The organism is Granulicatella sp. zg-84 (assembly GCF_010892375.1).
GTDB lineage: Bacteria > Bacillota > Bacilli > Lactobacillales > Aerococcaceae > WM01.
Genome location: NZ_WNJX01000015.1, coordinates 1 through 48637 on the forward strand (window position 1 = coordinate 1; position 48637 = coordinate 48637).

The following is a 48637-nucleotide window of genomic DNA, read 5'->3' on the forward strand; positions in this document are numbered from 1 at the left end:
ACTTCTATTAGAGAATTAACTTATGAAATTCCTGTATTGAAAGATGAACAAAGGAAAATTGCAGATTTATTTAATCAACTCGACAACCTCATCGCCTTTCACCAGCGTAAACTTAATAAGTTAAAAATATTAAAAAAGACTTATTTATCAGAAATGTTTCTCGATGAAAGAAAGCGTATACCAAAAAGGCATTTTTCTAGTTTTATTTATGCTTGGGAACAACGTAAGTTCATAAACGTTTTTGATTATTTACAAAATAATTCACTATCACGCTCAGAATTAACAAATAAAGGTTCAGTAATTAATGTACATTATGGAGATGTTCTTATTAAATACGGAGAGGTATTAAATGTAAATAAGGATGAGCTTACTTACATATTAGACGATTCACTTGCCAAGAAATATCAGGTTTCTTATTTGAAAAATGGAGATGTTATTATTGCTGATGCCGCTGAAGATAATACCGTTGGAAAATGTAGTGAAATAACTGGTTTAAATGAACAAATAGCATTGTCAGGACTACATACAATTCCTTGCCGCTCAAAAATAGAATTTGCAAAAGGTTATTTGGGATATTATATGAATTCAGACTCTTTCCACAATCAGTTATTGCCTTTATTGCAAGGAACAAAAGTATCGTCAATTTCAAAGTCTTCGATAAAAGAAACAGAAATAATATATCCTAAAAATCTTAAAGAACAAGAGGTAATTGGAGAGTATTTATCCAACTTGAACCACCTCATCGCCCTTCATCAGCGTAAATTAGAAAAGTTAAAAAATTTAAAAAAAGCTTATTTAAACGAGCTATTTGTTTGATACCAACATGTGTATTTATAATTATTACAATATCGACCAAAAAACAGATAAATATTAGTAACAGCAAGCATTATAAAATAACATTTTATACTAAAAAAGCCGTTAAAATAATAAAAACAAGGAAATTCTATTTCAACAGAATTTCCTTGTTTTCTATATTATTTGTTTTAATTAAGCATGAATTGGTAGGCCTAATGCCATTTCTGCTGCATCCATAACTGTTTCTGATAGTGATGGATGTGAGTGGATTGTTAATGCAATATCTTCGGCATTCATACCTGATTCGATTGCTAAGCCTAATTCTGCGATAATATCTGAAGCGCTGATACCTGCTACTTGAGCACCCACAATCACTTCATCTTCTTTTGTCACAACTAAGCGTACAAAACCTTCTGTTGCATTTAGTGATAATGCACGACCATTTCCTGCTAATGGGAATTTAACAGCTTTAACAGATAAGCCTTTTTCTTTTGCTTCTTTTTCTGTTAAACCAACTGTTGCTAATTCTGGGTCTGTAAAGCTTACAGCTGGAATCGCTTTGTAGTCAACGGCTACCGCTTTTCCTGAAATAGCTTCTGCTGCAATTTTTGCTTCATAACTTGCTTTATGTGCTAAAGCAGGGCCTGCTGTAATATCACCAATCGCATAGATGTTTGGTTGTGATGTACGGCATTGTTCATCAACAATAACTAAACCACGCTCTGTTGTATTAACGCCTGCTGCTGATAAGCCTAACTCATCATCTGTATTTGGGCGACGACCTACACAAACCATTACATAGTCAGCAGTTACTTCTTCTTGTTTACCGTCGACTTCGTATTTTACAGTAACACTGTCACCATTATCAATAGCCTCTTTAGCCATTGCTTTTGTCACAACTTTAACACCTTTTTTCGCAAATGATGCTTCTACTAATTTAACCATATCTGCATCAAATGACGGTAAAATACTTGGTGAACCTTCTAAAATAGTTACTTCTGAACCTAAGTTGGCATAAGCACCACCTAATTCTGAACCGATGACACCTCCACCGATAACAACGAATTTTTTAGGAATTTCTTTTAAATTTAATGCACCAGTAGAGTCAATGACACGTTTACCGAATTTAAAACCTTTAATTTCGATTGGACGGCTACCAGTAGCTAAAATCATATTGTTAAATGTGTATGTTTGAGCAGATTCTTCTGTAACAACACGTAGTGTGTTTGAATCAACTAAGAATGCTTCTCCATAAACAACATCAACTTTATTTTTTTTCAAAAGCATGCCAATTCCAGATGTCAATTTATTGACAACTTGATTGTCTTTCCATTCTTGTGTTTTTGTAAAATCAATTTTAACATTTTCAGCAGTTACACCAAAAATATCTGAGTGTTGAGCTTCTTGATAACGATGTCCAGCAGCAATCAATGCTTTAGATGGAATACAACCAACGTTTAAACAAACGCCACCTAAATTACCTTTTTCAATAACAGTAACTTTTTGTCCCATTTGTGCTGCACGAATTGCAGCAACATATCCACCAGGTCCAGCACCGATAACGACTGTATCTAGCTCAATGGCGAAATCTCCTACTACCATGTTTTTATCCTCTTTTCTCTTTTCTTAATTAGCCTTCCATTAACATTAATTCTGGATCTGCTAATAAACGTTTGATTTCATTCATCGCTTTTTGAGCAGTTGCTCCATCAACGATACGATGATCAAAACTTAATGATAATTTCATCATACGACCAACAGCTAATTCGCCATCTGCATTTACAACTGGCTCTGTCGCGATTGTACCAACACCCAAAATAGCAACTTCTGGATAGTTAATAATTGGAGTAAACCACATGCCGCCTACTGAACCAATATTACTAATTGTAATTGTACCATTTGACATATCAGCTGGTTTTAATTGTCCTGCATGGGCTAAAGCTGCTTTACTATTAATTTCATTCGCAATAGCAAACATACCTTTTGCATCAGCGTTTTTAATTGTTGGTACATATAAACCATGATCAGTATCTGTGGCAATACCTACATTGTAGTAGTTTTTGTACACAATTTCTTGAGCTGCATCATCAATAGAAGCATTTAATACCGGATATTTGCGTACAGTTGCAACCAATGCTTTCACAACGTATGGTAAGAATGTTAATTTAACATCTTGGCTAGCTGCAACGTCTTTGAATTTTTTACGATGATTCCATAATTTTGTTACTTCTACTTGGTCAAATAATGTTACATGCGGTGCTGTATGTTTACTATTAACCATTGCTTTAGAAATAGCTTTACGGATTGGTGTTAATTTTTCACGAGTTTCTGCTTCAGGTGTTTGTGATACATAAGGAGCAGGTGCTGCTTGAGCCACTTGTACTGGTTGGTTAACTTCTTGCACTGGTGCTACTTCTACTACTGTTTCTTGTACTGGAGCTGATACTGTTCCACCTTGTGCAAAGGCATCTACGTCTGGTTTTGTAACACGTCCACCTTTTCCACTTGGTGTTACTAATGTAATATCTACACCTAACTCACGTGCATGCTGACGTACAGATGGCATTGCTAATACATTTTTACTTGGAGCACCAGTTGGAGCTGATGGTTTTACTTGTTCTTGTGATTTTGGTGCTTCTGGAGCAGGTGCTGCTTCAACCGGTGCTGATGCTGTTTCGCCACCTTCATGTCCCTCTGCTTCAATTTCAACTAAAACTTGTCCAACAGTTGCAACAAAACCTTCTTCAACTAAAATAGTTAATACTTTCCCTGTTACAGGAGAAGGAATTTCTTCAACTGATTTATCATTTTGTACTTCTAATAAGGTGTCATCTTCGTTGATTGTATCGCCAACAGCAATATGCCATTTCACAATCTCACCTTCATGAATACCTTCACCAATATCTGGTAATTTAAATTGGAATGCCATGTTTATTATCCTTTCTTTTTTAGACATTTATTAATAGATAAGAGAAAAATGTTTGCACATCTTTCTCTTTCTGAATTAGAAATTATAAACTTCTCTTACTTTTTCTTCAATATCGTTCGCATTTGGTAACCAATCATGCTCTGCTTGACCAAATGGGAAAATTGTATCTGGAGCTGCCACACGACCAATTGGCGCTTCTAAATGTAGAACAGCACGCTCTGCAATTTCAGCCATAACCATTGCACCAATACCTGCTTGACGTTGTGCTTCTTGAACAACAACAACACGTCCTGTTTTCTTAACTGATGCTAAGATTGTGTCTAAGTCCAATGGAGATACTGTACGTAAGTCTACAACTTCAACAGAAATATTTTCTTTTGCTAATTTTTCTGCTACTTTCATTGCTTCACGTACCATTGCACCGTATGTAATAACAGACACATCAGTTCCTTCAACTGGAACAGATGCTTTACCGATTGGTACGATGTATTCTTCATCTGGTACTTCCTCACGGAATGAGCGGTATAATTTCATGTGTTCTAAGAAAATAACTGGATCGTTATCGCGAATTGAAGCAATCATCAATCCTTTTGCATCATACGGATTACTTGGAATAACAACTTTAATCCCTGGAGATTGTGCTAATAATCCTTCTAAATTATCAGAGTGTAATTCTGGTGTATGCACACCACCACCAAAAGGTGCACGGAAAGTAATTGGCATTGTACGTGTACCACTCATACGGTAACGTGTACGTGCCGCTTGTGCTACAACTGAATCCATTACTTCAAAAATAAAACCTAAAAATTGAATTTCAGGAACTGGACGGTATCCTTCTAATGCTAAACCAATGGCTAAACCACCAATACCTGATTCTGCTAATGGTGTATTGAAAACACGGTCTTCTCCAAATTTATCTTGTAAATCTTGAGTAGCACGGAAAACCCCACCGTTTTTACCAACGTCTTCCCCAAAAATCAATACATTTGGATCACGTTCTAATTCATGTGCTAAAGCGTCCGTAATCGCTTGAATCATTGTTTTTTGTGCCATGATTATTTATTCTCCTTTGCTTCAAATTTTTCAATTTGTTCTTGAATATCTCTTGTTGGTGTTTCAAACATATTTCTCAAGAAATCAGAAACTTTTTGTTTAGGCTCTTGATCTGCCAATTTAACAGCTTCTTTAATTTCTTCTTTTGTTGCTTCGATAACTTCGTCTTCTTTTTCTTTAGACCATAATCCTTTTGCTTCTAAATATTTGCGGAAGCGGATAAGTGGATCTTTCTTTTGCCACTCATCTTGAACACCTTCTGGTTGATAACGTGTTGGATCATCTCCTGATAAAGTGTGTGGACCAAAACGATAACAAATTGTTTCAATCAATACTGGACCATTTCCTGCTACTGCATATTCACGTGCTTTTTTCGTAATAGCATATACAGCTAAAATATCCATTCCGTCAACTTGGATACCTGGAATACCTGCTGCAACAGCTTTTTGTGCTAATGTTGTTGCTTTTGTTTGTAAAGAACGTGGTGTTGAAATTGCCCAACCATTATTTTGGATAAAGAAGATAGCAGGTGCATTGTATGCTCCAGCATAGTTAATTCCTTCATAGAAGTCACCTTGTGAAGAACCTCCATCTCCTGTATATGTAACAGCAACAGCTTGTTTACCACGCATTTTTAAACCTAAAGCGACACCTGCAGCTTGTACATATTGCGCACCAATAATAATTTGTGGTGGTAATGCTTTTAATGTTTCTGGGTACACATTTCCTGCTGCGTGACCTCTTGACCATAAGAATGCTTGATGTAAAGGTAAACCATGTTTAATCAACTGTGGTACATCACGGTATCCAGGTAATAATACGTCTTCTTTTTCAATCGCAGCAATACTTCCTAATTGACTTGCTTCTTGACCTGCAGTTGGTGCATAAAATCCTAAACGTCCTTGTCTATTCAATGCTGTTGAACGCTCATGTAAAATACGTGACCATACCATATCTGTCATCAATCCTACTAATTCGTCATCTGATAAATCAGGTAATAAATCAGGATTTACAACTTTTCCTTCTTCATCTAAAACTTGTACCATAGAAAAATCAGTATTATTTGTATCAAACAATGATTCAACACTAAATTTTGCTTTTTTTGCTACCATGTTTTATTCCTCTCTTTGCTCGTTTATTACAGGCGATAAAACACACTTCAAAACTGTATTCATTTATCGACCCTTCATCTACAACTTTAACACTATTAAACAAGTTTAGCAAGTATTTATTATAAAAGTTGTTAATTGTATAACCCTTATTTTTATTGTGATTTTTAGCACTATTAAAATCATACTCTTTTTTCTCATTTTACAGAAATGTGTTATAAAACAGAAAATAAAACTGTTTCATTCTGTCGTATCGTGTACCATTATTTCAAACCCTTGCTTTTCTTCTTTATACATAATTGCCCCTTGTTTATCTGTTCGATAAATCAATGTTTTTTCTAATCTGTCAAGTACCTCTTGATGAGGGTGACCAAAGCGATTATTCACTCCGCACGAGATAATACTGACACTTGGTCTAATATGCTCGATAAATGCTTTACTACTTGATGTTTTACTCCCGTGATGCCCAACGACTAAAATATCTGCTTGTAAATATGGGTACATACTTAACAATGAATGCTCTACTTTTTGACTTGCATCCCCCATCAACAACCACTTTTTCTTATTGAATGTCATTAAAAAAACTAAAGAATGGTCATTGTTTCCTATCCCCTCTTCAAATGGGTAAAGTAACTGTATCGTTGCATGTCCTACATCAAATGTTTTTGGAGCAACAACACTATCCGTTCCTCGAATAGTTGCTCCTTTTCCAAACACAATTTTCTCAACAGGTATTTTTTCTCTTAATTCTTCTAATGCACCGCAATGATCTTTATCTTGATGCGTGATAAATACAGTATTTATTTTTGAGATACCTAAAGCTTTTAATGTTGGTATCAATGTTCGCTGGGCTAGTGATTGTCTTTTTTTCTCTTTCCATTTTTGTTTAGGACGAAATAAAACATCTCCTCCTGTATCAATCAGAACTGTTTGACCATCTGTTTGAAGTAATAAACTACTCCCTTGTCCTACATCAAGTACTGTTACTTGCTCTTTTGGTAGCTGCACAAATAAAATACATATCATCAGTACATAAACGAGATACTTTTTCTTAACTTTTGTATACAAAATAAGACAAATACCTAAAGCCACATACTGTATATCGAATAGGCGTCCTGTCACAAAAAATACGAACGGTTGTCGGCTTATCCATTGTACACATGCTAATAGCAGACTAACACAAGTATTTAAAGGATCAAGCAATACAGGAATTAAAGACATTAGCCATATCCATAACATTGTGATGCTGAACCATTTTCTAGGTAAAAGGAACGGAAATAGAAAAACACCAAAATAGTGCGCACTCATGAAAGGAATAGAAAAAAGGAAATTGAGCATCTTTTGATGGGGATATATTTGATACAAAACGGGGATACCAAATCCTAATTGGAAAGCGAGTGTAAAAACGCTGTAAGGATTAATAAATATCGTTATAAGCATAAAACCCGATAGAGTATCTAAACGAGATTTTGTGATTGCTTCATTTAAAAAAGCACGCTTGATACCGAGTGTCACTTGACTTAAACAAGCGAAAACACTACAAATCATCATCAATAATTGAACCGTTTCTCGTGTAAAACCACATTTATAAAGATATTTTTTCAGACATATCAGTATATATTGAATGTGTACGCCTGATAATAATACTAAAAATAACATTCCACTTTCTTGAAAGGGTTCCAGAATATCACGCTCCACATCTTTAAATAAACTAGCATTTAAAAACGCTCGTAAAGGATTGGGAAGATACTCTTCTAATTGTTTTTGTATAAATCTTTCGATATTAAAGTGACGAGATATGAGATGATACGCCTTGATATTGAAAGACCAAAAAATAGAATACTGTTCTTTCATATATTTTGCCATATCAAACTGATATGGATTACGAGCTGATGGCAGTGTTTCTAAGGTACCTGTTGCCTCTATCACAATATCATCTGTTAAATCCAGCCAAAACATAGCCTCTTTTTGTGTTTTAGCTTTTATTTTTAAATAAATTTTCTCTTGTTGAATAACACCTTTAGCTGTCACAGTATCTCCATTCACACGCACTGTATTGGCAAATAATGTTACTGAATAGTGTGTTTGATTTGCAAAAAGAGAACTATGTTTATGTTGATGGTGTATAGAAATATATGCAAAAATAAGTACAGTAATGAAAGATAGATATAATACTTGTTTATGTCTAAAACACAATAACCTAACCCACCATATCGCAAAAATAAACCAAAATACACCTCCATACAAGAAGGATACAACCGTTATGACGGCTGTTAAACTAAGAAATATCCATTTTCCTTGCATGAAAGACTAACCAAGGGTTTTATTTTTTCAATGAGGCTATTGGAAAAGCCTTTTATCTGTTTTAAATCTTCTATTTTCGTCAGACGTTTTTGTTTACGATATTCTAAAATAGCATCCGCTTTTTTCTCACCTATCCCCGTAATTGTCATAAGTTGTGATTTTGTTGCTGTATTTAAATTGATTTTAGTTGATTGTAAATCATTCTGTTCATCAATATTTGGAATAATAATCATCATTTCATCATAAACAAGCTGAGCGAGATTAACTGCTTTCCTATCTGCATTATCTGTAAATCCGCCTGCTTGCTCTACTACATCTTTTACTCTGGAATCTTTTGCCATTTCATAAATACCTTCATGATTTACAGCACCTTTAATATCTACATAAATCTTTTTTTCTGTTTGTATATCAGTTGTTTCTTGAGAGATTAAAGTTGGTTTAGGAGCTTGTATAAAAAAAGCAGACCCTATTCCTATACTAATAGATACAACTATAAAAAATACTATACATATATATTTATAAGTGCTCGCCCATTTTATAATGACGTCTTTATTTAACACAATTTTTCACCTCACTTATTATATATGCAAGTTGTTGTAGAATTTGATAAGAAATTTATTTTATTCAAAGCATTAAATGTTATTCTTCCATTGATTTTCAGCCATATTTTTGGTATTATCCTAAAAAATAAAATATAAAGGGGAATTGACAAATGTTCTATAAAACTAGTCAAAAATTTCAAAAAGTTACCAAAATTCAAGTTTTAACGCTACTTTTTATTTTAATACGAACAGCATTGAATTTGCTGCTCGTTGTTAATATTCAAAAAATAATTGATTATATTGCTGAAAAAAAGCATACTCAACTTAATGAAACACTCATTCACATCACTATTATTTTAGGCTTTTACGGCATTGTTTTGTTCATTGCTCAATATTTTCTTAGACAATTATTCTATATTGGTAAATTGTCTATTATAGAAAATCTGTATCAACTTACCATAAATAAACCAATTTCCTTTTTTCAAAAATATTCTCACCGTCATTTAGTATCTAATATTACCATTGATAGTAACAAAATATCGGACTGGTATTCTCAAGGTATTATTATTTTTCTCACACAAGTCATTATATTAGTGACAACGCTTTGTCTAATGAGCTTTTATCACGGTATTATTACAGTGATTATATTCACAACCATTCTTACTTGTTTTTTTATCGTCAAGATGATTACAAAAAAAATAGCACGTTTAACATCCGATAGCCAACATTTATTTGCAGATATTCATAAAGCTATTTCAGAATCTTTTGATGGTATATTTCATATTAAACAACTCCAAAAAGAAAACTACTTTACGAATTACATGTCACATAAACTAACAAAACAAAAATATATTAATCAAAAAATTGCTGTTTATTTTTCACTTTATGTCAGTATATCTTCTTTCGTTGCTTTTGTGTTGCCTATGATTAGTTTATTGCTATCTGTTTTATTTATTCTAAATAGCCAAATGACATTAGGGGCTGCTATTGCTATGTATTCTTTAACTCGATTATTACATGAACCGATACGTGTGATTGCGGATAAATTAAATGAACGAGATATTGCTTTACAAACTCAAAAAAATTTGCATCATATATATTCCCCTACTCCAAAAATATCTTATCAATCATTACCCGAACTAAAAACATTAAACATTGCTATTCAATCATTTAACTATAACAATAAAAGCATTCTTTGCGATGTTTTCTTTTCTTTAAATAGAGGAGATGTTTTAATCATAAAGGGAGAAAGTGGGGTCGGTAAAACAACACTTAGTCATCTCATCATGAACACAATAGATACTCATCAACTGAATGGTACTATCATGTGGAATGATATTTTGCTTAATGAAGCAGTCATATATAATCGATTTTCTAGTATACTAAAAACAACACAAGATCCGTTCATTTTTGAGGGAAGTATTTTAGAAAATATATCATTAGGCGATATATTTTCACAAGAAGAAATGGATACTATTATACATATAGTTGGTCTAGAAGAGTTTGTAAAAGAAAAAGGTTTATCATTTAATCTATTAGAAAGTGGGCAAAATATTAGTGGTGGACAAAAACAACGAATTGGTTTAGCAAGAATTTTAATTAGAAAACCCCAACTACTTATTTTAGATGAACCAACAAGTGCTCTTGATAAATCTTTGAGCCAAGAAATAGCCAAAAAGATTATTCATTTTACAAAAGCACACCACATCACAACCATTATTATTACTCATAAAGAAGAATTTGATATGTTTGCTAGAAAAACAGTACAATTATAGTAGGATTGCTTTAATAACAAAAAGACAAAGAGCATCGTAAAGTGGATATTTTTAGATACTAAAAAACAAAAAAGTGAGGACAACATGACAATATGTTGCCTCACTTTTTTATTCTAATTTACTCGAAATCCTTATGTGTCATAACAGTAGGTTGTGGTTCAAAGACAACTGAAAATTTTGGAACATCTTTTTTTACAACCGCATTTGCACCAATTTTTGTGTGTTCTCCGATAGTAATATTTCCTAAAATTTTAGCACCCGCACCAATTAATACATTATTTTCAATCGTTGGATGTCTTTTTTCATGCCCTAAACTCGTTCCACCTAATGTAACACCGTGATACATCAAAACATTATCACCAATTATAGCTGTTTCACCAATCACAACGCCCATACCATGATCAATGAACAACCCTTTTCCAATCTTTGCACCCGGATGTATTTCAATACCTGTTTTTCGTCTTGCTCTTTTTGATAAAAGACGTGCTAACAGATAATGCTTTTTATTATATAATTTATGTGCAAAATAATGGTAATTTAATGCTTTTATATGTGGATATGTTAATAATACCATCCATTTTGATTTAGCACTTGGGTCAATAGTCATTGCACGTTCAATACTGTTGTTTAATTGTTTAAAAAATCCCATTATACCTCTAAATAGGTTACATCTTGGTAATCAAAAACAGAGAAATATTTATCTGCTCCATCAGCCAAAACGGTAACAATCACTTTATCAGGATATTGTTCAGCAACTTTTTTAGCACCTACAAGCGCTGCACCAGATGAAATACCGATACCAATACCTGTTGTACGCATAAAGTTTTTTGCTTCTTCGATTGCTTCATCATTTGTAATAGTTAAAACATCATCCATAAGTGAGCGATCAAAGTTTTCAGGAATGAATCCTGTTCCAATTCCTTGGATTTTATGTGGTCCGCCAATTCCTTTAGAAATTGCTGGCGAATCTGTTGGTTCTAATGCAATGGCTTTGATTTCTGGTTTTTCTTCTTTTAAATAACGTGTAACACCTGTAAATGTACCACCTGTTCCAACTCCTGCAACAAATAAGTCAATATTTGGCACTTGTTCTAAAATTTCTTTTGCTGTTGTTTTATAATGGTAATTTGGATTAGCCGGGTTATCAAATTGGCCTAATGAAATAGCATTTTCATTATTTGCCACTAATTCAGCGGCTTTATCAATAGCACCTTTTGTTCCTAATTCTTTCGGTGTTAAAACTAATTGAGCTCCGTATGCTTTAATCACTGTACGACGTTCAATACTCATACTATCTGGCATCACAATAACGGCTTTTATCCCATGAATCGCTGCAATTAACGCTACTGAGATTCCTGTATTTCCACTTGTTGCTTCTACTAAAACGGTGTTTTCATTTATAGCACCTTGACGTACTGCTTCTTCAAACATACCTAATACAGCACGGTCTTTTACACTACCACTTAAATTGTATTTTTCTAATTTAGCATAAATATTTGTTCCGTCTATTTGATAAACGGGTGTATTCCCTATAAATGTTAATGATGATGTCATCTATATACCTCCTAAAAGTGATGTGAAAATTATAACATAAAACTAACAAAAAACAAGTGAATTATTCAACAAATAAAAAAAGCGGGTAAACCCACTTTTTTATTTATTGAATGTATCTTTTACTTTTTCAACAACTTCAGATGCTTTTTCTGTCACTGTTTCAGTCACATTTTCAAATGTTTCTGTTGCTTTTTTCTCAACATCTTTATAGACTTCTGATACTTTTTCTTCAGCTTGTTTTGCTAATTTTTCAAAATCCATTATGCCATCTCCTTTCTTTTATACTTCCAACTCTTTTAACACTTCTACCATTTTCTCTGGTTCATGTTCTGAAATAATATGTGTGTATACACCATCCTCTTTATGTTTTGTACACTGGAATGTTATAACTGGTTTTCCTTTATGTAATGCTCTTTGTACAATATTATCCACTTCATTAAAATGATTGATATCTAAATAAACCGAACATCGATTTAATAGATCTTCTATTTTTGCATCTATCGCAAGTGGACAAATAAAGGCATTTTTATATTGAGCTAAATTTAATAAAGTAGAAGACATCATTGTATGAGCAGCTACACTAAATCGATAATTTGGTAAAGAACGAATTAAATATTCGATATGCTCAATGTATTGTGTATTCGTTAAAATAAAGCAATGATTTTTTTGATGATATTGTGTGAATGTATTTGTATCGACATTTTTTATTTTCCAATGGGATTTTATGTCAGACCAATCTAAATCATGATAGAACCACCATAACTCTCGAATACCATTGTAACTTACTGAATTCCACGGTTTATGATGCGTACTATAATGAAAAATAATCGGTTGTCTTTCTGATTCACGCTCAACAGTTCCAACCCACTCTGCACCTATTTGATAGTTGTAACATTGTGGCAAAACGAAATAATCAGGATACAATGTATTTAATACCGTTTGATCGCCTACTTCTAACTGACCGATATGCTCTTTTGTATAAGCTATCGTTTTCTCCATGAATTTTTCTTCACGGCATCTAACTAAATTTAAGAGTAATACACCTGCATTAAAATGTCCAGTATAACGTTGTTGATCCCAATCTTTTACAGCAGCAATAGTATAATGTTCAAGATCTATCGCAAACAACTCATCTAAATTTTCTGTGACAATCAAATCCACGTCCAAATAAAGAGCTCTATCTTCTTCTACAACTTCGGGTATCATATATCTAAAATAAGTCACATAATTGATATGGGCATAAGGACCATTAAATTTACTTAATGTATAGTCTACTAATTTAACATCTTGAATGGTACAATTTAACGGTTCAAGATGTTTTTCAACAGAAAGAAACCATTTTTTTGGAATATCATCATTTAAAATATAAAACTTAATATGTTGGTTATAAACACAAACAGATTTTATTGCTGTTAATAATGGATCAGTATATTTATTATCTGCTGCGAATACAATGGCACGATACGACATAATTCATCCTCCTATCTGTTTAGTCTATTATACCCCCTGTTTCATTGTCAAGCATTATTCGTACAAATATGCATTATTTCGGTTTACTTTTGTAAACCATATACATTTACACATGAAACTATTCGTTTTATAATAAGAACATACTAAAAGAAAAGAGGATATATTATGCCGAAACAAATTCCAGTAACCATTGTAAGCGGATTTTTAGGAGCCGGAAAAACAACCTTAATCAATAAAGTATTAAAAGAAGAGCATAAAGAACATATTGCTGTTATTATCAATGAATTTGGATCTGTTGGTGTGGATCATCAATTTGTTTTAGATGTTAAAGAAGATATTTATCAAATGGACAATGGCTGTTTATGCTGTACATTAAGAAACGATATTCCTTCAACTTTAGAATCTATTCTATCTGCAAAAGAAAAAATGGGTGTAAAAGTTGACCGTATTTTATTTGAAACAACAGGGTTAGCAGACCCTGCCCCAATTGCACACACATTTATCAATGTTCCATTTTTAAATGAAAACTTTATTGTAGATGCTGTATTAACTGTTGTTGATGCAAAAAACTTCTTAAAAGAAACAAAAGAACAAGAAGAACCTGCTAAACAAGTTGGCTTTGCTGATAAAATTTTTATTTCAAAACATCAACTTGTTGATTCACAAACATATCATGATGTTATCGAATCAGTTCGTTCTATCAATGCTTTTGCACCGATTCAAGATTTAAGCGAAAAAGAAGTTACCTTAAAAGATATGTTTAATTTAGAACTTTTCTACGCTAGTGAAGAAAAAGTTCTTGAAATGGAAGAACGTGCAAAAGAGGACGAATGCCCTCATTGTCATGAACATCATGAACACGGTGAACACTGCTGCCACCACGAACACGGTGAATGTTGTCATCATGATGAAGACTGCGATTGTCATGACCATGAACATTGTCATCATGACGAACATGATTGTGATTGCGACTGTGATCATCATGACGAACACGGTCATTGCAAACATCACGGTGAACATAAACATCATCATAGACACCCTCATCATAGCGGCATTACGTCCTTTGTATTTGAAGCAGAGAAACCATTAAATTTAAGCAAAATCAATCAATGGTTAAATGAATTAGTATACTATTATGGCGAACAATTATATCGTTATAAAGGTATTTTAAACGTTGAAGGTATTGAACATCAAATTATTTTCCAAGGTGTTCAAATGAGTTTCGATATTTCAAAAGGACGTGATTGGGGACCTACAGAACGTAAATCTACACTTGTCTTTATTGGAAAAAATCTCCCTGAAAAACAGTTACGTAAAGGATTTGATGAGTGCACAAAATAATTGACACATTCTATAATCTTAATACGTAATCGAGTTCATACGTTTACATATCAACGCTATTTGATAGTATTAACATCAAGTGGTGAACGAATACTCAACATATTCGTTCACCACTTTTTAACATACACTTCGTTAAATTGTATTGATAAAGAAAAATGGATACATCTTTAGTATAAAGCTATGAACTGTACCCATTTATTTAACGTTTTAGGTCGGTTAAATATCACTATGCTTTTCATTAAATCGAGTTGTTGGTGGATTTTATCACCAACAACTCGATTTATCATAGAAACTAAAAAAGACACCCGAAGGTGTCTACATAGATTAGTTTTGTCCCAAACCGTATTTTTTGTTGAATTTGTCCACACGTCCGTCTGCTTGAGTGAATTTTTGACGTCCTGTATAGAATGGATGAGAATCAGAAGAAATCTCAACACGAATCAATGGGTATGTGTTTCCGTCTTCCCACTCAACAGTTTCAGAAGATGATTTTGTTGAGCCAGATAAGAATTTGAAACCTGTTGTTGTATCCATGAATACAACTGGTTGGTAATTTGGATGAATATCTTTTTTCATATTTATTTTCTCTCCTTTTGCCCTGAATTATTTGCTAAAACAGAGTTATAATCTGTCTAATACAAATGTATTTAAACATCTGCTATATAGTATCATGTTATGCAATAAAATGCAACCATAAACTTTACATCTCGCGGCGATTTTTACCGACGATGTTGATTTCTTTACTTAAATATTTAATACGTTCCATTAAGCGTTTAGCTTTTCTTTCATCTTCAATGGTAACACCTTTTAAATGTTCCTCTAATAAAGCAAAAGATAGATTTGATGTAAAAAATGTTGGTAATTGTTCACGCATGCGATAATCTAAAATCGTCATTAAAATATCATCTCTTACCCATGGCGTCATGCTTTCTCCACCAATATCGTCTAACATTAAAATCGTTGATTTTTTAATGACATCTAATTTTTGTTGGACAGAATTATCTCCAATCGCTGCTTTTAATTCCACAACTAAACTAGGAAAGTGTGCTAAATAACTAGAAACACCTCTACTTGCTAATTCATTAGCCAGACCACCAATCATATACGTTTTACCGACACCATAAGAACCGTATAAATACGCTCCTTTTATAAAGTTATTTTTTGTTTGTGTATATTCATTACAGAAATCAATAAAATATTTTAATACATCTGCTCGGGCTTTCGTTTTGTCTAGTGATGCAAATGTAATATTTTTTATATTTCTAGGCATTTGTAATGTTTGAATACGATTCGATAGTTCTCGTCTTTCTTCTTGTGCTAAAAAATCAGCTGTCGGTTGATAGGCAACATCAATAAATCCAACATTCATGACTAATTTTGGTTCAAAACCTGGATTTTGGGAGTAGCCACTTTCTTTAATGCGTTGTTTTTCTTTCATAAATTCATACAATTTAGCATAACTATTTTGTAAAATATCTTCTGATAATATTTCTTTATTTTCTAAAATAAACGCTTGAATCTCAGCATCTTTTTGAATGTCTTGAATTAAATCATTATATCGTTGTTTGAATTTATCTGAATAAACATATTTTTTTAAATGATTTTGTATAGAATCCATTTGTCATCTCCTATTTCAATGTGGATAAAATATTGTTCCACTCTTCATCATCAATCGGCGTGTCTTCATCATTTAAAGCATTCTTTTCTTCTTCGGTCATCTTAATTTGCTTCACATTGCCTTTTTTTGAACGTACAGATTTTGAAGACGGTACATCCCGTTTTTGTTCTCTTGTTTGTAAATAAGCCATCGCCATTTCTACTGTTGTAATATGTTGTTTTACCCAATCATTTGCTACCTTATCAACATAACTAGCAGATAATGTATCGTGATTTAAAACAACTAATATATAATGAACTAATAAATTAACAACCTCTTGATGAAAACCATACTGTGTCATTAACCGTTCAATAAGTTTTAATTCATTTTGAGATACTTGATAATATAATCCTGACGCATTTTGCTGATTCTTTGCATGTTTAATGTGTTTTAAAAACTCAGCCGGAACCGTATTTTGACACAAAGTCATCAACGCACTTTTTTTATCCGTATGCCCCACGGCAGTTTCACTTAAAGGTGTTATTTCTATTTGAGTGCTACTCTTTGATTGGTTTTGCATCGCATTTCTAACTATTTGATATAATTTATCAACATCAATCTTGTTTGTTACCATATCATGAGATTGTAAAACATAATCTCTCATATCAAGTGGCTGAATGCCATAAATATGATGTAATCCTTGAATAGCATATTTGACTTGAGCTGTTAATTGTGTTGGTAAAATATATGACCCTTGTAATAATTGATGAAAAAATGTCCAATCAAAATCTTTGTCATCTAAAACGAGTTGTGATTTCTCCTGACCAATCACACTATGAAAATCACTTGTATACACCTTTAACTGTTTACCAAATAGTGCATGAAAAGAATATGAAATATCCTGATAGTCCTTTGTAGATACACTTTTAATCATGTACATATCTTTTAAAACATTGAATTGATTTTCCCCAACTTGCGCTACTAATAAACCACAATAAACCGGGTCACTAAAAAATGTTTTTGGTGATACTGGTGTACACACTTCATAAATATATTTATCTTGCTGCTCTACTTGAGTAATATACGTTTTCAATAAACCAATAGCTTCTAGACGAATACGTGCATCATATAGTATTTGTGTACCAAAATGCAACATATCAAAAATCGTCTTATGCTGTATTCTTTGTGGGCAATTCACTAAAAATAAATATAAAGCCGTTGCAGATGCTCCAATAATTGGTTGATATAAAGATAGCACAACTTGTTTATCTATATCCGTGATAGTATTTAATTTTTGTATAAAAATATAATCTCTTGGACTAATATCTTTTCCTAAATACGTCATCTGCTTTTCTCCCTATTATTGTTGTAATCTTCTTGCTAATTCTTCTAATTCTTGTAAAAAACGACTTTTATCTGTAAATTGACGGTAAACACTTGCGAAACGAATATAGGCAATTTCATCAATCTTCGCTAATCTATCCATTACCAATTCACCTATTTCAGTCGTAGATACTTCACTTTCACCAACATTATACACTTCAAACTCAACTTCACTCACAATTTTTTCCAAAACTTCCAATGAAACCGGACGTTTTTCGCACGAACGTACCAATCCTCGTAACAATTTTTCACGATTAAAATCTTCACGGTTCCCATCACGTTTCACAACGAGTAGTGGCGTTCTTTCAAGTCGTTCAAATGTTGTAAAACGATGTTTACATTCCTCACATTCTCTACGACGTCTAATGACCGTATTATCCTCAGCCGGACGACTATCAATTACTCTAGAACCTGTATATTTACAACGTGGACATTGCATGAATTTTCTCCTTATAAATGACTAATATTATGTCTATTATATCACATTTTCTGTTTTTCTAAATATGCAATGACTTGTTTTTCTGTTTCTTCGATTGTTCCAGAATTATCAATCACATCATCCGCACATACTCTTTTTTCCTCGATAGGCATTTGCGCTTCAATCCGTATAGATGCCTCCTCTAACGTATACCCATTTCGCTTCATCAATCGTTCTAATTGTTTTTCTTTTGGTATATAGACGACTAAAACAGAATCCACTTGTGTATCATAACCGACTTCATACAATAAAGGCATATCAATAAAGACAACCGATGCTGTTTGCTCTTTTTTCCAATTTAAAATAGCCTCAAACACATACGGATGAACAATACTATTAACAAGATGTCTTTTCTGTTCATCTTGAAAAATAATCGTCGCTAGTACTTGACGATTTAGTGTTTTCTCAGACGTTAAAATTTCTGTTCCAAAAGCAGTTGCCAATGCTTGTAATGCCGGTGTACCTTTTTCTACGACTTTTCTAGCAATTTTATCCGTATCACACACAGGAACACCTCGTGCCAAAAGTATGTTAGTGACTGTTGACTTCCCTGTCGCAATACCTCCTGTTAACCCAATGACTTTCATTATCCACCTCTTTTTTATGCCTATTTATCTTATCTTTTTCTCATATAACATTCAACTCTATTTATAAAACTAGTATAACAAAAAAAGCCGATTAGAAAAACTCTAATCAGCTAGTAGACGTTAAAGAGCAGTTCACATACTCCTTAACTCGTGCCTGTATCCGACAGTGTGAGTTACCTCACGTGCACGCTACTTTGATTTGTAACCTTTTTGTGATATGCCTATCACGGTTACGCCTCGACCCGTCGCATGAGTTGAAGTATATCTTTTTTTAAGATATTTGTCAATGTGTAAGAAAAAAGAGAGTAAAATCTACTCTCTTTTCATCATGGGTATAAACGATTTAATAATCTTGGGAATGGGCTGGCTTCACGGATATGTTCTGTTCCACTAATCCATGTTACCATACGCTCTAAACCTAATCCAAAACCAGAATGTGGTACTGTTCCGTATTTGCGTAAATCTAAGTACCAACCATATTCTTCTAAACTTAAACCAAATTCTTGAATTTTTTCTTTTAAACTATCATAGTCAATATTACGTTCGCTACCACCAATAATCTCACCATATCCTTCTGGAGCAATCATATCTGCATTGATCACTACATCGTCACGTTCTTCATGTAGTTTCATGTAGAATGGTTTAATACCTTTTGGATAATTTAAAATAAAGACTGGTTTTTCAAAATGATTAGCAATAAATGTTTCATGAGGTGAACCAAAATCTTCTCCCCATGTGATATCATCAAAACCATTATCATTTAATAAAGTAATAGCTTCATCATAAGAAATACGTGGATAAGGTAATTGTGTATATTTTTTCAATACTTCTACATCACGTTCTAATGTGTGTAAAGCTAACTGACAATTTTCTAAGACATTTTCAACTAAGAAAGCAACATAGCGTTCTTGAATAACTAAACTTTCTTCATGTGTTGTAAATGCCATTTCTGGTTCCATCATCCAAAATTCAATTAAATGACGACGTGTTTTTGATTTTTCTGCACGGAATGTTGGTCCGAATGAGAATACTTTACCAAATGCCATAGCTGCAGCTTCCATATATAATTGACCACTTTGTGATAAATATGCTTTTTGATCAAAATAATCTGTTTCAAATAATTCTGTTGTGCCTTCTGGTGAACTTCCTGTTAAAATTGGTGGATCAATTTTAATAAACCCTTCTTTATTGAAAAATTCGTATGTTGCACGAATGATTTCATTTCTAATTTGCATCACAGCGTGTTGTTTACTTGAACGTAACCATAAATGGCGATGATCCATTAAGAAATCTGTTCCATGCTCTTTCGGTGTGATTGGGTAATCTCCACTTTCACCAACAACAGTTAATCCGGTCACCAATAATTCATACCCCAATTTTGAGCGTGTATCTTCTTGGACAATTCCTGTTACTAAAACCGATGTTTCTTGTGCTAAGTTTTTTGCGATGTCAAAAACCTCTTCACCGACATCTTGTTTTACAACAATCCCTTGAAAATATGTTTTTCCATCACGTAATTGTAAAAACGCTATTTTCCCACTACTACGTTTATTCGTTACCCATGCACCTATTTCAACGGTTTGACCGACGAAATCTTTGGCATGATTCATTGTAATTCTTTCCATTGTATACTCCTTCTAACATTGCTTTCTTATATGTTTCTTTTATGTTCATCTATAAAACGTGCTATACGGCGTGCTGCTTCGATGAGTTGTTCACTATCTCCTGCATAACTCAAACGAATACAGTCATCCATACCGAATGCATCACCCGATACTACCGCAACATGAGCCTTCGTTAATAATGCATCTGCAAACTCTTTAACAGAGTCATATCCTGTTAAACGTGCTGCTTCTTTTACATTTGGAAACAAATAAAAAGCACCTTGTGGTTTTGTTAATTTAAACCCTTCGATTTGGCTAATCAAATTATAAAACAAATGCAAACGTTCTTCAAATACTTTTCTCATCTCTTCCACAGGTTCTTGTGTACCTGAGTAAGCTGCAACACCTGCATATTGGCTAACAGCCGTTAAATTACTCGTTTCATGACTAATAATTTGTCCCATTGCACCAATAATATCTTTATTTGTTGACAATGCATAACCGATACGCCAACCTGTCATCGCATAACTTTTTGCGACTCCATTTACAATAATCGTTCGACTTTTTATGCTTTCTGACAGACTTGCCATAGAAATAGCCTGAGTATCCCCATAAACTAAACGATAATAAATTTCATCAGAAATAATGAATAAATCATGTTGAACAGCCCATTCTCCAATTTGCAATAACTCTTCTTTTGTATAAACACTACCTGTTGGATTATTTGGAGAATTGATAATAATAGCTTTTACATGCGTTAAGTCTAAGGCATTTAGTTGTTCCACTGTTACTTTATACTGTTGTTCAAAAGTTGTTTCTACAAATAATGGAACACCACCTGCTAATTTAACTTGTTCACTATAACTTACCCAGTACGGTGTTGGAATAATCACTTTATCGTCTTTGTTTAGCAGTGCTTGGCACAAAACAAATAAAATATGTTTTGCACCTGTACCTACCACAACGTCTTGTGGTTGATATGTAACACCGTCATACTGTTTATGAAAATCAACAATGGCTTGCTTTAGAGGTAAAATACCCGTAGCATTCGTATAATGATCTGAGTTACCTTCTTTAATTGCTTGAATAGCAGCTTGTTTAATATGTTGTGGTGTACTAAAATCAGGTTCTCCTAGCGTTAATTGAATGACATCTATCCCTTGTGCAATCAATTCTCTAGCACGTTGTGCACTTGCTAGAGTTGCAGATTCTTGGATATTTTTTGCTCGATTTGATATAACCATGAATATCTCCCTTTATATTGTTTTAATATGTTGGATAATCTGTCCAGTTTTTGCAGATATACGCATATAACCAAGTGACACTTGACTAGATTTATATGACACTTCCCAAATAGGTTCATTTTTCATCAAGCCTAATGTGACATTTAAAATTTGAATGGTATTTTCTTCGTTCATTGCCACTTCTTTTGCTTTGTCTTTATCAATTAATTCAGATGTTTCGTAAATTTGTGCTTGACTACTTTCTACGTCAATGACAACATATATTTTTTTATTATCTTGACTATCACCGTATAACCCGTATACCGTTTTATCAAACTGATACAAATAAAAATCATCAATTTTTTTCATAATACCATCATTGAAAACAAGCTGAGCTGCTTCTTGTTTGGCTTTATTATACGGTGATAATAATGTTTCTATGGTAGATACTGTTAAAATCAGCCCGACAACAAAAACAATACTTACACCTATCAATATTTTTTTCATATCATATCCTCTTTAATATATGTGCTACATCTATTCTATCATTGATTTAACAATGTTTCTAGCGTTGCAGCTGTAATTTGACAATCTTGCACTAAATTTTCTTTAATTTCATCTTGATAAGGACTATTTATCATACGTTCATCTAGCACAATCATCTCTCCAGTGCTCTGTGCCATTTGTCGAATAAAATAACGCATCGTCATAATCATTTTTGGTAATGCTATTGTTTTAAAATAATGCTCTGTGCCATTTAATAAAAAATGTTTGCTAACTTGTGCATGTATAGAATCTGGTGCTTCAAATGGTAATCTAACAATAATCGCACGTTCAATCAAGTCGTATTTTGGTTGAATGAGTTGCCATTGATGCCATGTGACATAAACAGCATGAGATGTTTCACCTAATTGTAGCCATACTTTTTTAGAATTGGCATGCTCAATGATTAAAGCCTGTGTTTCCATCTCTTTTACTTTTTCTAAAAAGCTCGTTGAAGGGACGATGATAACTGTGTTTTTAATGGGTAATTTTTCTAAAAGACGTATGGTTTTACGCACTAATAAATTTTCTTTCACATATATTTTAGGCACATAATCAGTTAGAACATGTAAAGGAACTAATGGATTTGTATGTGTTGTTTTCATGACATTTTTATCCAGCTGAGTATCGCCAAGCTGTTTTTCTAAATAATCAAATGTCGCTTTATTATCCATGCTAATACTTGTATAAATCAACTTATCAACAAAGGGATACACATGCTCTTGCATAAAGTGAGCACTTGTATATTTTTGACAAATGCATTCATAGTGCATGTATATATCTTGTTTTTTTATCAACATCGTCATATAGTCATCTGATATTTCAGTTTCTAGAACAGATTCAAGATATTGTGCTCCTTCAACAATTTTCATTAGCCCCGAACCTTGTTTTATTTTTGCATTAGCAATGACTTGTTTTAATGTATCAAAACTTTCTTTTAAAGAATACAAAATTTCTTTCTTTATTTGACTTAGTTTATCAATATAAACGGTTTTAATCATATCATCTTCTGGATAAGGCATAACTGGATATTGTTTTTTTAGTAATGTCATGAATGATCGGAAACCAGCGAGCACTTTATCGAGCATAAGCACAATATCCATTGCTTCTTGTTTATCAGCGTCTAATTCATGTTGATATGTATGCATATAGCGTCTTACTTCTTGATAATAACGTGTATCATATAGTTTGGTTTTAAAATACTGTGTTAATGTATCATTAAAATATTGCACATCGTCAATAAATACATTTACTTTTTCAATTTCTTTTAAAGTATCGAGATACGCCAGAAAATCAAGATGTGTCGACACGACACATGTCGATTGTTTTATTTTTTGTACTGCTCTATCAAAAAAATAAGTATTTTCAGGATAAGCGTGCGTTAATCGATAAAGAAATTTATTGGGAAAATCCAGTTCTTCTAAATCACCTGTTTGTGTTTGAGTTAACCACACTAACACACAACATAAATAGCGTACTTCTTGAAAAGTCAATTCTTGTGGTATCGTCAATAAATATTCTAAAGCATTTAAGTCTAGGTAATATTCTTTTGTTTTAAAATAAGGCACCTGATAAAGTTGTGAAATACTTTGCGCCAATTCTTTGTGATGTACTAAAACAAAGGTTTTTTTATTTAAAGATGATAAAATCGAAAATACATCGTCCCACATGCGATTTGCTTCATGTTGTTCTAATAATTTATGTTTATTGTCTGTTTCATCTAATAAATAGTCCAATAGCTGTTGTTTTAATACTGTATTTTCTGTAAGTATTGTATGAGATTCTGGCTTTATCACATCAGTCTGCGGAAAGAAACTATCTGCTTCATAGTCTTTTATATCGTCAAAAAACAAAGACATGGTGTCTTGTTTTCTTTTTAGTAAATCGGAAATTGTTGTACGGGTTTTATCATCTAATCTTCCAAAATCGCTTTGCATTTTTACAAATAACTGTGCCGTTGCGAATGCATCCTCACCAGCATTATGCTCATGCTCTAATAAAATACCATGTACTGTCGTCAATCGCTTCAACCCATACGATTTTTCCATTGGATAAATAATTTTTGCAAGTTCAATTGTATCAATACGAGGCATTGAAAAATTCATAATACCTACTCGTTCAAATTCTTTTTTTAATAAGCCATAATCAAAATGAACATTATGTGCTACAAAAATACATCCTTCAAGTAATGTATATAAATAATCCGCAATATCACTAAATAAAGGCGCATCTTTCACTTGTTTATTTGTAATACCCGTTAATTCCGTAATATGAGATTGAATGGATACTGGAGGTTGTACGTCAAAACATAATGCTTGTTCAATTTTATGTTCTTCGACAAGCGTTATACCGACTTGAATAATATGTCCTACTTGCCCAGAAGAAATACCTGTTGCTTCTAGGTCAACAACTGCGTATTTATGCATCATAACCTCCTTACTCATTTACTCACTTTCGCCTTATTTTACTAAATTTTCATATAAAATACTAGAGCAAACCATTTTGCTACCTTGTGCCTATAATAAATTGTGTTGGCGGAAGTAAAATCTATCAATACAATTTAGCAAAGAACCAATAAAAAGTGGTAAACCGACTCGCTAAGATGTCAATTTACCACTTCATTTACTGCTTTATTGATGTTTATTTATTTTAAATTAGAACCCACCCATACTAGATCCACCACCAAATCCACCTGATGAACCACTACTAAAGCTGCCACCTTCTCCGTGTGAATTGATAGATGCTGCAGTTGTATTTGCTTCATTTATAGATGATGTAAAATCATTCATAAAAATATGATTATAGAAAAGTGGTGTTGTGCTTGGATTACCAATCGTACTAGGTATGCCCTCTGGAAACACTCTATTTAAATGAGCAATAACTTCTGTAGCTACGCCTAAAGACGTTGCATATACTAAAATATGATCCCAAATGACAATGGATTCAATCTCAGCACGATTTAATGAACTAATATCAAGAAGCATCTGTTTAAAAGCATTCCATTGTGCAAGTTCATATTCTTGCTGTTTTGTTCGTTTTACACTAAATGTACGATTTAACAAAACAACACCAGCACTTGCCAATAACACAAAGCCTACAAAACCAAAGAGCAAATATTTAAGACTAATAAAAAGTGTTGCAGCTAATACACAGACAACAATGGCATTGGAAATAACTGTGTATGCAGAGCTAAAACGTGTCTTTGTATCTGTATATTCGAATGGATATTCTTGTACAGCATCTTCAAATAAATCCATAGAGTCATTATAAAATTCTGGATGTTCATCGGCATAGTCTTGAATATCTTCTAAATAAACAACGGATTTCCCTCTACCAATATCATTAAAAATAAAATCAATCAACACTTCTTCATGTTCGTACAATGTATCTGGTTCTTTCACTAAGGTAAATCCATAACCATTTCTACCATCTATAATGCGAACACATTTTTTACGAACTAAATCTAATAGAGTTGCCCCAACATCTTCACTTGCTATATAATCATTATAAATTTTATCTGTCATAATAGCAGGTGTAATATCTTTTGGAATATCATATAGATGATTTGGTACATAAGGGATGCTTTCTTTCCATTTTTTATATGGTCTAATCACAAAAGGATAGACACCTATCAATGTTAGTCCTAAAAAACCTGCAATATAAGGTGAAACCGTTTCAGCCATTTGTTTGTTTTTAAGACGCTCTGCTTCTCTTCTCATTGGCTCTTGTGCTAAATAGGCTTCCTCAGCAATGATTTTGTCCCATTTATTTTCATTTATTAAATGGGGATTGCTAGCTGTAACACTAGGCGGAAATAAGACATGTGCTTCAACAAACTGCCCACTTGAATTATGGCTTGTCGTTATTGTGACACCTTTATAGTCATCATCAATCTTCACTTCTCCATTACCACTTCCACCATGCGCCCATGCACGTAAAGTTTCTTTCGTTAAAGACTGTGGCAATGTTATATGAATATGTATGTTTTCTTGAGGAATTTCAAATCTTTTCCCAATCAATTTTCGATTAAATTCGGCTGCATCTAAATAATTGATAATATAATGCTTTAATCTATATTTAAAAACAAGACGTTTTTGTGTATCTTCCATTGGTAGAAAGATTTTAAATTTCAAATAATCACCGTTATTATCTAATAAATACGTTTGTGGATTTTCAGACTTATTTTGTGTCAATGGTATCAATTCATTATTTTCAAGTAATGATACGGATATATCTTCTATTTGTGTTTTATTTGACCCATCTTCTCGTTTATCTAAATTATAAAATACACCATTATATTTTCCATAAGCATCATAAAGAATACTTTCCGTTATATCGACATCACCATTTTCCTGTATTTGTGCATCAATTTGATAATCTTTTATCGTTAGATCTCTTGCATAACTCACTTGAAAAGGTACTATAAACAAAAATAAACTAAAGATAAAAACCCATTTTGTATATTTTCTCATTTTCTTCACCCCGTACTTTCTACACTATAAGTATAGCATAAATCGGAGGTGAATAATCGTACTTTAGGTGTATTTTATGTTGCAAACACGAAGGAATATAAAAATGTAAAGCATGCAATATGAACGACTAAAAACAGAAATGCTCCACATATACATATCGTGCGATGATGTTTTCATCTCAATGCACTCATCGCCAATACAACACTGGATACAATAATATAGTGATGATACATTTGAACGTTCATAAATGCGAAAATATCGCATAAACACATCACTAAAACTATTGCATAGACCTTTTTTTCATTTTTGTTCCCACTTTCATTTTATTCCCCTACCTCTAACTTTATATTTCATTATCACTGTACGCAAAAGCCTGATAAATATACCAATACTGTATTTTATCTGACTTCACGCTATTATTTCACCAATGTATCAATGTCTTGTTTAATGGTAGACAAAGTCGTTTCTGCTGTTTGTAAATCTTGTGCTTTTACACCAATGTAAAATTTGATTTTTGGTTCTGTTCCACTTGGGCGAATAGCAACCCATGTCCCGTCGGCTAAAAGATATTTTAAAACGTCTGATTTTGGCATATCTAATGGTTTCACATCTCCATTTTCCAACGTGATTGTCGATGTGGCAAAATCTTGTGTTTCGACAATTTGAATACCTCCAAATGTTTGGAGAGGTTCTTGTCTAAATTGTGTCATTAAGGCTTTGATTTTAGCAATACCTTCAATACCAGCAAGTGTCACAGAAATTGTTTTTTCTAAGAAGTAACCGTGTTTTTCATATAGTGCTTGTAAACCGTCATATAATGTTTTGCCTTGTTTTTTATAGTATGCAGCTACTTCTGCAATCAATACTAATGCTTGAATGGCGTCTTTATCACGAACAAATGATTTGACTAAATAACCATAGCTTTCTTCAAAACCAAACATAAAAGTTTTACTTCCGTCTGCTTCATATTGTTTAATTTTATCGGCAATAAACTTAAAGCCTGTTAATACATTAACCATTTCTGCACCATAAGATGTTGCAATTGCTGTTGGTAATTCACTAGATACAATAGATTTTGCAATAACACTATTTTCTTTTAAAGTACCTGCTTGTTGATGTGCATTTAAAATGTAATCGACCATTAAAGCGGCAATTTGATTTCCTGTTATTACTTGGTATTCGCCATTTGGTAGTAAAACGGCCGCACCCAAACGGTCTGCATCTGGATCAGTTGCCACTAAAACATCCGCTTGTTTTTCTTTTCCTAGTGCAATAGCATAATCAAACGCATCAGCATCTTCTGGGTTTGGCAAGCGTACTGTTGAAAAATCAGCATCAGCTACGGCTTGTTCTGGTACAAGATAGACAGATTCAAAACCTGCTTGTTTTAATGCTTTTTCACCAAGCATTTGTCCTGCTCCATGAAGTGGTGTAAAGACAAGTGTCATTTTTTGACTCATTTCTTTTACAAGCTCTTTATTGATTGTCACAGTGTCTACCTGTTCTAAATAACGATTATCCAGTGCATCTGATTGCCAGTGTAATAGATTTTGTTCCAGTAATGCTTCTTCTGATAACACATCAATCGTCAATGGATTATCAATAGAACGAATAAATGTTGTTAATGCATCGGCATCTTGTGGTGGCATTTGTCCACCGTCTTGTCCATATACTTTATAACCATTGTAATTAGCTGGATTATGACTTGCTGTTATCATAATACCGGCAAATGTTTTTAATTCACGTACCGCAAAGGATAATTCTGGTGTTGGTCTTAATTCTTCAAAAACATAAGCCGGAATACCGTGCGTGCCTAATACACGAGCCGATTCAATCGCAAATTCTTTTGATTGATGTCTAGAATCGTAGGCAATGGCAACACCACGTTGTTTTGCTTCTTCCCCAACACTTTCTATAAATAAGGCTAACCCTTTTGTTGCTTGTCGAACTGTGTAAATATTCATTCGGTTAATACCTGCACCTAGAACACCACGCATACCTGCCGTCCCAAAACTAAGCGGTTCATAAAAAGCATCTTCTGCTTGTTTATCATCATAACAATTTAAACTTTCTTTTACTTTCTCATCTAAATTATCAAAATTTTTCCATTGTTCATAGGTTGTTTCCCAACTCATACAGTAAAACCTCTTTCTATTTTTTGTCATTAAAACGTTTTATTTTTGTTATTTATATTTTATTATATTCCTTGATATTAAGCAAGATTGATACGTTTTCACTTGACCTATTTATAATAAATAGCATACTATGTAAAGTAAGAACTCATTATGGAGGGAACTATGTATAAACAGCTCGCTAAATCGCTTATTTTTTATCTTATCTCCGCACTCGGTATTAGTTTGACTATTAAAGCCAATATAGGTGTTAGTAGTTTCAATGCATTAAATGTTGCTGTGTCAGATGTGACACAGATTAAAGTTGGAACAGTCACGACAGGTATTAACTTTTTCTTTTTAAGTATGTGTGTTTTTCTTGATAAACAGCGTACAATTAAAAAATATGTGTTAATGATTATGTCCTTAATCTGTTTTGGGAATGTCGTTAATATTATACTCTATTCGATTTTAGCGAATGTTCATATAACGATATACCCTTTACAAATTCTGACTTTTATACTAGGAACAATTATTGGCGGTATTGGAACGGGTCGTGTTTTATATTACGGCACACTAAAATTTCCAATTGAAACACTATGTCAATTACTTGAAGCAAAGACAAAACTATCTTTTTCTTTTTACAGATATAGTATTGATGTCGTATCCGTTATTCTCTCATTAGGATTATCTTTTTATTATCATCTTCCTTTATATGTAAGAGAAGGGACAATCATTAGTTTATTTTTACTATCAAGTGTTATCCATTGGGCAAACAGTAATTTCCAAAAACATTAAGCATATCGTAAAATCCCCCTAGACGAACCGCCATTATGTTGGTTCGTCTAGGGGGTTTACTATCACATCAATTTCTTTTGTAATTCATTCATCTTTATCATCACATCCATTGGAGTTAAATGTGACATATCCATTGTACGTAGTTCTTGTAGGACATCTTTTTCTTTTAACTCCAACTCTTCAAATAAAGATACTTGTTCTTGTATCGGTTCTTTTGAAATCGGTACGTCTTTTTGACCCACTTCTAATCGCTCTAAAATATGTGTCGCTTCCAATAACAATTCCTTAGGTAATCCGGCTAATTGTGCAACATGTAATCCATAACTTTTATCTGCTGGGCCTTCCATTAGTTTATGCAAGAAAATAAGCTCTCCATTTTCTTCAATCGCACCTACATGAACATTTCTTAATCCTTTTAGTTCTTTATCTAAAACGGTTAATTCATGATAGTGAGTTGAAAATAATGCTATGGCGTGCACATGATGATGAACATATCGTAAAATAGCTTCTGCTAGTGCCATACCGTCGTATGTTGCCGTTCCTCGTCCAATTTCGTCGAATAATAATAAACTTTTTTCTGTGGCATATTGTATAGCTTGATTTGTTTCAAGCATTTCAACCATAAATGTGCTTTGTCCAGAAATCAAGTCGTCTGCTGCACCAATTCGTGTAAAAATACGGTCAAAAATTGGTAATTCTGCTGTATCAGCAGGAACAAAGCAACCCATTTGTGCCATAATGACCGTCAGTGCTAGTTGACGCATAAAGGTACTTTTCCCAGACATATTTGGACCTGTTATCAATAATAATGTATTATCGTCTGACATGACTAAATCATTTGGAACATATTTATGGATGCCAATAACTTTTTCAACGACTGGATGACGTCCATTTTTAATAAAAATGGTTTGTTGATGTTGATGTAAGATTGGCTTCACATAATGATATTGTTCGCTGACATACGCAAAAGATTGTAACACATCAATGCTGGCTACTTGTTTTGCCAATAATTGTAAAGCAGCACTGTATTGTTTGATTTGTTCACGAATAGATACAAATAATTCATATTCTAATTGAACAGATTTTTCTTCGGCTTCTAAAATAATACGTTCTTTTTCTTTTAATTCGGGAGTTATAAACCTTTCTGCATTCGCTAGTGTTTGTTTACGATCGTATTGTCCTTCGGGCAGTAAATGTAAACTTCCTTTCGTCACTTCGATATAGTAACCAAATACTCTATTATACCCAATTTTTAATGTTTTAATACCAGTTTTTTCACGTTCTTGCTGTTGTAAGTTCGCAATCCATTGTTTGCCATTAACCATTGCATCACGATATTTATCTAATAACTCATCATATCCATTTTTTATAACGCCCCCTTCTTTTGTAGAAATCGGTGGTTCGTCTATAATGGCATTTTCAATTAAATGAGTAATATGATCTAAAGAATCCATTTGTTCAAGCGTATCTGTCCATTCACCTGTTTCATTCATCAATAATAAATATTCTTTGATCATTGGAATTTGCTCTAATGACGTTTTGAGTTGTATCAAATCTCTTGCATTTACACTACCAAAAGACACACGTGCTACTAATCGTTCTAAGTCGTAAACCGATTTTAAGGCTTGAACTAAATCCATTCGCTCAAAATAGTGATTCATTAAATTCGCCACTTTTTGTTGACGACTTTCTATCTTACTTTTATCAATCAACGGCTTCTCCATCCATTGACGAAGCATACGTCCACCCATTGCTGTTTTGGTTTCATCTAAAAGCCATAAAAGACTTCCTTTTTTAGTCTTTGTGCGAATACTTTCCGTTAATTCTAAATTGTATTTAGCATTATAATCAAGTTTCAAAAAATGATTGATTTCATATACTTGAACAGGTTGTAAATGAACTAAACTTCTTTTTTGCGTTCTATTCACATAAGCTAATAATAATTGTACAGCTTCTAATTGTTGTTTATGATAAACTGGCTCCAAAATTGTTTCAAACGCTGTACTATCCATATTCTGCTCTTGCTTAGAAAGAACATAAGAGAAATGTTGTTGCAATTGTTTGATGGTCGCATCTGGCAAGTTATAGTAGACAATTTCAAAAATATCCAAACTGCGTAATTCATTCAATAAACTCTCATCATTTGAGGTGCTTGTCACTTTTATTTCACCCGTGGCAATGTCTACATACGCCAAATGATACCCTTGTGCATAGATAAGCGATGCTAAATAATGATTTTTTTTATCATCTTTATTTTTAGGATCTAACACTGTCCCCGGTGTAATAACTTGTACCACATCACGTTTGACCATACCTTTTGTTAACTTAGCGTCTTCTAATTGTTCACAAATTGCAATTTTGTAACCTTTGTCGACGAGTGTTTTTATATATTCTTGTGCGGCATGATGAGGCACCCCGCACATAGGCACCGGATTTTGTGCATTTTTATTGCGTGATGTTAATGTAATTTCTAATACTTCTGATGCAATTTTAGCATCATCATAAAAAAGTTCATAAAAATCGCCTAGGCGATAAAACAATAGACAATCCTTATAGTTTTCTTTAACAGAAAAATATTGTGCCATCATAGGTGTCATTGTTTCTGTTTGTTCACTCATTGGATAATCCTTTCTTATTTTTGATAGTGTTCAGCTGCTTTTTTTAATTTGGAAATAATAATTTTCACTTCATCTAAATGCTGTGCATTCGCTCCGCTCGCCAATGGATGTCCTCCACCATCATGTTCTTGTGCAATACTGTTAATCGCAGGTCCTTTAGAGCGTAAGCGGCATCTGTATTTTCCGCTTGGCTGTTCTACAAAAATGCCCCAACAACACACATTTTCAATAGTACCCGGTAAAGATACTATCCCGGCTGTGTCTTCATCTGATAATCCATATTTGGTTAATAATTTTTGAGATAGGACAATATATGCGACGCCTTGTTTTGTATATTTTAAATGTTGTAATACATAGCCGGATAATTTTGCTGTTTGGATAGACTGCGTTATCATCGCATATTGAATATCTGTCGCTGAAAAATCATAATTTCTTAGAAAACTTGCTAATTGCATTGTTTTTCTAGATGTTGATTCATATAAAAATCGTCCTGTATCACCTACAATACCCGCGTATAAGTGCCGTGCAGTTTCAGATGTTATCATCAAACGTTCTTCATAAACCCATTGTGTAATAATTTCACTCGTACTACTTGCTTTTGTATCCACATAAGAGATGTCACCATAAGGCTCAATATCAGGGTGGTGATCAATTTTTACGAGAGTTTTCCCAAGCGTAAATCGTTTATCATCAATTCTAGGTGTATTAGCTGTATCTGTCACAATAATCAATGCGTTTTTGTAACATGAGTCGTCAATCTGATCCATTTGTCCCATAAAAGCTAAGCTATTTATATCTCGACCCACACAATAAACGTGTTTGTCTTTAAAATTTTCAGTAATAATACCTGCTAATCCTAATTGTGAACCAAGAGCATCTGGATCCGGATTTGTATGTCTATGAATAATAATCGTGTCATGTTCATGAATATATGTGGATAATTGTTTAAAAAACATGCCTATCTCCTTTATGTTTTACTAATGACTTGATAAGAAACAACCGCTTTTGCCACAAGTCTATTTTCATTATAGACACCGACATCTATTTTTGTAGAACGTCTATTAGCATCTAAAACATCACATAAAATATGTAATTTATTTTCATTTTGTATAAGTTTAAAATAATAAAGTTGGAGTTGTTCTAAAATAGCTCCTTGTTGATACATTTCATAAATCATTCTTTGGGAGCTTTCTGTAATAATTTCTGCTAAAACACCGTAAGAAATTGTTCCGACACTGTTTAACATTTGTGGTTCAACTTGAAAAATATATTCTTTTTGTTCAAATCCACTTTCATCAACACTATTTAAATTGGAAACAATTTGATCCTCAATGGTATTGCCTACTTGTGGTTGTCGTTGAGATAGTTGGATAGCTTTCATAACATCTCGCCGTGAAATAATACCAATAAATTGCATATTATCTTCAACAACAGGCAATACATCTAACCCGTCCCAAATCATAATATGGGACACACTCGCAATACTCATATATGTTTTAGCAACAACGGGCGATTTGGTCATTACTTTTTCAATGCTCATATAATCGGGTCTTCTCATAACATCTGCTGCAGCAACAATACCTACTAGTCGTCCTTGTGGTGTAATAACAGGAAAACGTGTATGGTTTGTTGTTTGTGTTAATTCACGATATTTTGCTACGGTATCATCTGTTGTTAAATAAACACTATTATGTAATTCTGTATAAATATTTTCAACAAGGACAATTTCTTTTTTAATAAGTTGATCCGACATAGCACGATTAATTATCGTTGCTACAGTAAAGGTATCGTACGATGTTGTAATAATTGGTAAACCTACTTGATTAGCTAGAGAAATAATATCTGGAGTCGTTTCAAAACCACCCGTGATTAAAACTGCTGCACCACTTTCTAATGCTAAGCGTTGCACACTCGTTCTATTTCCGACAATCATTAAAGAATCAGGTGTAATGTAACGAAGCATGGCATCTTCTTGCATGGCACCAATAATAAATTTATTTAATTGTTTTGTGATACCACTATGTCCGCCTAAAATTTGTCCTTCAACAATTTTTTCGACGGCTTCATACGTCAAACTTTCAAAATTACGTTTTGTTTTTCTTTCGACACGAATCGTTCCAACACGTTCAATCGTAGAAACTAACCCTAATTTTTCAGCCTCTTTTATCGCTCTATAAGCTGTTCCTTCGCTAATTTTCATATTTTTGGCAATGGAGCGTACAGATACTTTTTCCCCTACAGCCAAACTATCGATAAATTGAATAATAAGTTCATGTTTCGTCGGCATTTTCTTACCTCTTTCTACACCTACTATATTGAAAATGCACTCATCAAAGATGAATGCATCCTATTAATTGTTTACTTCAACTAAGACATCACGATCAACTAAACCGTCCAATGTAAATTCAAATTTTTCAATAATCATCTCGTTATTTTTTAATTTGTATAAATCAACAGCATTTAAACCATTGCCTGTTGTCGTAGAGATTTTTAATTCTTTTAAATCTTTTGAAACAGTAATTTTTAATTTGAAGTTCTTCTTTTCTGCTCCAATAACATCAAGTGAACGTTGTAATTGAAAGTTTCCTGCTTTTGTTTCTTCAAAACCATTATCACGTAATGTATATTTTTTACATTTATCACTAATAGAATATGTTTTGTTTAATCCAGATACGGTTACTGTTTGTTGAAATGCCATAACGATCTCCTTATATCTTTATTTTTTTACTGGTTGTATTTGTTCGCTTTTCATTGATGTGTTTTTAACACTCTCAACATGTTTTGCATCTAATAACGATGATACGATGAGTAGCAATGATAATAAAAAGACGCTAAAAATAAGTCTTAATGTATCTTGCGATATATTTGTTTTTTGTATTCGTTTTTTCATACGTCACCTACTACTATTGATATATCTAGTTTATCATATTTTACCTAAATTAGCACTTATTAGAATGACGCTTATAAATTAAAAAGTAATGTGGATAGGCATTTTTTTCATCAATAACCCCTTCTATGCGTTCGATCAATTCAAATTTTGTCATATCCAATTTAGGCATATAAGCATCACCGTCAAATGTTTCATCAATAATTGTTTGATAAATCATATCCACATTATCAGCAAACATACTAAATACTTTTGCACCACCTACAATATAAATATTTTGTTGCTGACTTAAATTCATAATATCTTGCACACAATGACAAACCTCTGCACCTTCTACTTGATAAGATTTATCGGTAGTTAAAATAATGGTATGTCTATAAGGTAATAATCGTTTTCCCATACCTTCAAATGTTTTTCGACCCATTACAATGGTTTGATGCAATGTTGTTTTTTTAAAAAATGCTAAATCATTAGGCAAATGCCACGGCAATGTTCCTTTATTTCCGATTAGTCCATTTTTATCTTGTGCAAATACAAATATAATCATATATATCTCCTTTTTTACTCGTCTACTCTATGTTACAGATTTCTTTATAAAAAATCTAGTAAAATATATTAAAATCTCTTTCTAATAATACAAAAAAAATGATGTTGGCGGGGGCCACCAACATCATTTTTCATAAGTGGTAAACGACTTTCACCACTGGAATATCTTATGTTTATATCACATCTAGCCTTCTAAAATACTAGCAATCTTTGTCATAATTAAATCAAGTGCAACTTGGTTAGAAACACCTTCTGGAATAATCACATCTGCTAGTCGTTTTGTTGGTTCGATAAATTGATGATGCATTGGTTTAACAACTTCTAAATACTGTTGAATAATAGAGTCTAATGAACGTCCTCTTTCTTCAATATCTCTCTTAATACGACGAATAATACGCAAATCATCATCTGTGTCTACATATATTTTAATATCCATTAAATGACGTAAACGCTCGTCTTCTAAAACAAATAGCCCTTCTAAAATAATGACGTCTTTCGGTGCTTGTAAAATCACTTCCGAACTTCTTGTATGGTTCACGTAATCGTATACTGGTTTTGAAATAGATTCAAAATTGATTAGTTTTTGTAAATCTTGAACTAATAAATCTCCGTCAAAAGCATTTGGATGATCGTAATTTGTTTTTAATCTTTCTTCAAATGTTAAGTGATCTTGATTTTTATAATAAGAATCTTGTTCTAATAATAAAATCGACAATCCGGGAAATGATTCTAAAATCTTACGGCTCACAGATGTTTTTCCACTACCAGATCCACCTGTTACACCAATGACAATAGGCTTTTTATTCATAAGTTATTCCTTTCTAAAAAACAGCTTTTGACAAATATGATTTGTCAAAAGCAATTTATTATTTATTATTCACATATTTTTCAACTAAAGCTTCGTGTTCTTGTAATGTTTTCGCAAAATACACAATACCTGTTTTTACATCCGCTACAAAATAAAAATACTCTGTTTTATCTGGATTTAGTGTTGCAGAAATCGCATCTTCACTTGGCGAGTTAAATGGTCCTGGTCCATATCCTTTATATTTATATAGGTTATATGGTGAATCTACTTCTAAATCTTTAAATGTAACCAATTCTTTATGCTCTCCTAAAGCATACAACACACTAATATCTGATTGTAATGGCATATCTTGTTGTAAACGATTATCAAAGACACTTACAATTTTTTTACGGTCATCTGTTTTAACACCCTCTTTTTCTGCTAGAGAGGCAATCGTTAAGACTTGATGCACATCTTTACTACTATCAATCATCGCTTGATAATAATGTTGCATCACACTATCCATTTTTTTGACCATTTTTTCAATCATTGATTTTGCTGTATCATCTTTAACATAATCATACGTTGCAGGGAATAAGTATCCTTCTAATTTATATTTTAAATCTGTCATTTTAGACATACTTGTCAATAATTTTGGATATTTTTGGACTAATTCATTTACAAAAGTATCGTCTTTAATGGCTTCTAAAAACTCATCTTTTGTAATAGGTGTAGATTTGCCAATCGTTTCAGCAATTTGTGAAATTTGATCTCCCTCACGTACAAGTACCGTTGCTAAAACAGCATGGTCAGATGTTCCTCCACTTTTCAATACACCGATAATATCGTCAAGCGTCATAGATGGAGATAAAGCATAATTTCCTGCTTTTAAAGTCCCCACATCTTTTGTTTTTAAATAAAAATTAAACACTGTTGCATTGCGAATAATTTTCATTTCTTCTAATGTTTTAGCTAAATCTTTCATAGAAGAACCAACAGATACATTTACTTCAATTTTTTCTTTATTATTTGTATCATACGGTTGTAAATTGTACTGAATAGCCCCGTATGCTGTAATAGCCCCTATCGTTAGCACACATAAAACAATCGTTACAATAATAAAGACAATTTTTCTCGAAATACGGTTTTCACGATCGTATCTTTGCTTTCTCGTTCGTGTTTGTCTTTCTAAATCACTTTTATTATAAGACATAGTAACTCCTTTTTTTCCTATTTTAGTGTTATTATACTGCATATTTCTTCAATGTTTCAACTAAAGTTTTTATTTCTTCTAAAGTATTCATTTCTGAAAAAGAAATACGTAAAGATTCACTTGCTCTTTTTTCATCTTGAAACATGCTCAATAAAATTCTACTTGGTTTTAAACTTCCTGCAGAGCAAGCTGAGCCTGCAGATACCATAATACCCGATAAATCAAGCTGAATCAACAATTTACTTGCAGGAATACCTTTAAACCACACATTCACAATGGTTGGGACTTTTCTTGTTTCTTCCATAGAACCGTTTACTTCATAATCAATCTCTGTTTTGGATAATTCACTTAATAACGTTTCTTGAAGTTGTACTATGTGCTTTTGTTTGTCTGTCAAATGCAGTTGTGATATAGCTTTAGCAAATCCAGCGATACTTGCGACATTTTCTGTACCAGACCGAACGCCCTGCTCTTGTCCACCACCATGTAGCAACGGTTGTACACGAACACCTTTTTTCACAAATACAAATCCAGTACCTCGTGGCCCATGTACTTTATGGGACGATACACTGAGCATATCTGCGCCTAATTTTTTAACATCTATGGGTAAAATACCATAAGCTTGAACAGCATCTGTATGCAATAAAATATCTTTATCTTTTAATAATTCAGCAATTTGTTCGATAGGCTGCACTGTCCCAACTTCATTATTTACGTACATGACACTAATAAAACTTGTATCTGGTCGAATCGCATTTTTGACATCTTGAATAGAAATAACGCCCGATTTATCGACTGGCAAATACGTCACATCAAATCCTTTTTTTTCTAATTCTTCCACTGTATTTAAAACCGACGGATGCTCAATTACGCTTGTAATAATATGTTTTTTTGTCACATCACGATACGCCAAACTATGCAAAGCAAAATTATTTGATTCTGTTCCACCACTTGTAAAAATGAGTTCATCAGATGTTGCACCAATGGACATCGCCAAACTCGTTCTAGATTCATCTAATTTTTTTTTTGCTTGTCTACCCACTTGATATGTACTAGACGGATTTCCATAAACATTCATCATGGTATCTGTCATAGCACTAATAACGTCTGGTAGTGGTATTGTTGTTGCTGCATTGTCTAAATAAATCATATTTTTCACCTATTTCCATGACACATCAAGTGTTAATAACTGTTCTAAATTTTCGAGATTTTGTTTATCATGTTCAAAGACATCAGAAAATTCCATATTAGGCGACAACAATTTTTTTGCTTGTTGTACATATTTCTTGCCTTTTTTAAAATCTTTTTGTATATACAATACATACATTGCATGAAGCAATGGTTTTTGTGCCAAATACTTCATCAATGTTTTGTCTTTATATAAATTTGTTGCTTTTTCTATATCACCTGTTATGATATATGTTTCTAGTAAGATAGCATTGGACATCGCTCTTAAAATATCATTTTCTGTAAATGAACCGTAGTATTCCAAAGCTGTTTTTACTTCATCAAATTCTTTTTTATAAAACGCTTGAGTATAATACTGAATATAGGCTGCTTCTACTAAAATTCCTTTTTCTAATTCGGGTAATACCAATTCAAAATTTGTTAATTTTTCACTGTTTAATTCTGCTTCATATAGTCGATTATTTTCATAGAATAAATCAAAACGTTCAGGGTGTTTTTTTAACTCCTGAATACGAGCACCGTCTGTAATACCCATTGGAAAACTATTCATAAGAAATAAAAAGACATGCATCATTGCAAAAGGAACATATAACAAACTTTGACGAACGTAGGCTAAGCCAAAAAAGAGAATACAAAAACAAATATGTGTGATTAGTCCTCCACGAAGCATCCATAAAGAGTGGCTCTGTCTATCTTTTGCGATACCTGCATATTGTGCAGCACCACTAAAAATGGATGGTTTTTTTATGAAATGCCATTCTCCACCTTTTTTAAACCACTGAAATGAACCTATTCCTATGACTAGAGTACGATAACCTGTTACTTTCCCAAAAAAAGCATGTCCTAATTCATGTATGATATAAAACACATTTAAACTTATAAGATACACACAAAAATATAAGATAACTAAAGGTAATTCTTTCAAAGAGGCAGCAATAAAACCTGTTAAAAAAGCTGTTAAAAAAAATAAAATTGTTAGAACAATCATAAATCCTATTTTATACTTCTTATTCATACCAATCGTCCTTTTCTGTAAATAACATTTTTAACACATCTGTTGTCAATCGTCTTGATTGGCCTTTAGCTGGAAAAATATGCATCATCATCATTGGATTAAAGTTTGCTTCAATAATGCCATAACTAGAGTTAGAAGAAGCCGGTACTTTTATATCCGGAATAATTAAATCGACACCACACACTCTTGCAAACATCGCTTTTGTAATATTCTGTGCAATATCTTTATAACTACTATCCACCTCATCTGTCATATCAATAGAATCTCCACCCGTACTAATATTTGAATTTGCTCTTAAATACGCTATTTCACCTTGTTTTAAAACAGTATTCACAGTAAACCCTTGTTCTTTTAATTGAAGTTGCTCAATATCTGATAATTCAATTTGTTTCAGAGGTGTTGTTTTTCCATCACCTCGTAAAATAGATTGATTTTTCATATCGACTAACTCTTTAATCGAATGTAGCCCATCTCCAATTACATTAGCTGGTACACGTAATAAAACAGCTTTCGTTTTACCATCAATAACAAAGAAACGATATTCTGTACCCGCTATAAAGTCTTCAATCATGATTTCTTTATCTTCTTTCAAAGCAATCGTGACAGCTTGTTTAAAATCTTCTTTATCATGCGTCCCATTTTGGAAAATAGTGATACCTAAGCCATAGTTTGTTGATTTAGGTTTAATAACAATCGGTTTTCCAGACACAAGTGGAAATTGTTCCATTGCTTCATCAACCGTTTGACATTGAATGCTGTGCGGAACTTTAAAACCTGCTTTTTCAAGAACTTTTTTTGTCACAACTTTGTTTTCCATAATCAATGGTGAAATATAACTATCCTTACTTGTCATATTCCCATTTTTAACATATTCATCATGATTTTTGTATGTTAGTTTTAAAAATTGATCATGTTCATCTAACAACTCAACATGTATACCTTGTTGAATTGCATCTGCCATAAAGGCTTGTGTGGATAGTTCCATATTTGAAAAAGCACTCAATCCAAATGGTTTTTCAACTGCCTCTTTTTTGTACTGTTTTGCCAATGACAAACCTACTTCGAGCATATCTCCTTTTTCTTCATACAACATCCATAATTTTCCTCCGACTGTTTCCTCTGGATATAGAAGTTGATGCTGTTTTTCACGAATAATATCAATATCTTTTTGAGAAAACTGACAGTACTGTGCCATATCTAAAAATTGTTCAAATAACCATTGTCCTTCTTCGATATAAAGTGGTAAATCAAGTGGATGTGATAATGCTGTTTTTTCACTTTTTTCTTTACCTAGCATTATATTTTCATCGCTTTCTTCTAACCACAACATTAACATAATAAATAGATGAATAAAACGTGCATCTTTTTCCAAAATACCGTAAGGTGCAAAAGGATTTAAATCAAACAAGCGATATTCGACATATTGAATGCCTTTTTCTAAAAATTCAACAACAGACGATGCTCCTCTAAAGCGAACGCTTGAGTAAAATTCTTTTTCGGCAATTAGTTTTTTCGTATCTACAAGTTGTCTAAGCGACGTCACATAGTCTGTCAAACTATCAAAAGATACTTTAATATCGTCACTATTCACGTAGCCATATCGGCTTGCTCGAATACTTTTTACGGGTTTGTTTAAATGCTCATGATGGTCGTAATATTTTTCATCTACTAAAGAGGACGCTCCCAATAGATAAACCAATACCCATTGATAACGCATAAACCGTCGAGCAACTGTCATATAAACATTATTTTGAATATCTGAAAGGGTTTCGGTATCTTGTTTAAGTTGTTCTAAAAAGGCTGTTGAAAACCCCATATTAAAATGTATACCTGATACCATTTGTTTATATTTACCATATTTTTTAGATAGATACTCACGATAGGCAGTATCCGTTTCATTTAATTGTGCTTCTAAAATATCTGTTTCATGTGGCAGCAACATCGGCATACTTAAAGGCCAAATATACTCATCCTCTGGTAATTGTCGTAATGTCACTTCATGAATGGCACTTAAATATCTCAATGCATCTGTTTCTGATTGGGTTGTTGCTGTAATCAATTCAAGTTGTGATTCTGCAAAATCCGTTTGAATATATGGATGATATGCTCTATCTCCAAAGTTTTTAGGATGCAATGTTTTGGCAATATGTCCTGAACTTGTTACACGTTGCCCTTCTTTTTCAATACCAAATGTTGCTTGTTTAAAAAGACCTTGTAATTGTTTTTGTAAAATTCTCTGTTTCATTTTCTGACTCCTGTATCATTGTTTTTAACAACGCTAATTCAAGTAATAGGTGTTTATCCGTTGTGTTTGTTTTTAATGCATAATCCGTTTCTGATAATATTTGATAATAAACAATCATATCCTTTAAATGATAAGCACTCGACTGTTTCATCGCTAGTTGAACACGATATGGATGCTGTTTTAATTGTTTAATAATATCTTGTTGTTGATAGCCTTTTTTTTCTAAAATGGTGACTTGCATCAACAATCGAAACTGCCCTAATAATAAAGCAAGTAACTTAATCGGTTCTTCTTTTTGTAAAATCAGTTCTCGATAAATCAATAATGCCTGTTCCACATTTTTTTTCAAAACAGCCTCAACAAGTGTAAAGACATTATTTTCCAAATGTTTAGGCACTAGGGATAATACACTATCTTTTGTGATTTTCTTTGTATCCATTGTTGCTAAAAATAGTTTATCCACTTCATTCATTGCTAAAGATAATTGATAACCGACTCTCTCTAACAACAACGCCAAAACCTGTTTATCAATAGCATATCCTTCTGCTAAAATAACATCTTGTATAAAATGTGACGTTTCTTTTTCAGACAGTGGATTAACATCAATGTATTCTGCAACTTTTTTTAATTGTTTTACGACTTTCTTACGATTATCAACTGTATCAAAAGGAGCCAAAACAACTAAAATTGTATCTTGATTTGGTTCTTCTAAATAAGTTAAAAAAGTTTCTAACGCTCCGTCTGTAACAGATTTTGTTTTTTCTTGTAATAAAAAGGTAGGTTGCTCTAATAGAATAACTTTCTTTTCTCCAAAAAAAGGCATGCTCAATGCATCTTCCACAACATATTCTAAACTTGTATCTTGTGCATTATAAATAGAAATATTTAGCTCTCTTTCCTCTTGCGTTAACACATCATTTAAAAATGTTTGTTTGACTAAATTCATCAAATATGTTTCTGTACCTTGAACAAAGTATACCGGTTCTAATTGTCCTTTACGAATCTTTGATAATACTTTTTGCACTTTCTCACCTACTCTTCCATATTGTTGATATTGTATCATAAATTCAGCTATTCTTATATACGAATTGCTCTATAATCAATAGCACAAATTAAAAACCTCGCAAAGAGATACTCTCTTTGCGAGGTTTTTAATTTCTATATTCAATGAATAACCGTTTTGATTAACCTAATAATTGTTCTAATTCTTCTAAACGTTGTTCAAAAACAGCAAGTGCTTCTTCAATATATGTTGATTGTGTCATATCAACGCCTGCGTGTTTCATAACATCAATTGGATACGCACTTTCTCCTGCTTTTAAGAAGTAGAAGTATTGATCAATGTATTCTTGATTACCTGTTAAAATACGTGCCGCTAAAGCTGATGCAGCAGAAAATCCTGTTGCGTATTGGAATACATAATAATTGTAATAAAAATGTGGGATTCTTGCCCATTCTAATGCAATTTTGTCATCTTGTTCAACGACTGCATAATATTTAGCATTTAGTTCAGCATAAGATTGGGTTAAAAATTCATGTGTTAAAGGTACACCTGCTGCATCTTGTTCGTGCATGAAATGCTCAAACTCAGCAAATTGAGTTTGACGGAAAACAGTTCCTTTCACACCGTCTAAATAATGATTGATTACATATTGACGTACACGTGGGTCTGTTTCTGTTTTTAACAAATATTCTGTCAATAAGTTTTCATTTGTCGTTGATGCAATCTCTGCTAAGAAAATTGGATATTTTCCGTATGTATGATTTTGTGCTTGGTGTGTAAAATAACTATGCATGCTATGACCTAACTCATGGACTAATGTATAAAGTTGGTCGATAGAATCACGCCAGTTCATTAAAATATATGGTGCTGTGTCATATGAACCTGAAGAATAAGCACCTGTACGTTTGCCCTCATTTTCAATCCAGTCAATCCATCTTTCATCAAAAGCACGTTCTAATACAGAAAGATATTCTTCGCCTAATGGTGCTAATGCTTTTAATGTTGTTTCTTTCGCTTGTTCAATTGTATATTTTACGTCAACATCTTCTACTAGTGGTGTATACACATCATACATATTTAATGTTTCTAAACCTAATACTTTTTTACGTAAATTTAAATATCTTTGGAAAATCGGTAATTTATCATTAACGACTTTCACTAATGTGTCATACACTTCCTCAGGAACAAAATTACTTGATAATGCTTCTTGACGTGCTGATTTATAGCCACGAATACGTGCATTATAATTATGTCCTTTAACCGTTGTGCTTAATGTTGAAGCCAATGTATTTTTTACACTACCAAATGTTGTGAACATCATATTATACGCTTCTTGACGTAAAGCACGATTATTTGATTCTAATAATTGTGCATATAATCCATTTGTTAAGCGTTGTTTTGTGCCGTCTTCTGTTGTTACTTCCCCATGTTTCAAATCGGCATTCATCAGTTGTGCTGCAATATCTCCTGCTGCTTCCATCACTTCTGAAGAACCTGCAAGTAACGCTTCTTCTTTTTCAGATAATGTATACGCACGTTTACTTGTTAAACGTTCAAAGAAATGACGATACGTTGCCAATGTACTATTTGAACCAAAGTAGCTTTCTAATGTTTCTTCTGGTATTTCTAGAAGTTCTGGTGTAAAAGGTGCTGTTACTTCAGCAAATTTTACATATACACCGTATGTTTTAGCAAACATTGCTTGATACTTACCATTAGCTGTATCTTGGTCTGCTTTTAAATGTGCATAAATATATGCTACTTCAATACGACGCTCAAATTTTTCAACCGTCTGTAAAGCATTCAATAATGACTCTGCGCTGCTGCCTAATGTACCTTTTAATGCTTTAATTGCATCTAAGTCCTGTTCTAGTGCAGCAACTTCTTTTTCTTGTTCTTCATCTGATTTAAAAATAAGGGTTAAATCCCACGTTAACGCTTCTTCTATTTCATGTCTTTTTACTTGTTCTGCCATGATATCACTCCAATCTAAATATAAAAAATTATATCATACTTATGCTACCGTATCAAAAGATTGCATTTTTCTACATACAAATACCCCGACAGATACATCTGTCGGGGTATACTTATTTTTGTACTTCTTCTTTATAGTCACAATGACTACATACAATTTGTTTGCCACCACGTACTTTTTTCTCAATGAGATAGGCGTTGTCTTTCGGGCAATTTCTACCAACTGGTTTATCCCACGATACAAAATCACATTCTGGATAACATGAGCATCCATAAAAAATTTTATTTTTCTTCGATTTTCGTTCCAGTATTTCACCTTTTTGACATTGTGGACACGACACATCAATTTTTTTAACGATAGCTTGTGTATATCGACAATCTGGAAAATTACTACACGCATAGAACTTCCCAAATTTTCCGATTTTAATCACCATTGGACTACTACATTCTGGACAGTCAAACCCAGCGGGTTCATCTTTAATATCAATTTTTTCAATATCTGTTTCGGCTTTTTCTAAATAAAGACTAAATGGTTTATAGAATAAATCTATAACCTCTTGCCACACACGTTTTCCTTCTTCAATATCATCTAAATCCGTTTCCATTTCTGCTGTAAAATGGACATCAACAATATTAGGGAAAAATGTCGTTATCAATGTATTGACAATACCACCTAATTCAGTAGGTTCAAAACGTTTTGACACAAGTTTTACATAATAGCGACGTTGAATGGTATCTAAGGTTGGTGCATATGTTGATGGGCGTCCCACACCATTTTCTTCTAATACTTTAATTAACGTTGCTTCTGAATAACGTGCAGGTGGTTGTGTAAAATGTTGCGTCGGTTCAATATCTTTGCTTAGCACCACATCTCCAACAACTAATTCTGGTAATGTGAGTTGTTTCTCTGATTTTTTATCATCAGATGATTCTTCATACACTTTTAAAAAACCTGGAAACTTCACAACAGATCCATTCGCTTTAAATTGTACTTGGTTTTGCATTAACGTTGCTTGAACGGTGTCATACACAGCTTGTGACATTTGACTAGCCACAAATCTTGCCCAAATTAGCGCATATAATTTAAATTGTTCTTTTGTTAAATATTTTTCCAAACTCTCCGGTGTACGAAAAACACTGGTTGGACGAATTGCTTCGTGAGCATCTTGAGCTGCTTTACTATTTTTAGACGTCGTTTTCCCTACATATGCTTGCCCGTGAGTTTGAGTAATAAAATCAATCGCCTCTGTTTTGGCAACATCAGAAATACGTGTAGAGTCAGTACGCATATATGTAATCAACCCTACTGTTCCAGTACGACCAATAGACACACCCTCATAAAGTTGTTGTGCTATTGCCATTGTTCGTCCAGTTCTAAAATTTAATTTGCGCACAGCCTCTTGCTGTAAACTACTCGTTGTGAATGGTAACGCAGGCTGTCTTTTTCTTTCTTTTTTCACAACATCCGTTACTTGATAATCTCTACTTGTTAGTTTCTTTTGAATATCTTCTACATCTTCTTTTGTTTTCAACTCTACTTTTTTTCCATTTACACCATAAAATTGCGCTGAAAATACTTTTTTATCTTTTATAAATGCTCCAACAATTTGCCAATACTCTTTTGGTACAAACTCTTGAATATCTTTTTCTCTATCAATGATTAGTTTTAGAGCAACAGATTGGACACGCCCTGCACTTAATCCTTTTTTCACTTTCTTCCAAAGGATTGGTGAAATCGTGTATCCAACAAGTCTATCTAAAACACGTCTTGCTTGTTGTGCATCGACTAAACTCATATCAATCGGTCTAGGATCTTTAAATGCCAATTTAACAGCATCTTTTGTAATCTCATTAAACACAACACGGATATTGTCTTTTGGATTTAACCCTAATAAATAAGATAAATGCCACGCAATAGCCTCTCCCTCTCTATCCGGGTCAGATGCTAAGTAAACCTTCTCTGCCTTATCCGCATATTTTTTTAATTCTTTAATTAAATCTCCCTTACCACGAATCGAAATATAGTATGGCTCATAATTGTTGTCAATATCGACACCCATCTTACTTTTAGGTAAATCTCTTAAATGACCTTTACTTGCCACTACTTTGTATTGTTTACCTAAATATTTTTCGATTGTTTTCGCTTTTGCTGGGGATTCTACTATAACAAGATTTTTGTATGCCATATATCCTCCTCAATTCTCTTCATGTACATGCTTTTTGTGTATACTTCATTTATAACGTCAAAGTCGTCTTTCATCTTATGCCATTCTTTTTATATTGTCAACGGAAAATGCATCAGACACTCTCATTTTTCTGTAAGCATTTACAGAAAAAGGTTGATTTTTTGTTATTTTTTGCTATAATAAGGGCATAGATTTCTGAGATGTACGTCATATTTCTAATGTGTTGACCTTACATATTTTTATTGATTTAGGGATCCTTTAGATACATGTGATAACAAGCCCTTTCACTTGGTAGTTAAATAACATTTACTTTGGAGCCCACCTGTTTTTAAGCAGGTTCAAGACAAAGAAATATATCAAACGGCATCACCGGATGTCTTTCAAGGGCGTTTGCCCTTGTTTTTTTAAATAAAAAATTAGAACTACATTATTGGATTTGGAGTGTATGATTATGAACAAAAAAGAAATTCGACATCAACTTATTCGTTCGCTTGTATTAGAAAACAGAATCAGTACACAAGTAGAATTACAACAAGCTTTACGTGATCACGGTATTAAAGTAACACAAGCAACTCTATCCCGTGATATTAAAGATTTAAACTTAGTAAAAATTTCTTCTGATGAAGATTCCCAATATGTCATACATAGCTTTACAAAAATCAAATGGGAAGAGCGTCTACGTTTCCATATGGAAGACGCGCTTATCAATATTTTGCCAGTTCAACATCAAGTTGTCATTAAAACGATGCCTGGTGTTGCACAATCTTTTGGTGCCATTTTAGATGGCATTATGTTCCCCGAAGCGATTGCTACAATTTGTGGAGATGATACATGCCTTATCATTTGCAAAGACAATGAGCATGCTCTTCTTTGCTTCGATCGTCTAAAACAATACGCTCCACCTCACTTTTTTGAGTAACCAATCCAATAGTTCTATTGTAAAAAATAAAATCTTGATAAAGACATCTGCGATGTCTTTATCAAGATTCAGACTGTTGACAAAGTAAGAGTGTCAACAGTCTTTTTTCGTATCAGACGTTAAGTTATACGGCTTACCACGATGTACACGATACATCGCTCGTTCTCTACTACGTGCGAGAACGAAGCCATTCGTACCACAACGTCTGATACAATAATAACGCTTAAAAGTGGTATAATAGAGATAAGAAAAAGGAGGAAGAAATCTATGTTTTATAAAGAAACTCACCCAAATGATGAAATCATATTAAACACATTGTCCGAATTAGTACCAAAAGACCATTTACTACGTAAAATTGATAAATCAATTGATTTCAATTTTATTTATG

Annotated in this window: 40 protein-coding genes and 1 other RNA gene; 6 read left to right on the forward strand and 35 right to left on the reverse strand. The window is 33.0% G+C overall.

Annotated features, from left to right (window positions below; genetic code table 11):
• Window positions 1-816 (forward strand): restriction endonuclease subunit S (locus GMA06_RS04685; protein ID WP_205426227.1); only part of this gene is annotated, 816 nt, incomplete at its 5' end.
• A 171-nt stretch (window positions 817-987) separates the two neighbouring features.
• Here the strand turns inward: GMA06_RS04685 and lpdA are convergent.
• The 6 genes from lpdA to GMA06_RS08615 form a co-directional block, all read right to left on the reverse strand.
• Entirely contained in the window at window positions 988-2397 is a 1410-nt protein-coding gene (lpdA, locus tag GMA06_RS04690; RefSeq protein WP_163561851.1) for a dihydrolipoyl dehydrogenase, read from the reverse strand.
• Between the two features lie 28 nt (window positions 2398-2425).
• Window positions 2426-3724 (reverse strand): 2-oxo acid dehydrogenase subunit E2, encoded by a 1299-nt coding sequence (locus tag GMA06_RS04695; RefSeq protein ID WP_163561852.1) that lies wholly within the window; start codon window positions 3722-3724, stop codon window positions 2426-2428.
• Window positions 3725-3799: 75 nt separating this feature from the next.
• Window positions 3800-4777 carry an alpha-ketoacid dehydrogenase subunit beta gene (locus GMA06_RS04700; protein ID WP_163561853.1) on the reverse strand — a complete coding sequence of 326 codons (978 nt, stop codon included), beginning with the start codon at window positions 4775-4777 and terminating at the stop codon, window positions 3800-3802.
• Window positions 4778-4779: 2 nt separating this feature from the next.
• A complete protein-coding gene (gene pdhA / locus GMA06_RS04705; protein ID WP_163561854.1) occupies window positions 4780-5889 on the reverse strand; it encodes a pyruvate dehydrogenase (acetyl-transferring) E1 component subunit alpha in 1110 nt (369 codons plus the stop codon).
• Window positions 5890-6126: 237 nt separating this feature from the next.
• On the reverse strand, window positions 6127-8190 hold the full coding sequence (locus tag GMA06_RS04710; protein WP_163561855.1) for a ComEC/Rec2 family competence protein: 2064 nt from the start codon (window positions 8188-8190) through the stop codon (window positions 6127-6129).
• Window positions 8160-8750, reverse strand: a complete 591-nt coding sequence (locus GMA06_RS08615; protein ID WP_163561856.1) for a ComEA family DNA-binding protein — start codon at window positions 8748-8750, stop codon at window positions 8160-8162. Before GMA06_RS08615 ends, GMA06_RS04710 begins: the two co-directional genes overlap by 31 nt.
• A 152-nt stretch (window positions 8751-8902) precedes the next feature.
• Between GMA06_RS08615 and GMA06_RS04720 the strand changes: the two genes are divergently transcribed.
• Window positions 8903-10507 carry an ABC transporter ATP-binding protein gene (locus tag GMA06_RS04720; protein ID WP_163561857.1) on the forward strand — a complete coding sequence of 535 codons (1605 nt, stop codon included), beginning with the start codon at window positions 8903-8905 and terminating at the stop codon, window positions 10505-10507.
• 118 nt (window positions 10508-10625) lie between these two features.
• On the opposite strand, the gene epsC is transcribed toward GMA06_RS04720, so the two are convergent.
• The 4 genes from epsC to GMA06_RS04740 form a co-directional block, all read right to left on the reverse strand.
• A complete protein-coding gene (gene epsC / locus GMA06_RS04725; protein WP_163561858.1) occupies window positions 10626-11156 on the reverse strand; it encodes a serine O-acetyltransferase EpsC in 531 nt (176 codons plus the stop codon).
• Window positions 11156-12061: a cysteine synthase A gene (cysK, locus tag GMA06_RS04730; protein ID WP_163561859.1), complete on the reverse strand. Its 906-nt coding sequence runs from the start codon at window positions 12059-12061 to the stop codon at window positions 11156-11158. Before cysK ends, epsC begins: the two co-directional genes overlap by 1 nt.
• A 99-nt stretch (window positions 12062-12160) precedes the next feature.
• On the reverse strand, window positions 12161-12322 hold the full coding sequence (locus GMA06_RS04735) for a hypothetical protein (protein WP_163561860.1): 162 nt from the start codon (window positions 12320-12322) through the stop codon (window positions 12161-12163).
• Between the two features lie 18 nt (window positions 12323-12340).
• Window positions 12341-13531 (reverse strand): glycosyltransferase family 8 protein, encoded by a 1191-nt coding sequence (locus tag GMA06_RS04740; protein WP_163561861.1) that lies wholly within the window; start codon window positions 13529-13531, stop codon window positions 12341-12343.
• Window positions 13532-13696: 165 nt separating this feature from the next.
• Here GMA06_RS04740 and GMA06_RS04745 point away from each other — a divergent pair, with 165 nt between their 5' ends.
• A complete protein-coding gene (locus GMA06_RS04745; protein ID WP_163561862.1) occupies window positions 13697-14872 on the forward strand; it encodes a GTP-binding protein in 1176 nt (391 codons plus the stop codon).
• 324 nt (window positions 14873-15196) lie between these two features.
• Here GMA06_RS04745 and GMA06_RS04750 read toward each other — a convergent pair whose 3' ends face one another.
• From GMA06_RS04750 to GMA06_RS04800, 11 genes are all read right to left on the reverse strand, one after another.
• Window positions 15197-15448, reverse strand: coding sequence for a type B 50S ribosomal protein L31 (locus GMA06_RS04750; RefSeq protein ID WP_163546245.1), 252 nt, complete (start codon window positions 15446-15448; stop codon window positions 15197-15199).
• Between the two features lie 124 nt (window positions 15449-15572).
• The gene (gene dnaI / locus GMA06_RS04755; RefSeq protein WP_163546246.1) at window positions 15573-16490 is read right to left on the reverse strand and encodes a primosomal protein DnaI; all 918 of its coding nucleotides are present in this window, start codon (window positions 16488-16490) and stop codon (window positions 15573-15575) included.
• 10 nt (window positions 16491-16500) lie between these two features.
• Window positions 16501-17814: a DnaD domain protein gene (locus tag GMA06_RS04760; RefSeq protein WP_163546247.1), complete on the reverse strand. Its 1314-nt coding sequence runs from the start codon at window positions 17812-17814 to the stop codon at window positions 16501-16503.
• A gap of 15 nt (window positions 17815-17829) precedes the next feature.
• Complete coding sequence (nrdR, locus tag GMA06_RS04765; protein ID WP_163546248.1) at window positions 17830-18291, reverse strand: transcriptional regulator NrdR; 462 nt, start codon at window positions 18289-18291, stop codon at window positions 17830-17832.
• Window positions 18292-18332: 41 nt separating this feature from the next.
• Window positions 18333-18917 carry a dephospho-CoA kinase gene (gene coaE, locus GMA06_RS04770; protein WP_205426229.1) on the reverse strand — a complete coding sequence of 195 codons (585 nt, stop codon included), beginning with the start codon at window positions 18915-18917 and terminating at the stop codon, window positions 18333-18335.
• A gap of 326 nt (window positions 18918-19243) precedes the next feature.
• The gene (gene asnS / locus GMA06_RS04775) at window positions 19244-20542 is read right to left on the reverse strand and encodes an asparagine--tRNA ligase (protein WP_163546249.1); all 1299 of its coding nucleotides are present in this window, start codon (window positions 20540-20542) and stop codon (window positions 19244-19246) included.
• 26 nt (window positions 20543-20568) lie between these two features.
• A complete protein-coding gene (locus tag GMA06_RS04780; protein ID WP_163561863.1) occupies window positions 20569-21765 on the reverse strand; it encodes a pyridoxal phosphate-dependent aminotransferase in 1197 nt (398 codons plus the stop codon).
• Between the two features lie 12 nt (window positions 21766-21777).
• Window positions 21778-22251: a DUF5590 domain-containing protein gene (locus tag GMA06_RS04785; RefSeq protein ID WP_163546251.1), complete on the reverse strand. Its 474-nt coding sequence runs from the start codon at window positions 22249-22251 to the stop codon at window positions 21778-21780.
• A 38-nt stretch (window positions 22252-22289) separates the two neighbouring features.
• Window positions 22290-24713, reverse strand: coding sequence for an exonuclease domain-containing protein (locus tag GMA06_RS04790; protein ID WP_163561864.1), 2424 nt, complete (start codon window positions 24711-24713; stop codon window positions 22290-22292).
• Between the two features lie 228 nt (window positions 24714-24941).
• Window positions 24942-26759 (reverse strand): DUF2207 domain-containing protein, encoded by a 1818-nt coding sequence (locus tag GMA06_RS04795; protein WP_163561865.1) that lies wholly within the window; start codon window positions 26757-26759, stop codon window positions 24942-24944.
• A 416-nt stretch (window positions 26760-27175) separates the two neighbouring features.
• Window positions 27176-28894 (reverse strand): phospho-sugar mutase, encoded by a 1719-nt coding sequence (locus tag GMA06_RS04800; protein WP_163561866.1) that lies wholly within the window; start codon window positions 28892-28894, stop codon window positions 27176-27178.
• A gap of 162 nt (window positions 28895-29056) precedes the next feature.
• Here GMA06_RS04800 and GMA06_RS04805 point away from each other — a divergent pair, with 162 nt between their 5' ends.
• Window positions 29057-29668: a hypothetical protein gene (locus GMA06_RS04805; RefSeq protein ID WP_163561867.1), complete on the forward strand. Its 612-nt coding sequence runs from the start codon at window positions 29057-29059 to the stop codon at window positions 29666-29668.
• Window positions 29669-29730: 62 nt separating this feature from the next.
• Here GMA06_RS04805 and mutS read toward each other — a convergent pair whose 3' ends face one another.
• The 14 genes from mutS to topA form a co-directional block, all read right to left on the reverse strand.
• Window positions 29731-32286 carry a DNA mismatch repair protein MutS gene (gene mutS, locus GMA06_RS04810; RefSeq protein WP_163561868.1) on the reverse strand — a complete coding sequence of 852 codons (2556 nt, stop codon included), beginning with the start codon at window positions 32284-32286 and terminating at the stop codon, window positions 29731-29733.
• 14 nt (window positions 32287-32300) lie between these two features.
• Complete coding sequence (locus GMA06_RS04815) at window positions 32301-33242, reverse strand: bifunctional oligoribonuclease/PAP phosphatase NrnA (protein ID WP_163561869.1); 942 nt, start codon at window positions 33240-33242, stop codon at window positions 32301-32303.
• An 11-nt stretch (window positions 33243-33253) separates the two neighbouring features.
• Complete coding sequence (locus GMA06_RS04820; RefSeq protein ID WP_163546258.1) at window positions 33254-34573, reverse strand: DRTGG domain-containing protein; 1320 nt, start codon at window positions 34571-34573, stop codon at window positions 33254-33256.
• A 63-nt stretch (window positions 34574-34636) separates the two neighbouring features.
• Window positions 34637-34984, reverse strand: a complete 348-nt coding sequence (locus tag GMA06_RS04825; RefSeq protein WP_163546259.1) for a DUF1831 domain-containing protein — start codon at window positions 34982-34984, stop codon at window positions 34637-34639.
• Between the two features lie 18 nt (window positions 34985-35002).
• Window positions 35003-35176: a hypothetical protein gene (locus GMA06_RS04830; RefSeq protein WP_163546260.1), complete on the reverse strand. Its 174-nt coding sequence runs from the start codon at window positions 35174-35176 to the stop codon at window positions 35003-35005.
• Window positions 35177-35225: 49 nt separating this feature from the next.
• Entirely contained in the window at window positions 35226-35720 is a 495-nt protein-coding gene (locus GMA06_RS04835; protein ID WP_163561870.1) for a dihydrofolate reductase, read from the reverse strand.
• 183 nt (window positions 35721-35903) lie between these two features.
• Window positions 35904-36527 (reverse strand): uridine kinase, encoded by a 624-nt coding sequence (gene udk, locus GMA06_RS04840; protein WP_163546262.1) that lies wholly within the window; start codon window positions 36525-36527, stop codon window positions 35904-35906.
• Between the two features lie 58 nt (window positions 36528-36585).
• Window positions 36586-37719 carry an endolytic transglycosylase MltG gene (gene mltG, locus GMA06_RS04845; protein ID WP_163561871.1) on the reverse strand — a complete coding sequence of 378 codons (1134 nt, stop codon included), beginning with the start codon at window positions 37717-37719 and terminating at the stop codon, window positions 36586-36588.
• 31 nt (window positions 37720-37750) lie between these two features.
• Window positions 37751-38869, reverse strand: coding sequence for a cysteine desulfurase family protein (locus GMA06_RS04850; protein WP_163561872.1), 1119 nt, complete (start codon window positions 38867-38869; stop codon window positions 37751-37753).
• A 9-nt stretch (window positions 38870-38878) separates the two neighbouring features.
• The gene (locus GMA06_RS04855; protein WP_163561873.1) at window positions 38879-39922 is read right to left on the reverse strand and encodes a hypothetical protein; all 1044 of its coding nucleotides are present in this window, start codon (window positions 39920-39922) and stop codon (window positions 38879-38881) included.
• Window positions 39915-42167 carry a bifunctional glutamate--cysteine ligase GshA/glutathione synthetase GshB gene (gene gshAB / locus GMA06_RS04860; RefSeq protein WP_163561874.1) on the reverse strand — a complete coding sequence of 751 codons (2253 nt, stop codon included), beginning with the start codon at window positions 42165-42167 and terminating at the stop codon, window positions 39915-39917. Before gshAB ends, GMA06_RS04855 begins: the two co-directional genes overlap by 8 nt.
• Window positions 42124-43230: a DNA polymerase III subunit delta gene (holA, locus tag GMA06_RS04865; protein ID WP_163561875.1), complete on the reverse strand. Its 1107-nt coding sequence runs from the start codon at window positions 43228-43230 to the stop codon at window positions 42124-42126. The genes gshAB and holA overlap by 44 nt, the downstream gene beginning before the upstream one ends.
• Window positions 43231-43351: 121 nt before the next feature.
• Entirely contained in the window at window positions 43352-45145 is a 1794-nt protein-coding gene (gene pepF, locus GMA06_RS04870; RefSeq protein WP_163561876.1) for an oligoendopeptidase F, read from the reverse strand.
• 112 nt (window positions 45146-45257) lie between these two features.
• Window positions 45258-47330, reverse strand: a complete 2073-nt coding sequence (gene topA, locus GMA06_RS04875; protein WP_163561877.1) for a type I DNA topoisomerase — start codon at window positions 47328-47330, stop codon at window positions 45258-45260.
• A gap of 189 nt (window positions 47331-47519) precedes the next feature.
• Between topA and ssrS the strand changes: the two genes are divergently transcribed.
• Both ssrS and GMA06_RS04885 read left to right on the forward strand, forming a co-directional pair.
• Window positions 47520-47710, forward strand: a non-coding RNA gene (ssrS, locus tag GMA06_RS04880) — 6S RNA.
• A gap of 71 nt (window positions 47711-47781) precedes the next feature.
• A complete protein-coding gene (locus tag GMA06_RS04885) occupies window positions 47782-48249 on the forward strand; it encodes an arginine repressor (protein WP_163546570.1) in 468 nt (155 codons plus the stop codon).
• Window positions 48250-48637 lie beyond the last annotated feature (388 nt).

Bases quoted from the DNA above. Each gene is read 5' to 3' on its own strand.
- lpdA (WP_163561851.1), bottom strand. From the start codon at position 2,397: ATGGTAGTAGGAGATTTCGCCATTGAGCTAGATACAGTCGTTATCGGT.
- GMA06_RS04695 (WP_163561852.1), bottom strand. From the start codon at position 3,724: ATGGCATTCCAATTTAAATTACCAGATATTGGTGAAGGTATTCATGAA.
- GMA06_RS04700 (WP_163561853.1), bottom strand. From the start codon at position 4,777: ATGGCACAAAAAACAATGATTCAAGCGATTACGGACGCTTTAGCACAT.
- pdhA (WP_163561854.1), bottom strand. From the start codon at position 5,889: ATGGTAGCAAAAAAAGCAAAATTTAGTGTTGAATCATTGTTTGATACA.
- GMA06_RS04710 (WP_163561855.1), bottom strand. From the start codon at position 8,190: ATGCAAGGAAAATGGATATTTCTTAGTTTAACAGCCGTCATAACGGTT.
- GMA06_RS04720 (WP_163561857.1), top strand. From the start codon at position 8,903: ATGTTCTATAAAACTAGTCAAAAATTTCAAAAAGTTACCAAAATTCAA.
- epsC (WP_163561858.1), bottom strand. From the start codon at position 11,156: ATGGGATTTTTTAAACAATTAAACAACAGTATTGAACGTGCAATGACT.
- cysK (WP_163561859.1), bottom strand. From the start codon at position 12,061: ATGACATCATCATTAACATTTATAGGGAATACACCCGTTTATCAAATA.
- GMA06_RS04735 (WP_163561860.1), bottom strand. From the start codon at position 12,322: ATGGATTTTGAAAAATTAGCAAAACAAGCTGAAGAAAAAGTATCAGAA.
- GMA06_RS04740 (WP_163561861.1), bottom strand. From the start codon at position 13,531: ATGTCGTATCGTGCCATTGTATTCGCAGCAGATAATAAATATACTGAT.
- GMA06_RS04745 (WP_163561862.1), top strand. From the start codon at position 13,697: ATGCCGAAACAAATTCCAGTAACCATTGTAAGCGGATTTTTAGGAGCC.
- GMA06_RS04750 (WP_163546245.1), bottom strand. From the start codon at position 15,448: ATGAAAAAAGATATTCATCCAAATTACCAACCAGTTGTATTCATGGAT.
- dnaI (WP_163546246.1), bottom strand. From the start codon at position 16,490: ATGGATTCTATACAAAATCATTTAAAAAAATATGTTTATTCAGATAAA.
- GMA06_RS04760 (WP_163546247.1), bottom strand. From the start codon at position 17,814: ATGACGTATTTAGGAAAAGATATTAGTCCAAGAGATTATATTTTTATA.
- nrdR (WP_163546248.1), bottom strand. From the start codon at position 18,291: ATGCAATGTCCACGTTGTAAATATACAGGTTCTAGAGTAATTGATAGT.
- coaE (WP_205426229.1), bottom strand. From the start codon at position 18,917: ATGAAAGTCATTGGGTTAACAGGAGGTATTGCGACAGGGAAGTCAACA.
- asnS (WP_163546249.1), bottom strand. From the start codon at position 20,542: ATGGAAAGAATTACAATGAATCATGCCAAAGATTTCGTCGGTCAAACC.
- GMA06_RS04780 (WP_163561863.1), bottom strand. From the start codon at position 21,765: ATGGTTATATCAAATCGAGCAAAAAATATCCAAGAATCTGCAACTCTA.
- GMA06_RS04785 (WP_163546251.1), bottom strand. From the start codon at position 22,251: ATGAAAAAAATATTGATAGGTGTAAGTATTGTTTTTGTTGTCGGGCTG.
- GMA06_RS04790 (WP_163561864.1), bottom strand. From the start codon at position 24,713: ATGCATAAATACGCAGTTGTTGACCTAGAAGCAACAGGTATTTCTTCT.
- GMA06_RS04795 (WP_163561865.1), bottom strand. From the start codon at position 26,759: ATGAGAAAATATACAAAATGGGTTTTTATCTTTAGTTTATTTTTGTTT.
- GMA06_RS04800 (WP_163561866.1), bottom strand. From the start codon at position 28,894: ATGAGTTGGGAAACAACCTATGAACAATGGAAAAATTTTGATAATTTA.
- GMA06_RS04805 (WP_163561867.1), top strand. From the start codon at position 29,057: ATGTATAAACAGCTCGCTAAATCGCTTATTTTTTATCTTATCTCCGCA.
- mutS (WP_163561868.1), bottom strand. From the start codon at position 32,286: ATGAGTGAACAAACAGAAACAATGACACCTATGATGGCACAATATTTT.
- GMA06_RS04815 (WP_163561869.1), bottom strand. From the start codon at position 33,242: ATGTTTTTTAAACAATTATCCACATATATTCATGAACATGACACGATT.
- GMA06_RS04820 (WP_163546258.1), bottom strand. From the start codon at position 34,573: ATGCCGACGAAACATGAACTTATTATTCAATTTATCGATAGTTTGGCT.
- GMA06_RS04825 (WP_163546259.1), bottom strand. From the start codon at position 34,984: ATGGCATTTCAACAAACAGTAACCGTATCTGGATTAAACAAAACATAT.
- GMA06_RS04830 (WP_163546260.1), bottom strand. From the start codon at position 35,176: ATGAAAAAACGAATACAAAAAACAAATATATCGCAAGATACATTAAGA.
- GMA06_RS04835 (WP_163561870.1), bottom strand. From the start codon at position 35,720: ATGATTATATTTGTATTTGCACAAGATAAAAATGGACTAATCGGAAAT.
- udk (WP_163546262.1), bottom strand. From the start codon at position 36,527: ATGAATAAAAAGCCTATTGTCATTGGTGTAACAGGTGGATCTGGTAGT.
- mltG (WP_163561871.1), bottom strand. From the start codon at position 37,719: ATGTCTTATAATAAAAGTGATTTAGAAAGACAAACACGAACGAGAAAG.
- GMA06_RS04850 (WP_163561872.1), bottom strand. From the start codon at position 38,869: ATGATTTATTTAGACAATGCAGCAACAACAATACCACTACCAGACGTT.
- GMA06_RS04855 (WP_163561873.1), bottom strand. From the start codon at position 39,922: ATGAATAAGAAGTATAAAATAGGATTTATGATTGTTCTAACAATTTTA.
- gshAB (WP_163561874.1), bottom strand. From the start codon at position 42,167: ATGAAACAGAGAATTTTACAAAAACAATTACAAGGTCTTTTTAAACAA.
- holA (WP_163561875.1), bottom strand. From the start codon at position 43,230: ATGATACAATATCAACAATATGGAAGAGTAGGTGAGAAAGTGCAAAAA.
- pepF (WP_163561876.1), bottom strand. From the start codon at position 45,145: ATGGCAGAACAAGTAAAAAGACATGAAATAGAAGAAGCGTTAACGTGG.
- topA (WP_163561877.1), bottom strand. From the start codon at position 47,330: ATGGCATACAAAAATCTTGTTATAGTAGAATCCCCAGCAAAAGCGAAA.
- GMA06_RS04885 (WP_163546570.1), top strand. From the start codon at position 47,782: ATGAACAAAAAAGAAATTCGACATCAACTTATTCGTTCGCTTGTATTA.